64 protein-coding genes (1 of these 64 running past the window's edge) are annotated in these 55868 nt (G+C 44.6%); 35 read left to right on the top strand and 29 right to left on the bottom strand.

Annotated elements, in window-relative coordinates:
• A protein-coding gene (locus V6B33_RS20500; protein ID WP_334219511.1) for a sodium-dependent transporter crosses the window boundary here: on the top strand, positions 1-1243 show its 3' portion. The gene continues 284 nt to the left of window position 1, outside the view; only the last 1243 of its 1527 coding nucleotides appear in the window; the start codon falls outside the window, past its left edge; its stop codon occupies positions 1241-1243.
• 1 nt (position 1244) lies between these two features.
• Positions 1245-1352, top strand: coding sequence for a methionine/alanine import family NSS transporter small subunit (locus V6B33_RS20495; protein ID WP_334219510.1), 108 nt, complete (start codon positions 1245-1247; stop codon positions 1350-1352).
• Positions 1353-1461: 109 nt separating this feature from the next.
• Here V6B33_RS20495 and V6B33_RS20490 read toward each other — a convergent pair whose 3' ends face one another.
• A complete protein-coding gene (locus V6B33_RS20490; protein WP_334219521.1) occupies positions 1462-2454 on the bottom strand; it encodes a M23 family metallopeptidase in 993 nt (330 codons plus the stop codon).
• A 231-nt stretch (positions 2455-2685) separates the two neighbouring features.
• Between V6B33_RS20490 and lipA the strand changes: the two genes are divergently transcribed.
• Entirely contained in the window at positions 2686-3606 is a 921-nt protein-coding gene (gene lipA / locus V6B33_RS20485; protein ID WP_334219509.1) for a lipoyl synthase, read from the top strand.
• Between the two features lie 111 nt (positions 3607-3717).
• Here the strand turns inward: lipA and V6B33_RS20480 are convergent, their stop codons facing one another.
• On the bottom strand, positions 3718-4440 hold the full coding sequence (locus tag V6B33_RS20480; RefSeq protein WP_334219508.1) for a YhcN/YlaJ family sporulation lipoprotein: 723 nt from the start codon (positions 4438-4440) through the stop codon (positions 3718-3720).
• Between the two features lie 106 nt (positions 4441-4546).
• Here V6B33_RS20480 and V6B33_RS20475 point away from each other — a divergent pair, with 106 nt between their 5' ends.
• Positions 4547-4822 carry a YutD family protein gene (locus tag V6B33_RS20475; protein ID WP_334219520.1) on the top strand — a complete coding sequence of 92 codons (276 nt, stop codon included), beginning with the start codon at positions 4547-4549 and terminating at the stop codon, positions 4820-4822.
• Positions 4823-4866: 44 nt separating this feature from the next.
• Here the strand turns inward: V6B33_RS20475 and V6B33_RS20470 are convergent, their stop codons facing one another.
• Both V6B33_RS20470 and V6B33_RS20465 read right to left on the bottom strand, forming a co-directional pair.
• Positions 4867-5175 (bottom strand): cytosolic protein, encoded by a 309-nt coding sequence (locus tag V6B33_RS20470; RefSeq protein ID WP_334219507.1) that lies wholly within the window; start codon positions 5173-5175, stop codon positions 4867-4869.
• 93 nt (positions 5176-5268) lie between these two features.
• Positions 5269-5538, bottom strand: a complete 270-nt coding sequence (locus tag V6B33_RS20465) for a DUF3055 domain-containing protein (protein ID WP_334219506.1) — start codon at positions 5536-5538, stop codon at positions 5269-5271.
• 127 nt (positions 5539-5665) lie between these two features.
• Here V6B33_RS20465 and V6B33_RS20460 point away from each other — a divergent pair, with 127 nt between their 5' ends.
• Positions 5666-6103 (top strand): DUF86 domain-containing protein, encoded by a 438-nt coding sequence (locus V6B33_RS20460; protein ID WP_334219505.1) that lies wholly within the window; start codon positions 5666-5668, stop codon positions 6101-6103.
• A 104-nt stretch (positions 6104-6207) separates the two neighbouring features.
• Positions 6208-6972 (top strand): TIGR01457 family HAD-type hydrolase, encoded by a 765-nt coding sequence (locus V6B33_RS20455; protein WP_334219504.1) that lies wholly within the window; start codon positions 6208-6210, stop codon positions 6970-6972.
• 193 nt (positions 6973-7165) lie between these two features.
• On the opposite strand, the gene V6B33_RS20450 is transcribed toward V6B33_RS20455, so the two are convergent.
• Positions 7166-7666: a phosphatidylglycerophosphatase A family protein gene (locus V6B33_RS20450; RefSeq protein ID WP_334219503.1), complete on the bottom strand. Its 501-nt coding sequence runs from the start codon at positions 7664-7666 to the stop codon at positions 7166-7168.
• 216 nt (positions 7667-7882) lie between these two features.
• On the opposite strand from V6B33_RS20450, the gene yutH reads away from it, so the two are divergent.
• On the top strand, positions 7883-8884 hold the full coding sequence (yutH, locus tag V6B33_RS20445) for a spore coat putative kinase YutH (RefSeq protein WP_334219502.1): 1002 nt from the start codon (positions 7883-7885) through the stop codon (positions 8882-8884).
• Positions 8885-8956: 72 nt separating this feature from the next.
• Positions 8957-9919, top strand: a complete 963-nt coding sequence (locus V6B33_RS20440; RefSeq protein WP_334219501.1) for a 2-hydroxyacid dehydrogenase — start codon at positions 8957-8959, stop codon at positions 9917-9919.
• A gap of 46 nt (positions 9920-9965) precedes the next feature.
• Here the strand turns inward: V6B33_RS20440 and V6B33_RS20435 are convergent, their stop codons facing one another.
• Both V6B33_RS20435 and V6B33_RS20430 read right to left on the bottom strand, forming a co-directional pair.
• Complete coding sequence (locus V6B33_RS20435) at positions 9966-10421, bottom strand: hypothetical protein (protein WP_334219500.1); 456 nt, start codon at positions 10419-10421, stop codon at positions 9966-9968.
• 209 nt (positions 10422-10630) lie between these two features.
• Positions 10631-10867, bottom strand: a complete 237-nt coding sequence (locus V6B33_RS20430; protein WP_032086472.1) for a NifU family protein — start codon at positions 10865-10867, stop codon at positions 10631-10633.
• A gap of 167 nt (positions 10868-11034) precedes the next feature.
• Between V6B33_RS20430 and V6B33_RS20425 the strand changes: the two genes are divergently transcribed.
• Positions 11035-11361, top strand: a complete 327-nt coding sequence (locus V6B33_RS20425) for a YuzD family protein (protein WP_334219499.1) — start codon at positions 11035-11037, stop codon at positions 11359-11361.
• Between the two features lie 100 nt (positions 11362-11461).
• On the opposite strand, the gene V6B33_RS20420 is transcribed toward V6B33_RS20425, so the two are convergent.
• Entirely contained in the window at positions 11462-12529 is a 1068-nt protein-coding gene (locus tag V6B33_RS20420; protein ID WP_334219498.1) for an NAD(P)/FAD-dependent oxidoreductase, read from the bottom strand.
• A 304-nt stretch (positions 12530-12833) separates the two neighbouring features.
• Here V6B33_RS20420 and V6B33_RS20415 point away from each other — a divergent pair, with 304 nt between their 5' ends.
• Positions 12834-13070 (top strand): YuzB family protein, encoded by a 237-nt coding sequence (locus V6B33_RS20415; RefSeq protein ID WP_334219497.1) that lies wholly within the window; start codon positions 12834-12836, stop codon positions 13068-13070.
• Between the two features lie 131 nt (positions 13071-13201).
• On the opposite strand, the gene V6B33_RS20410 is transcribed toward V6B33_RS20415, so the two are convergent.
• On the bottom strand, positions 13202-13906 hold the full coding sequence (locus V6B33_RS20410; RefSeq protein WP_334219496.1) for a DUF2225 domain-containing protein: 705 nt from the start codon (positions 13904-13906) through the stop codon (positions 13202-13204).
• A 233-nt stretch (positions 13907-14139) separates the two neighbouring features.
• On the opposite strand from V6B33_RS20410, the gene V6B33_RS20405 reads away from it, so the two are divergent.
• On the top strand, positions 14140-14502 hold the full coding sequence (locus V6B33_RS20405) for a HesB/IscA family protein (RefSeq protein ID WP_334219495.1): 363 nt from the start codon (positions 14140-14142) through the stop codon (positions 14500-14502).
• 57 nt (positions 14503-14559) lie between these two features.
• Here the strand turns inward: V6B33_RS20405 and V6B33_RS20400 are convergent, their stop codons facing one another.
• Positions 14560-15201, bottom strand: a complete 642-nt coding sequence (locus V6B33_RS20400) for an SDR family oxidoreductase (protein WP_334219494.1) — start codon at positions 15199-15201, stop codon at positions 14560-14562.
• Between the two features lie 396 nt (positions 15202-15597).
• Positions 15598-16596, bottom strand: a complete 999-nt coding sequence (gene yumC / locus V6B33_RS20395) for a ferredoxin--NADP reductase 2 (RefSeq protein WP_334219493.1) — start codon at positions 16594-16596, stop codon at positions 15598-15600.
• Positions 16597-17454: 858 nt separating this feature from the next.
• Between yumC and V6B33_RS20390 the strand changes: the two genes are divergently transcribed.
• Together V6B33_RS20390 and V6B33_RS20385 are read left to right on the top strand one after the other, a co-directional pair.
• On the top strand, positions 17455-18672 hold the full coding sequence (locus V6B33_RS20390; RefSeq protein ID WP_334219492.1) for an NAD(P)/FAD-dependent oxidoreductase: 1218 nt from the start codon (positions 17455-17457) through the stop codon (positions 18670-18672).
• Between the two features lie 172 nt (positions 18673-18844).
• Positions 18845-19327: an NUDIX hydrolase gene (locus tag V6B33_RS20385; protein ID WP_334219491.1), complete on the top strand. Its 483-nt coding sequence runs from the start codon at positions 18845-18847 to the stop codon at positions 19325-19327.
• A gap of 101 nt (positions 19328-19428) precedes the next feature.
• On the opposite strand, the gene V6B33_RS20380 is transcribed toward V6B33_RS20385, so the two are convergent.
• The gene (locus V6B33_RS20380; protein ID WP_334219490.1) at positions 19429-20190 is read right to left on the bottom strand and encodes an STAS domain-containing protein; all 762 of its coding nucleotides are present in this window, start codon (positions 20188-20190) and stop codon (positions 19429-19431) included.
• A 327-nt stretch (positions 20191-20517) separates the two neighbouring features.
• Between V6B33_RS20380 and V6B33_RS20375 the strand changes: the two genes are divergently transcribed.
• From V6B33_RS20375 to V6B33_RS20365, 3 genes are all read left to right on the top strand, one after another.
• Entirely contained in the window at positions 20518-20643 is a 126-nt protein-coding gene (locus V6B33_RS20375; protein WP_162266043.1) for a YuiA family protein, read from the top strand.
• 601 nt (positions 20644-21244) lie between these two features.
• Entirely contained in the window at positions 21245-21562 is a 318-nt protein-coding gene (locus V6B33_RS20370) for a YuiB family protein (RefSeq protein ID WP_334219489.1), read from the top strand.
• A 189-nt stretch (positions 21563-21751) separates the two neighbouring features.
• Positions 21752-22456: a 3D domain-containing protein gene (locus V6B33_RS20365; RefSeq protein ID WP_334219488.1), complete on the top strand. Its 705-nt coding sequence runs from the start codon at positions 21752-21754 to the stop codon at positions 22454-22456.
• 51 nt (positions 22457-22507) lie between these two features.
• On the opposite strand, the gene V6B33_RS20360 is transcribed toward V6B33_RS20365, so the two are convergent.
• Together V6B33_RS20360 and V6B33_RS20355 are read right to left on the bottom strand one after the other, a co-directional pair.
• Complete coding sequence (locus V6B33_RS20360) at positions 22508-23302, bottom strand: cobalamin-binding protein (protein WP_334219487.1); 795 nt, start codon at positions 23300-23302, stop codon at positions 22508-22510.
• Between the two features lie 10 nt (positions 23303-23312).
• Complete coding sequence (locus V6B33_RS20355; protein WP_334219486.1) at positions 23313-23792, bottom strand: divergent PAP2 family protein; 480 nt, start codon at positions 23790-23792, stop codon at positions 23313-23315.
• Between the two features lie 156 nt (positions 23793-23948).
• On the opposite strand from V6B33_RS20355, the gene V6B33_RS20350 reads away from it, so the two are divergent.
• The gene (locus V6B33_RS20350; protein WP_334219485.1) at positions 23949-25454 is read left to right on the top strand and encodes a leucyl aminopeptidase; all 1506 of its coding nucleotides are present in this window, start codon (positions 23949-23951) and stop codon (positions 25452-25454) included.
• Between the two features lie 441 nt (positions 25455-25895).
• Positions 25896-27212: a Na+/H+ antiporter family protein gene (locus V6B33_RS20345; protein WP_334219519.1), complete on the top strand. Its 1317-nt coding sequence runs from the start codon at positions 25896-25898 to the stop codon at positions 27210-27212.
• Positions 27213-27378: 166 nt separating this feature from the next.
• Here V6B33_RS20345 and V6B33_RS20340 read toward each other — a convergent pair whose 3' ends face one another.
• Positions 27379-27780, bottom strand: a complete 402-nt coding sequence (locus V6B33_RS20340; protein ID WP_334219484.1) for a hypothetical protein — start codon at positions 27778-27780, stop codon at positions 27379-27381.
• Between the two features lie 255 nt (positions 27781-28035).
• Here V6B33_RS20340 and V6B33_RS20335 point away from each other — a divergent pair, with 255 nt between their 5' ends.
• Together V6B33_RS20335 and V6B33_RS20330 are read left to right on the top strand one after the other, a co-directional pair.
• The gene (locus V6B33_RS20335) at positions 28036-28413 is read left to right on the top strand and encodes a hotdog fold thioesterase (protein WP_442915573.1); all 378 of its coding nucleotides are present in this window, start codon (positions 28036-28038) and stop codon (positions 28411-28413) included.
• A 105-nt stretch (positions 28414-28518) separates the two neighbouring features.
• Complete coding sequence (locus V6B33_RS20330) at positions 28519-28887, top strand: DUF2188 domain-containing protein (protein WP_334219482.1); 369 nt, start codon at positions 28519-28521, stop codon at positions 28885-28887.
• An 86-nt stretch (positions 28888-28973) separates the two neighbouring features.
• Here the strand turns inward: V6B33_RS20330 and mnhG are convergent, their stop codons facing one another.
• The 7 genes from mnhG to V6B33_RS20295 are packed head-to-tail and all read right to left on the bottom strand — an operon-like array spanning position 28974 to position 34729.
• Positions 28974-29333 (bottom strand): monovalent cation/H(+) antiporter subunit G, encoded by a 360-nt coding sequence (gene mnhG, locus V6B33_RS20325; RefSeq protein ID WP_334219481.1) that lies wholly within the window; start codon positions 29331-29333, stop codon positions 28974-28976.
• The gene (locus V6B33_RS20320) at positions 29317-29601 is read right to left on the bottom strand and encodes a Na(+)/H(+) antiporter subunit F1 (protein WP_334219480.1); all 285 of its coding nucleotides are present in this window, start codon (positions 29599-29601) and stop codon (positions 29317-29319) included. The genes mnhG and V6B33_RS20320 overlap by 17 nt, the downstream gene beginning before the upstream one ends.
• Positions 29601-30077, bottom strand: coding sequence for a Na+/H+ antiporter subunit E (locus V6B33_RS20315; protein ID WP_334219479.1), 477 nt, complete (start codon positions 30075-30077; stop codon positions 29601-29603). The genes V6B33_RS20320 and V6B33_RS20315 overlap by 1 nt, the downstream gene beginning before the upstream one ends.
• A gap of 6 nt (positions 30078-30083) precedes the next feature.
• Complete coding sequence (locus tag V6B33_RS20310; protein ID WP_334219478.1) at positions 30084-31565, bottom strand: Na+/H+ antiporter subunit D; 1482 nt, start codon at positions 31563-31565, stop codon at positions 30084-30086.
• A complete protein-coding gene (locus tag V6B33_RS20305) occupies positions 31558-31899 on the bottom strand; it encodes a Na(+)/H(+) antiporter subunit C (RefSeq protein WP_334219477.1) in 342 nt (113 codons plus the stop codon). The genes V6B33_RS20310 and V6B33_RS20305 overlap by 8 nt, the downstream gene beginning before the upstream one ends.
• Entirely contained in the window at positions 31899-32327 is a 429-nt protein-coding gene (locus tag V6B33_RS20300; RefSeq protein WP_334219476.1) for a Na(+)/H(+) antiporter subunit B, read from the bottom strand. Before V6B33_RS20300 ends, V6B33_RS20305 begins: the two co-directional genes overlap by 1 nt.
• Positions 32324-34729: a Na+/H+ antiporter subunit A gene (locus tag V6B33_RS20295; protein ID WP_334219475.1), complete on the bottom strand. Its 2406-nt coding sequence runs from the start codon at positions 34727-34729 to the stop codon at positions 32324-32326. The genes V6B33_RS20300 and V6B33_RS20295 overlap by 4 nt, the downstream gene beginning before the upstream one ends.
• Before the next feature lie 305 nt (positions 34730-35034).
• Here V6B33_RS20295 and V6B33_RS20290 point away from each other — a divergent pair, with 305 nt between their 5' ends.
• Together V6B33_RS20290 and V6B33_RS20285 are read left to right on the top strand one after the other, a co-directional pair.
• Positions 35035-35301 carry a hypothetical protein gene (locus V6B33_RS20290; RefSeq protein ID WP_334219474.1) on the top strand — a complete coding sequence of 89 codons (267 nt, stop codon included), beginning with the start codon at positions 35035-35037 and terminating at the stop codon, positions 35299-35301.
• A gap of 203 nt (positions 35302-35504) precedes the next feature.
• The gene (locus V6B33_RS20285; protein ID WP_334219473.1) at positions 35505-36080 is read left to right on the top strand and encodes a DUF5366 family protein; all 576 of its coding nucleotides are present in this window, start codon (positions 35505-35507) and stop codon (positions 36078-36080) included.
• A gap of 151 nt (positions 36081-36231) precedes the next feature.
• On the opposite strand, the gene V6B33_RS20280 is transcribed toward V6B33_RS20285, so the two are convergent.
• Together V6B33_RS20280 and V6B33_RS20275 are read right to left on the bottom strand one after the other, a co-directional pair.
• A complete protein-coding gene (locus V6B33_RS20280) occupies positions 36232-38043 on the bottom strand; it encodes a transglycosylase domain-containing protein (protein ID WP_334219472.1) in 1812 nt (603 codons plus the stop codon).
• Positions 38044-38099: 56 nt separating this feature from the next.
• Positions 38100-39314 (bottom strand): MFS transporter, encoded by a 1215-nt coding sequence (locus V6B33_RS20275; RefSeq protein ID WP_334219518.1) that lies wholly within the window; start codon positions 39312-39314, stop codon positions 38100-38102.
• A 277-nt stretch (positions 39315-39591) separates the two neighbouring features.
• Here V6B33_RS20275 and kapD point away from each other — a divergent pair, with 277 nt between their 5' ends.
• Complete coding sequence (gene kapD, locus V6B33_RS20270; protein ID WP_334219471.1) at positions 39592-40212, top strand: 3'-5' exonuclease KapD; 621 nt, start codon at positions 39592-39594, stop codon at positions 40210-40212.
• Positions 40213-40318: 106 nt separating this feature from the next.
• On the opposite strand, the gene V6B33_RS20265 is transcribed toward kapD, so the two are convergent.
• Positions 40319-40723, bottom strand: coding sequence for a kinase-associated lipoprotein B (locus V6B33_RS20265; RefSeq protein ID WP_334219517.1), 405 nt, complete (start codon positions 40721-40723; stop codon positions 40319-40321).
• Between the two features lie 93 nt (positions 40724-40816).
• Here V6B33_RS20265 and V6B33_RS20260 point away from each other — a divergent pair, with 93 nt between their 5' ends.
• The 4 genes from V6B33_RS20260 (at position 40817) to V6B33_RS20245 (ending at position 43781) form a co-directional block, all read left to right on the top strand.
• Complete coding sequence (locus V6B33_RS20260; protein WP_334219470.1) at positions 40817-41557, top strand: peptidylprolyl isomerase; 741 nt, start codon at positions 40817-40819, stop codon at positions 41555-41557.
• 598 nt (positions 41558-42155) lie between these two features.
• Complete coding sequence (locus tag V6B33_RS20255) at positions 42156-42611, top strand: helix-turn-helix domain-containing protein (RefSeq protein WP_334219469.1); 456 nt, start codon at positions 42156-42158, stop codon at positions 42609-42611.
• A gap of 234 nt (positions 42612-42845) precedes the next feature.
• Positions 42846-43049, top strand: coding sequence for a hypothetical protein (locus tag V6B33_RS20250; RefSeq protein WP_334219468.1), 204 nt, complete (start codon positions 42846-42848; stop codon positions 43047-43049).
• Between the two features lie 198 nt (positions 43050-43247).
• The gene (locus tag V6B33_RS20245) at positions 43248-43781 is read left to right on the top strand and encodes a superoxide dismutase family protein (protein WP_334219467.1); all 534 of its coding nucleotides are present in this window, start codon (positions 43248-43250) and stop codon (positions 43779-43781) included.
• Positions 43782-43862: 81 nt separating this feature from the next.
• On the opposite strand, the gene V6B33_RS20240 is transcribed toward V6B33_RS20245, so the two are convergent.
• Both V6B33_RS20240 and V6B33_RS20235 read right to left on the bottom strand, forming a co-directional pair.
• Positions 43863-45026, bottom strand: a complete 1164-nt coding sequence (locus V6B33_RS20240) for a MalY/PatB family protein (RefSeq protein WP_334219466.1) — start codon at positions 45024-45026, stop codon at positions 43863-43865.
• A 214-nt stretch (positions 45027-45240) separates the two neighbouring features.
• Positions 45241-46143 (bottom strand): alpha/beta fold hydrolase, encoded by a 903-nt coding sequence (locus tag V6B33_RS20235; protein ID WP_334219465.1) that lies wholly within the window; start codon positions 46141-46143, stop codon positions 45241-45243.
• 149 nt (positions 46144-46292) lie between these two features.
• Here V6B33_RS20235 and V6B33_RS20230 point away from each other — a divergent pair, with 149 nt between their 5' ends.
• Together V6B33_RS20230 and V6B33_RS20225 are read left to right on the top strand one after the other, a co-directional pair.
• A complete protein-coding gene (locus tag V6B33_RS20230; RefSeq protein ID WP_334219464.1) occupies positions 46293-46793 on the top strand; it encodes an Lrp/AsnC family transcriptional regulator in 501 nt (166 codons plus the stop codon).
• On the top strand, positions 46790-47959 hold the full coding sequence (locus tag V6B33_RS20225; RefSeq protein WP_334219463.1) for an aminotransferase: 1170 nt from the start codon (positions 46790-46792) through the stop codon (positions 47957-47959). Before V6B33_RS20230 ends, V6B33_RS20225 begins: the two co-directional genes overlap by 4 nt.
• Before the next feature lie 349 nt (positions 47960-48308).
• Here V6B33_RS20225 and V6B33_RS20220 read toward each other — a convergent pair whose 3' ends face one another.
• Positions 48309-48668 (bottom strand): helix-turn-helix domain-containing protein, encoded by a 360-nt coding sequence (locus V6B33_RS20220; RefSeq protein ID WP_334219462.1) that lies wholly within the window; start codon positions 48666-48668, stop codon positions 48309-48311.
• A gap of 137 nt (positions 48669-48805) precedes the next feature.
• Positions 48806-50134, bottom strand: a complete 1329-nt coding sequence (locus V6B33_RS20215; RefSeq protein ID WP_334219461.1) for a sodium-dependent transporter — start codon at positions 50132-50134, stop codon at positions 48806-48808.
• Between the two features lie 328 nt (positions 50135-50462).
• Here V6B33_RS20215 and V6B33_RS20210 point away from each other — a divergent pair, with 328 nt between their 5' ends.
• From V6B33_RS20210 to V6B33_RS20185, 6 genes are all read left to right on the top strand, one after another.
• Positions 50463-50759 (top strand): spore morphogenesis/germination protein YwcE, encoded by a 297-nt coding sequence (locus tag V6B33_RS20210; RefSeq protein WP_334219460.1) that lies wholly within the window; start codon positions 50463-50465, stop codon positions 50757-50759.
• Positions 50760-50931: 172 nt separating this feature from the next.
• Positions 50932-51489: an RNA polymerase sigma factor gene (locus V6B33_RS20205; protein ID WP_334219459.1), complete on the top strand. Its 558-nt coding sequence runs from the start codon at positions 50932-50934 to the stop codon at positions 51487-51489.
• Entirely contained in the window at positions 51482-52762 is a 1281-nt protein-coding gene (locus V6B33_RS20200; protein WP_334219458.1) for a hypothetical protein, read from the top strand. The genes V6B33_RS20205 and V6B33_RS20200 overlap by 8 nt, the downstream gene beginning before the upstream one ends.
• Positions 52763-52957: 195 nt before the next feature.
• On the top strand, positions 52958-53365 hold the full coding sequence (yugI, locus tag V6B33_RS20195) for a S1 domain-containing post-transcriptional regulator GSP13 (protein ID WP_334219457.1): 408 nt from the start codon (positions 52958-52960) through the stop codon (positions 53363-53365).
• Positions 53366-53555: 190 nt separating this feature from the next.
• A complete protein-coding gene (gene adh / locus V6B33_RS20190; protein ID WP_334219456.1) occupies positions 53556-55076 on the top strand; it encodes an aldehyde dehydrogenase in 1521 nt (506 codons plus the stop codon).
• 1 nt (position 55077) lies between these two features.
• Positions 55078-55410 carry a DUF779 domain-containing protein gene (locus V6B33_RS20185; protein ID WP_334219455.1) on the top strand — a complete coding sequence of 111 codons (333 nt, stop codon included), beginning with the start codon at positions 55078-55080 and terminating at the stop codon, positions 55408-55410.
• Positions 55411-55868 lie beyond the last annotated feature (458 nt).

The raw sequence follows: 55868 nt of genomic DNA, 5'->3' as shown, positions 1-55868 counted from the left end.
TGTCATATCGACCTATTATGCAGTCATTATTGCATGGGCGATGTCTTACAGTGTCTTTTCTTTCAACCAGAACTGGGGGACTGACACAGAAGGCTTTTTATTCGGTGAATATTTGAAACTCTCAGTCGATCCGGGACAGACCGGAAGCGTAGTAGGCGGGGTTTTCCTTCCTCTGGTGCTTGTATGGATCGTGACTCTGGGGATCTTATTCAAAGGTGTTAAAAAGGGTATTGAAGTAGCGAATAAAATTTTCATCCCTGCACTTGTTGTCTTATTCTTAATCGTCGTGATCAGAGCTGTTACATTACCTGGAGCCCTTGAAGGCCTGGATGCTTTCTTCGCACCTGATTTCAGTAAGATTATGAGCCCGGATGTATGGGTAGCGGCTTATGGCCAGATTTTCTTCAGTTTATCAATCGCTTTCGCAATTATGATCACTTATTCAAGTTATCTTCCGAAGAAGTCAGATATTACGAATAATGCCTTTATCACTGGATTCAGTAACTCTGGATTCGAGCTTCTTGCCGGTATCGGAGTATTCGCGGCACTGGGATTCATGGCTCAATCTCAAGGGTTGGGCGTGGAGGAAGTTGTAAGCGGCGGTGTTGGCCTGGCATTTGTCGTCTTCCCGCAGATCATCAATGAATTCCCTGCACTAAACGGCTTATTTGGTTTCTTATTCTTTGCATCGTTGGTTCTTGCCGGATTAACGTCATTGATCTCGATTTCAGAGACGTATGTAGCAGCCATTTCAGAGAAATTCGGAATTTCCCGAAATAAAGCTGTTGCATTTGGCGGCGGACTTTCTGCATTGATTTCCATTCTGTTTGCCACACAAGGCGGTTTATACTTCCTTGACGCAGCAGACTATTTTATTAACCAGTTTGGGGTTGCATTCATCGGATTGGTCGAAGTCGTCGTAGTCGTTTGGTTATTACGGAAGCTTGATACATTCAAGGGCCATGCAAATGGAATTTCGGATATCCAGCTTGGCGGCTGGTGGAAAGTATGTCTTGGTGTCATTACACCGATCGTACTTGGATGGATGATGTTCGGCCTGTTCAAGATGAATCTTCTTAAAGAATTTGATTCTGAGACAGGTAACTACGAAGGATATTCGGATGCTTTCATTGTATACGGAGGCTGGTCAGTAGCAGCCTTTGCATTAATCATTGGTATTGTATTAAGCTTTAAGCGCTGGAGCAAAAAAACAGAAGCCGAGAGCTATAAGGAGGTTAGCTAATATGAGTGGAAGTGCCATCATCATGATGATTGTAGGTATCGTCATTATCTGGGGAGGAATGGCAGCCAGTATTGCTAACGCCGTTTCCAAATCTAAAAAAGCACAATAATCACCATGCAGACGATCGGGTGCGGACCCGCCGTCTGCATTTTTCTTTACTTCATTAAAGGCCCGTCCCGCATGGCTTTAACTATAAAGCGGTGCGGGACGGGCCTTCGTTATCTCTTCCTGCTTTTGATTCGGTCTTGGCGTTCCCACTGACGAAGGTGCGGATAGGGATCGAAGGACCATTCCGTCAAACCGTTGTCCTTGTACATTCCATAGTGGAGATGAGGGGGGAATTTCCCCGAAGTTCCCGGTGGGCCGTAACCTGAGCTGCCGACTCCCCCGATCACCATTCCCGGCTCGACTACCTGTCCAACTTTCAGGTTATCGGAAAAACCGCTTAGATGGGCGAAATAGTGATACGTGTTATTTATATCCCTGATCCCTATTCTCCATCCCCCATAGCGGTTCCAACCCTTCATTTCAATGATGCCGTATGAGGTCGCCCTTACAGGAACACCATAGTCCGCAAACAGGTCAGTGCCTTCATGGATTCGGCGACCGCCCCATCCCCGGGCATCACCCCACGTATTACGGTAGCTGTAATTGGATCTGAGCGGGAGGGGGAATGCTTTATCATTGAGATGAATCGTACCGAAATGCTTGTAAATCTTTGCCTTGCCCATAATGATGCTGACTGTCTTATCACGTTTGTAATAATCCCATAAAGCAAGCTTGAAGTTATCACGATCTGTCCCGTACTGCAGGACATAATCAGTGAAGGCAGCCATAATGTCTTCATCACTCTTGATACTTGCTTTTCCGTCATAGTCGCCGTCCCTTCCGAATCCGTTGAAGAGGGAAATCGTCTTCGGGTTATCATCTTGGAGATGTGGATTTAAAGGTCCTGCCCATTTCTCACTATCAATATAAATGGAGATCAAAGAGGAGGGCTTTTCCCTATCTTTTCGCGCGAATCGCAAACTGCGTTCGTATTGATCGACTGCTGCAAGATAATACCAGGGAATATGAGTGAGTGTTTCACTTTTTTGAAATAATTCCATGCGTTTCGTGTGTATTTGTTCCTCTGACAATTGCTCTGCGGCATGTGCCTGAACAGGGCTGGTAAGGAAGCAAAGGATTGTCAAAGTCAGTATTAATCGTATATACAAGTCAATCCCTCCAACTTAGAGTTCTATCTTTAGTTTGTTACGAGCGGCTGGAATCATAATCATCAATAAATGGTAATAGAGGTACATGCTTGTTTTCATTTTTTTAGTATGATAAAGTGACAAAAGAAGTATATTGATGATGGCTTTATTTACATAGAATGAACGATTAATAAGTGTTTCACTCTTTGCCTAAATCAGGAAATATTAGGATTGGAGATGAGGGGTATGACGAAGAAAGATGAGTATGTTCGTAAACCGGAATGGCTTAAGATCAAACTAAATACGAACGATAATTATACGGGTCTGAAAAAAATGATGCGTGAAAAGAATCTTCACACCGTTTGTGAAGAAGCAAAATGTCCCAATATCCATGAGTGCTGGGGTACGAGAAGAACTGCCACATTCATGATTCTTGGGGATATTTGTACGCGTGCATGCCGCTTCTGTGCAGTGAAGACAGGTTTGCCGAACGAACTTGATCTTAAAGAACCTGAACGAGTAGCGGATTCTGTTCAATTGATGAATCTGAAACATGTGGTCATCACAGCTGTTGCCCGTGACGATTTAAAAGACGGCGGATCGCAGGTGTTCGCTGAAACTGTTCGTGCGATCAGACGTAAAAGTCCATTTACATCCATTGAAGTACTTCCTTCTGACATGGGCGGGGTATTTGACAACATCAAAACTCTGATGGACAGCAAACCCGATATCATGAACTACAATATTGAAACCGTTCGCCGAATGACGCCTAGAGTCCGTGCCCGCGCGACCTATGACCGTACACTCGAATTCCTGCGCCGTGCGAAAGAATTGAATCCTGATATCCCGACGAAATCAAGCATCATGGTTGGACTCGGGGAAACGAAGGAAGAAATTCTGGAAACGTTCGACGACCTTCGTGAAAGTGGTGTGGATATTGTGACACTCGGTCAATATCTGCAGCCAACAAAGAAACACTTGAAAGTTCAGAAATACTACCATCCGGATGAATTCGCAGAACTGCGAGAAGCGGCAATGGAAAAAGGCTTCAGCCATTGTGAAGCTGGACCGCTTGTACGTTCTTCATACCATGCGGATGAGCAGGTTAACGCAGCTGCGAAAGCGAAACAGGCTGCGGGCGAGAAAGAACTGAAACAGCAGGCATAAAAAAAGCAAGGACTGACTTAATGAGATGTCTCTCTTAGTCAGTCCTTTTTTAAAAGCTATTGGACCCGGAACTGAGCCTATATCACTCACAAGAATAGTCGTAAATGAGTGTCAGTCCACCATCGTTTCTGATTTGTCAGAACGTTTTTGACGATCCTTATTGATTTGATGAACGTCATCTTCACCCGTATATTGTTCGTCAATCATTTCTCCGTTGGCATTTTCACCTGCATCAATCGCTTTCCCTTGAGGTGAAGCTTTCAGCATTTGGTTAATCGTATCATCTATGGCCGTATTGACGTTTTTACTGTCACTATCCATTTTTGAGAGATTTTCCACATTCTGCATCAAATTAGGGTCATCCGTTACATAAACATGGTACCACCGGGGGATGACGGACATCGCCGTTTTCTTCACCTGATCCGCTACATTAAAACGGGCATCCTTATCTTTTTTATCCGTTTTATAAGAGATCAATACCTCTTCATCGGTGATGAGGGTTGCACAGTCATCGACATTTGGTATGGCTACGCTCATTTTACTGATGGTGTCGGCAACCTTCTCCCGGTCTAAACGATACATATTATCATTCGAAATGGATTGTCCCTGAACAGGGCTTTTCTGCTGTCGGACAAATCCGAAATCTTCCCCGTTTCGTTTAGAATCTTTGCTGACATCTTCATTGTACAGCTCTTCCTGATCGTTGACATTTATAGTGTTACCGTTATCGTGAAACATATCTTCGTTCGCTTTATCGATTCCGTTGCAGGCGGCACCGAATAAAGCAAAGCTCAATACAGTCGTACCGAGTATATACTTGTTCAATTGAAACACCCCCTATTTGTTAGGGTGACCATCTCAATTTATAATTTTTCGTAGTAATTAATGGACAATCCGTTATAATTTAAAGTAAGGATAAGGAAGAAAGAGGGTGGATGGAATGATCTGTGTGCAAAATATTTGCTATGAAATCGTGGAAGAATTCAGGGATGGATTTAACGAAGAAGCATTCAAAGAGAGATACAGCGACATTTTAAATAAATATGATTATATCCTTGGCGACTGGGGATATGGCCAATTACGCCTGAAAGGCTTTTTCGATGATCAGAATCAGAAGGCGTCCTTTGACACCAAGGTGAATACGCATAAAGATTATCTTTATGAGTATTGCAACTTCGGATGTGCCTATTTTCTTCTGAAAAAAGTGAATAAGTAAGAGGAATGAAGGAACATCTCATTAGGAAGAGATGTTCCTTTTTATTACTCATTTTCAGTATAAGGAGGCTCTTCATTTCTCTCCGGATCTGCGTGTACCGGATGGGAACCAGGTTCCTGTCGGGGGATATCCTGATGAAGGGACTTATTCTCATAGTTGAACGCACTGTAATAACGCTGCCCTTCTTCCCATTCCGTGCTCTTGTTTTCCACAGGAGTATATTTTCCGCGCGGAGCTCCGTAAGGTCCTTCCGGAAGCGTCTCGGGAACAAGGAAATTCCGTTGAGTTTCAACATTGGAAAAATCGCTGTACACTTCTTCTTCCTTGTCACGGGTATCATGCTTTTTCTTCATTCTATCTCCCACCTTTCTTATGCGTAGTATGTGAGAGGCTGAAGAGGTTCATGCGCGGAAATTCATCCGTATCATGCAGGCGGACCCAGCACCCTACATAATCGTCTCACTCAAAAACTCCCTGAGCTCTGCAGCTTCTTCTGGCGTAAGTTTGTAGACGCTTTCCAAGTAACCGGGTTCATCGAGGTCATCACGGCCGATGATGGAGAAGCGGCTCCCCTGAAGGTCGAGAACGAGTGATTTACCATAATATCTTTCGGTCCGGGTGATGGCCAGGTCGTAGCGCTGATTTTCCCCCATAAAGCTTACAAAGCGGGTTTTTGTCTCTTCCGCATCATCGTATAAATAAAATCGTTCCGTCATCACATTTCCTCCTCTCATTTAGTCAGCTTTCTTCATCATAACAAAATGCACTGTGAACGCAACTATATTGAGGGGGAGGAAATTATGTTAAAATATAATTGGATGTCATTCAGAAGAGGTGAAGTATATGTATTTCGTGGACAGAGAAAAAATCGAAGAGATCCTGATCTATATGAATGATCAGCTGAGCATAGTAAACAGCCAGTCAGTGTGGGATTCCACAACCCGGAAACTTGCACTCGAACGGATCGCTCATACATTGATTGAATCGGTACTTGATGTGGGAAATAGTATGATCGACGGCTTTATTATGAGAGATCCCGGCAGCTATGAAGACATTATTGATATCCTGCTGGATGAAAAGGTTATAGATGGATCGATGAGCGGTGATTTAAAACGTTTGATCGAACTGCGTAAAGTGCTCGTTCAAGAATACACGAAGGTTGATCATCGCAATCTTCTGCATATTCTTAGTGAAGTACATTCTACATTGGAACAATTTCCGGCGAAGATCCGAAGTTATTTAGAAAATGAACTGGGTCCGGTATCAGCATTTAAAAACTAGTCTTGAGGACGACGCTTTCTATATAGAGAAAGCGTTTTCTTATTCCCGGATTCATTCCGGCGATGATCATCATACTACAATACATAAAGCTCAGGAGGTTCACCATGAAACAATATAAAGGATATTTAATCGATTTGGACGGAACGATGTACCGGGGGAAAGAAGTGATAAAGGAAGCGGGTGAATTTGTACAGAGGCTGAAGGATAAGGGACTGCCTTATTTATTTGTCACAAACAACTCATCCCGTCGCCCCGAGCAGGTGGCTGCAAAGCTGAAGGATTTCGGGATATCTGCTTCTAAAGAACAGGTGTTCACGACGTCTATGGCGACGGCACAATTTATCGCAGAGCGTAAGCAGGGCAGCACAGCCTATGTAATTGGGGAAGAAGGCATCCGTTATGCCTTGGAGGACAAAGGGATCAAGCTTCAGGATGAAGAGCCGGACTATGTAGTCGTCGGTATTGACCGGGACATTACGTATGAGAAACTGGCCCTCGCCTGCCTTGGGGTGCGTAATGGAGCCACATTCATTTCAACAAATGGAGATATTGCCATCCCGACTGAGAGAGGACTGCTGCCGGGCAATGGTTCGCTAACCTCTGTGGTGACGGTATCGACTCAGACTGAGCCAATTTTCATCGGTAAACCGGAATCCATCATCATGGAACAGGCTCTGGAAGTATTAGGGGTTGCGAAAGCAGATACACTGATGGTTGGAGATAATTATGACACGGACATTAAGGCAGGCATGAATGCGGGGCTTGATACACTCCTCGTCCATACAGGCGTTACAACAAAAGAATTGCTTAAAAAAATGGATGAGCAGCCAACCTATGCAATCAATACACTGGATGAATGGGAAATATAAAAGAAAAATACTGCAGACAATCATTCTGCCGATGATACGCTCACAGTTGCTATATAGTCATCAAAGAACCTGTCAGGGAGGGAAGTGATCTTCTATCCTGACAGGTTCTTTTTTTACGATTGAAATTTCCCGTGGGTCGTAATGCAATGATCCTTCCTTAAAAAAAAATCGCTGCCCGACCCGAATCTATCGACTATTCCCGGCATTCATTCCGGTGTGCCAGGCGGCTTGAGGCAGCAGCGGCGATGGCGCCTACGATGTCATCGAGGAACGTGTGGCATTTCCCGGAGTTTTTATCGTTCAGCTTTTCAAGAATACCCGGTTTTTGTTTATCAATGAATCCATAATTCGTAAAGCCGATCGACCCATACACATTCACAATGGAGAAGGCAAGGATCTCATCTACACCATACAACCCTTCATCTACTTCTACAATCGATTGCAGGGGCTCTTCCAGCATTTTCTTTTCAGCTAACCGGTCTAATTGAATTCCAGTGAGAATGGCATTTTGGACTTCGCGTTTCGTCAACACTCTTTCCACGTTATAAATGCATTCTCCCATCTCCAGGTCAGGATGGTATTTCTGTTGAAGGTACATGACTAATTTTGCGATGTCTTCAATCTCGACTCCTCTTTCGTGAAGCCATCTTCGTGAAGTTTCTTTTAATACATCCATTGATTTTTTGTCCTTCATCCTATTCACCTTTTCTGTATATAAATATTATTCAAGAGACAGAGCCTTGTTTTACTCATATGATAACCTTTTTAAAAATAGACATAATAATAGCTTCTATCCTCATTCTTGCCCATTGGTACAAGAGGATATTCCTTAAATAGATGGATTCATGGAAAATTTAAATACAGCGGCCATTTTTCAGATCCGCTTGTATATAAGATTGGAGAGAGTTATATGTCCCATGAAATTTTGATGAAGCATTTTGGATTGAACCCTGAGCGCGCCTTCTTTGACGGTGTGATGGACCGCTATATGGCGGGGGGGTCACTATATAGTATTGCCGGCGTTTCAAATGTGGAACAGGAAACATTAGTGGAATTGTTTAAATTGACAGAGCACATGAAGTCGCAAGGGGACCGATATGTTTCTTCGTTCGTCCAGAGTACTGAAGGCCGTTATCTCGTAACGGAGCGAAACCAGGATTATGTGGTTGTACGGAATGAAGAACTCCCTCTTGCAGCAGACAGTAAAATGGGCAGGAAACTTGGCAAATTTCATTTTCGCGGCAGGTTATTCGAAGAAAAGGTGGAGAAAATCAGCAGGATGGGACAATGGAAAGGGCTTTGGGAGAGAAGACTGTCCCAGCTGGAAAAAGCCTATTTCAGTGTGCTCGAGAATCAGCCGGCCGATGAGTTTGAACGCCGTTTCGTCGAGAGTTATCCATACTATAATGCATTATCCGAAAACGCCATTCAGTATTTGGTCGATACAGAACTCGATGAAGATCCGAAACCGGAAGACGCCGGTACGATCTGCCACGAACGCTTCGGCCACGGCACATGGGGAACCGAAACCTGTATTCACTTTCCGTTTCACTGGGTATTCGATCACGCGAGCAGGGATCTTGCGGAATGGGTGAGGGAGCAATATTTCAAGAAAAGCCAGACCTTCCACCCCGGAATGCAGGAATTCCTGCGAGAATACGAAACGGTTGCACCGCTTTCTCCTTTCGCCTGGAGACTGCTATACTCGAGGGTACTGTTCCCGCTCCATTACTTTGAATGTATTGAGGAATACTATATCTCACAAACCGATCAACAGAAAAAAACGGCAGAGGATAAACTGGAACGCTATTTGAAAAATTCTCAGCACTATGAGTCTTTCCTGTCTGATTTTTACCACCTGTCAGAGGTTCCTGTGAAAAAGTGGGGAATTCCGTTGGTGACATGGCTGTAATTTCTTCTAAACATCACTGAAAGCCTTTGTGTGTTACACTAAAAGGAAATCGTACGAAGGCAGGGATACTCTATGAAGCCATTTATTTATATCACAAGGAAATTACCCCAGGATGCAGTCGAACCGTTAAAACAGGAGTATCAAGTGGAAATGTGGGAGAGGGAGGATGTCCCGGTTCCAAGGGATATACTGCTTCAGAAATCCCAAAAGGCTTCGGCACTGCTCACCATGCTGTCGGATAAAGTGAATGAAGAACTTCTTGAGCATGCAGACGCACTCAGGGTTGTTGCCAACCTCGCAGTCGGATACGATAACGTGGATCTCGAAGCTGCAAAGCAAAAAGGAGTGGTCATTTGTAATACCCCGGACGTTCTCACCGATACGACGGCTGACCTAACCTTTGCTTTATTGATGACGGCTGCACGCAGGATCGTCGAGGCAGACCGCTATATCAAAGAGGGACAATGGAAAAGCTGGTCCCCGCTCCTGCTGGCCGGGGCGGATGTCCATCATAAAACCATCGGAATCGTCGGGATGGGGAATATAGGAGAAGCGGTAGCCAGAAGAGCGAAGGGATTTGACATGGAAGTCCTTTATCATAACCGTTCCAGGAAGCCGCATGCGGAAGAAGTACTGGGAGCGGAATATGCATCCCTGGACGAGCTTCTGGGCAAATCTGATTTTGTCGTGGTCCTTGCCCCGCTTACACCGGAAACACATGGATTATTCCAGAAAGAACAATTTCAAGCCATGAAGAAATCGGCCTTCTTCATCAATGCTGCACGTGGTCCGATCGTGGACGAGGAAGCGTTGACTGAAGCATTGAAAACAGGTGAAATCGCAGGTGCGGGACTCGATGTGTTTGTGACTGAACCAATCGATCCCGATCATCCGCTGCTATCCTTGGACAATGTCGTCACGCTGCCTCATATCGCAAGCTCTTCAACCGAAACCCGCCATGCGATGATGAATCTCTGCGTGGAGAATATCCAGGCCGTTTTAAAAGGGGACAAGCCTAAGACGAGGGTAGAATAAAAGCACAAAAAACACGCATGTCATTCATGCGTGTTTTTAACTGCCATTATGCAGGGACCAGATCTTTTTCAACAGCCAGGTAATATGGAGCTAATGACTGGCTCTCGATTTCTTCCACAAAAGAAAGGGCAAGATCCGGTAATATGGAACGGGCAAATATCCAGGCATTTTCTTCAATTTGCAGCATCAGCCGATTTCTTTCCGAACCATCGGCACCATCCAATTTATGGGCTAAATCTACAAGCTCTTTGTCATAAGCATGCCCCAGTTCATGGGCAAAAACGACTTTGAAATAATCTAATAATAATTCACCCTCAGGAAACAGCCGAAGACATTGCTCAGTGACATCTTCCATGAACATTGTAATGGATTGGGTGCCCATACTGTATTTCCCCCCGACTAAACGCTTCCCGGGGAAAGCATCCTCTAACACCACATCAAGTTCACGATCCAGACGGCCTAACATCTCATCAACAACATTTTGAAATCTCGCTCTAGTCAATCCTTCTCTTTCTCCCCTTATAATCCAAATCTTCGTTATTATAAAATGTATATGGATAAAAAGAAACAGAATGCCTCTAAAAACTAATGGAAATAATGGTATTTACTTACATTTTTGAATGTGCCAACGAAACCCAAGATACAGAGAAAGAGTTTATCAGGACAAAAAAAGGATGACTCATCAGATTGAGTCATCCAGTGCAGGTTACATTAAAATACTTGTTCTACTTCAACGATTCCTGGTACTTCTTCGACTAGTGCACGTTCAATACCAGCTTTAAGTGTGATTGTTGAACTTGGGCAGCTTCCGCATGCACCTAAAAGACGAAGCTTCACGATACCATCTTCCACGTCCACCAGTTCACAATCTCCGCCATCGCGAAGTAGGAACGGACGTAATTTATCTAGTACTTCCTGTACGGAATCAAATTGCGCTTGATCAGCCATCATTATCTACTCCTTTCCTTACTCTCTATTATAATGACATATGTGTAAAAAATCTATCAACCCGCAAACAATTGGGAATTTCTTTTTCTGTCTAAAATTGATATTCCCACTCCGCTGATTTTTTTGTAGAATGATTGTATGAGGGAATTGAAGGGGGAGAAGTGAGTATGAAGCGTAAATCAGTTGAGATACATGTGTACGGTGCTGAAGTCCTTTGTCCGAGCTGTGTGAATATGCCATCATCCAAGGAAACATACGAGTGGCTCCAGGCGGCAGTCGGCCGCAAATACCCGGATCAGCCATTCACGATACGATATATAGATATCCATAATCCGCCGGAAGAAGAGGATATCAAGAACTTCGCCTCCAAAGTGATCGAAGAGGATATGTTCTATCCGATCGTCCTCTTGGAAGGCACAGTCGTTGGAGAAGGGAATCCCCGGTTAAAGACGATTTATTCCGAGCTTGAGAAGTATGGGTATAAGGCGGTATAGAAGATAGAACAAGAAAGGATTTGGACTTTCCCTTTCAGGGGGAGTCTTTTTGTGTTTTTAAAAAAAAATAAACCGCACCAAGTGCGGTTTATGCTGATCGTCATCCATTATGATACTTATACATCCATAGAACACCTGATTTCAGTAAACGGGCAACGCGTCCGGTAATGGAACGCTCGTTCACCAATCCGAATCCGTGCTTTTTACCGAGGGAACCAAGAATGCCTTTTAGCTTGATCTTTGGCAGTTCTTCCGGAAGCGGTTCATTTTTCCAGCGTTTCAAAAGAATCTGGACGATCTGTTCAGCCTGTCCTTCTGCTAACTGTGCACTTGGCGCCTGAGGAAGGCTGGCACAGTCCCCGACTACATACACGTGTTCGTCATTTGGCAGGTTGTGATATTTAGAAATCACGACCCGTCCGCTTGAGTCCTTTTCAGTTTCCATTTCCCGAACCACCTTGGTAGGCTGGATACCCGCTGTCCAGACGATGGCATCACAATGGATTTGTTCCTCGTGATTATGGAGAGTGTTAGGCTCGACTTTAGTGATATTTGAGTGATTGACGATTTCCACATTGTTTTCTTCGAACCAGCCGTGGACGTAGGAGCTTAACCGTTCCGGGAATGCATTCAGGATGCGTGTCCCGCGGTCGAATAATTTAATCTTCAGATCAGATCGGCTTTCGCGCAGCTCACTTGCAAGCTCGATTCCGCTCAATCCGGCACCGACGATCCCGACAATGGAGCCGGCGGGAAGATTGTTCAGCGTTTGATATGTTTTGCGTGACTTATCGATCGTCTGGATGCTGTATGTAAATTCAGCTGCACCCGGAACACTATGGTACTTATCCTCACACCCAAGTCCGATGACCAGGTCATCATAAGGCACAGCATCCTGATCCTGAAGCTGAACCGTCTTATTTAGTGTATCAATCATTGAAATCTCACCGTACACATAGGATAAGCGTGCATGTTCCGGGAATGATACGCGTACATGATGATCGGAAATCGTCCCGGCTGCCAGAGCATAGTATTCTGTTTTCAGACTGTGATACGGGTTGCGATCAATTAATGTAATAGACACGTCTTCCGGGAGTTGATTCGGTAACAAGCGAAGAAGAACGCGCATATTGCCATATCCTCCGCCAAGCAGCACTAATTGTTTCATGTTCATTTCCCCTTTTTGGCACTCTGCAATTTTGTCGATATAGTGTGTTTATATAACATTCTCTACAAGGGTAGAGGGAAAGGGACGGCTGTCCTGAAAAGTAAGCATTTTCAATATGATTCATATTTAGACGGTTTATCAAATAAATAAACCTATTAACATTAAAAGTATATCGAAATAGCAGCCTTTTCACAACAGAAATAAGGGAAAATGTTCACAATCTGTTATACGAATATACAAAGCGCAATGATTGACGATTTTCTCAAAAAAAGGTAGCATTACAAAGAGTAGTGAGGTGATGGAATTGAAGCCTATTATAGAATTCTGTATCAGTAACTTAGCAAGTGGTGCGCAAAAAGCGCTTGAAATATTAGAAAGAGATCCAAACCTGGATGTCATCGAATATGGTTGTTTAGGCTACTGCGGGAAATGCGCTTCATCTTTTTACGCATTAGTGAATGGAGAACCTGTTGAAGGAGATACACCTGAAGAGTTGGTGGAAAATATCTATCAGTTCCTGGAAGAAAATCCAATGTTTTAGATTCAAGCTGATCTTTGTATCAGCTTTTTTTTATACGCTGCTGCTGGTTTCCCTGGAAGAACCCACTTTAGGGGGGGTCACCCCATTAGAAAAAAGCCCGAGCTCAAAGTCCGGATTTAATGTGGAGTGACTTATGCCAAATGATTCTGTTTCTTAAAGCTTTCCCTCATTTCATACCACCTTTCCTTTGCCATTTCCACGATCTTTGTATCGGTTGACAGATGTTGTTTTTCTATCACCTTTGACAGGTATTTTACGGCTTCTTCTACCTTTTCCTGACGGCGGAGAAGTTCTGCGACCAAATAAAGAAGCTTCGTTTCAGACATGGCTGTCCCTTTGAAGTCATCGTTCAAATACGACTCGATATATTCATGGGTCGCCAGATTGATAAATCTTCTTTCCTGATCTCCTTGATTGATTTTTCGGTAAAGCCAGGCTGTACGCAAGTATAACCCTGCAATCGTGATTTTCTTTTCTTTTTTAATCAGTCCGCAATACGCAGCCAGTTTGTACGTTTTGATCGCATCCTCTATAGAGCGCTCCCGGCCGTAATCCTGTGGCTGCCAGTGCCTGCTTATCTTCTGTTCGAGATCTGTTTTTAAAACGGGGATGATATACTTGGTGAATTCATCGGTATGGGAAAAGCCGCACTGAGGGCAGACGGATACATTGTAGAGTAACGGGTTGAATTCGTCGGATTCATAAACAGGACAAAAATCACTTTCATGAGCTTTGACTTTAACGAAACGGGAGCGGATTTTAGTAGTGGAATAAGAGTGTTTACAAGCAAGACATTGAACTTTTTTATCATAGAAGGGTGTGACTTCAGTCATCATTCTCACCTCAATCAAGGACTATTTACCTTATTATACCTTGATGGGGGAGAATCGTACTAGTGTTTTTTGAGAACGGTTAGAAATTAGTTGGGTATTTTGACTGTGTTTGTCCCGTGTCCTCAAAAACTATGCGACTCATGTAAATATCAGTCACATAGTTCCCTTCGGTTGAGTAGTAAAATAGAAAGGAGTATACTGATAAATAAGAAGAGAATAGGTTGGAGGTGTAGTGAATGAGTGAAATTGTGAATCTTACCGAAGCTGCTGCCCTTCAGATTAAAGATATGATGAAGGAACATGACGAGGCAGAAGCCATGCTTCGGGTATCGGTAAAAGGTGGAGGCTGCAGCGGCCTTTCTTATGGAATGGGCTTTGAGCATGAGCTTCAGGAAGGTGATGAAGTACTTGAACAGCACGGAATCAAGCTTGTTGTAGCAAAGAATGACGCAGCCATTCTGAACGGTACGAAAGTAGATTATAAGCAGTCCATGATGGGCGGAGGCTTTACGATCGACAATCCGAATGCGATTGCTTCATGCGGGTGTGGATCATCGTTTGTGACGGCGACGAATAAGGGTACGCCTGAGAACTGCTAGATGATATAAGGAAGGACCAGCGCTTGCATGAAGCGCTGGTCCTTCTTATTTTATGACTTATACGTGTTTAAGAGCTTCTTTAACAGGCGTTCCGCCATGAAGGATTTCAATCACTTTATGATTCGTCTCTAAAGTGGTCAATGATTCAACGAGTACTTTAGCTACATCAGCGCGCGGGATACTGCCGCTTTTGTCTGCAATCGAATGCTCGGCAATGATCGTTCCTTCAGCGTCGTCAAAAGTCAATGCCCCCGGGCGGACAATGGTGTAGTTAAGTCCGCTTTCCTGCAGATGTACATCCGCTTCATGCTTGGCCTTCAAATAGACGTGCATGCCTTCAGGGGCGTTTTGAGGCTGATCTGCTCCCATCGAACTCAGCATGATGAATCGCTCGATGCCATTTTGCTTTGCATAATCAACCGCTTTTCTTGCCCCATTCTGATCAATCGCAATGGTCTTGTCCTCGCCTGTTTTACTGCCGCTGCCGGCAGCGAAGATGACCGCATTTACATTTTCAAGCGCATACGAAAAATCCTGTTCAAGATCTGCAACGATCGGCCTTGCACCGAGATCTTCCATATCTTTTGTCTGCTCCGATTTGCGGATCATCGCTTTTGCGAAGTGCTGCGTACTGTCTACAAGTTCTTTTATAATGAGGCGGCCGGTATGGCCATTCGCTCCGATAACAAGTACATTCATCTCTTCTCAACATCCTTTTCAGATTTTTTTTGCCTTTATTATTGGTCTACCCATTACTTTCTTATTTAAACAAGGCTTGTTCCCAACATACAGATCTATATTAAAAAAAGATCCGGGAGCAAATTCCCGGATCTTCTTTTCGTATTGTCCAGCTCCAGCGCCTAGCCCCTCGAGACGTTTCGGTCCGCCCAATGAAGTCAAAGAGCGACTTCACCGGTCGGCCCTTCAACGCTTGTCGGGGCTGAACAGGCGCTTCCGCTTTTCGTATTGTCCAGCTCCAGCGCCTAGCCCCTCGAGACGTTTCGGTCCGCCCAATGAAGTCAAAGAGCGACTTCACCGGTCGGCCCTTCAACGCTTGTCGGGGCTGAGCGAGGTGCATGCGCATTCGTATGGCGGTTAATCTGTAAACATGGATGTACTGTGCATCGGCTGAACCCTTGCTTTCGGATCCATGTAAGCTTTTGCGTTGTTGACAGCAGTCGGTGCTTCGCCGAAACCGCTGGCAATCAGCTTGACTTTCCCATCATAAGTGGAGATATCACCTGCTGCATAGATGCCTTCTACGTTCGTTTCCATTCTTGAGTTGACAACGATTGAGTTCTTCTCGATCTCAAGTCCCCAGTCCTTGATGGGACCAAGTGAAGATACAAATCCGAAGTTGACGATCAGCTCGTCTATATCAAGGATTTCCTTTTCATCTCCACGGACTTCTTCCAGAATAAGCTGATGAATCCTTGACTCATCCCCGACAATTTCTGCAGGTACAAATGGAGTCTTCAGTTCGACAGAAGAATTGTGAAGGTTCTCGACACTGTGTTCGTGGGCTCTGAATTTATCCCTTCTATGGATGAGGTAGACTTTTTCGGCAATCGGTTCGAGCATGAGCGCCCAGTCGACCGCGGAATCCCCGCCTCCGCAGATCGCCACTTTCTTGCCTTTGTATTTTTCCATGTTATCAACGAAATAATGAAGGTTGCTTCCTTCATATTGAGAGGCGTTTTCGAGCTCCAACCGCCTCGGCTGGAATGCCCCGTTGCCGGCTGTGATAATAATTGTCCTTGAATAGTGGACTTCTTTATCAGTCGATAGCTTGAAGCAGCCGTCGCCTTGCTTTTCGACAGTTTCCACTGCCTGCTCAAGGCATATGGTCGTTTCGAATTTGGACATCTGTTCCTTCAGGTTGTTCACTAGGTCCTGAGCCTTCACCTTAGGGAACCCTGCCACGTCATATATGTATTTTTCAGGATAAAGGGTGGATAACTGGCCACCCAATTGCGGCAAGCTTTCAATGATTTTTACTGAAGCTTTTCTCATGCCGCCATAGAAAGCCGTGAATAACCCGGTTGGGCCGCCTCCTATGATCGTAATATCATAAACTTTTTGATCTTCCTTCAAGTAGATCCCTCCCAGAATAGATACATCATTTTAATTTATTCTATCATAGAGAAATCAATCCTTCCCAAAATTTAGATTGTTTTTTGGAATAGTCAGTTTTTGGAGGGTGGATGGCGGGAGCAGGGTTGGGGATGAAGGAAATTCGACAAGTGGCTCAATTATTTTATATCCAGCTTAATTATTGTAAAAGTGGCTCAATAAATTAGATTCCAGCGCAATTATCAAAAAAGAAGCGCAATTATCAGGATTCCAGCGCAATTATATCCCTAAATGCAGCACAATAGTTCTTCGCACAAAAAATGGAGGCTCCAATAACTAGTTTCAAAGAAAAAATATGTCAAATCACCTGTACACTAGAATAAAATTGAATAATATCGGCACCGAATCCCCGAAAATAATAAAAAACAACTGGTTATAGGACATCCCCCAAAACCTGAATTCCATCTCCTGATTCAGAGCCAGAGACAAATCAAAGCGCAGTTCGTCCTGCCGTAAGCACACCACAAAAACACCCTATTGTCGCAATTTTCCCAAGAATGATTATTTATCTTGAAAACCTTGAAAAGACAAGGTAAAAAGAATATTATGTAATGTAGACATATTGTTAAGAATTTATGACATTTTTCGCAGTGTGAATTAGTACGTGAAAAATGTCACATACTTTTAGTTTGTTTTTATACTATTTTATAAAGCATTTTCTTTTCTCTGCGAAAAGAAGCATCCCGCTCAATTTGTTTTGAATTCCTCTAAATGGGGGAATGAGATAGTAACAGGCGATTGACGGGATAAAAAAGACCGATGTGGAGGACTCTATGAGTATCCGACGCAAATTCAATCAAAAAGGTGGATGTGATTCAGTTGAGAAAGCCAAGAATCGTTGTTTTAGGTGCAGGATATGGCGGGCTAATGACAGTGACTCGTCTTCAAAAGCAATTGGGTACGAATGAAGCGGAAGTCATCCTTATTAATAAGAATGATTACCACTACGAAACAACATGGCTGCATGAAGCTTCTGCAGGAACGCTTCATCATGACCGTGTACGTTATGATATTAAAGATGTTGTCAACACAAGTAAAGTGAATTTCTTACAGGCAACGGTTGATGATATTAAAGTAGAAGAGAAGAAAGTCGTGACAGATCAAGGCGAAGTTGAATTCGACTATCTTGTGATCGCACTTGGCGCAGAATCTGAAACATTTGGAATTCAAGGCTTGCATGAACATGCTTTCATGATTTCAAACATCAACTCTGCACGTCAAATCCGCGAGCATCTTGAGCTTCAATTTGCTACGTATAGGAATGAAGAAGAGAAAAAGGATGAGCGTCTGACGATCGTTGTCGGCGGCGCAGGCTTCACTGGCATCGAATTCCTTGGCGAGCTTGGTAACCGTGTTCCTGAGCTTTGCAAAGAATATGATATCGACCGTTCTAAGGTGCGAATCGTATGTGTAGAAGCAGCACCGATGATTCTTCCTGGCTTCGATCCTGAACTTGTGAAATATGCACGTGCCGCACTTGAGAAAAAAGGTGTGGAATTCCACATTGGTACTCCCCTTAAAGAAGCCAAAGCAGGCAGCGTGTTCATCGCAAAAGGCGAAGAAGAAGTAGAAGAAATCAAAGCTGGTACAATTGTATGGGCAGCAGGTGTCCGCGGCAACCGAATCATTGAGAAAGCCGGCATCGAAAACATGCGTGCACGTGTTAAAATCAACAAAGATCTCCGTGCGCCGGGTCATGACAATATCTTCATCATCGGTGACTGTTCACTAATGATCAATGAAGAAACGGAACGTCCTTACCCTCCGACAGCTCAAATCGCCATGCAGCAAGGTGAAGTATGTGCACGTAACATCGCAGCTCTTCTTCAAGGCAAAGACCATGTAGAAGAATTCACTCCGGATCTGAAAGGGACTGTTTGTTCACTTGGTGAAGACGACGCAATCGGTGTTGTATACGGCAAGAAGCTTACAGGAACGAAAGCATCATTCATGAAGAAGGTAGTAGACAACCGTGCCCTTTACATGGTTGGAGGTCCTTCACTTGTATTCAAAAAAGGTAAATTCAAGTTCTTTTAAGTTGCAAGAAACGTTTTAAGCAGGGTGGGATTCCATTCTGCTTTTTTTCTTGTTCATGATCCTATCTGCCCCTGAACCTTCCTGCCTAAATGCACCATGAGGACTTTTCTATCTTTCCATCCTGTAGTACCTTAAAGTAAAGAGAAGTGTTTACAAGGGGAGGAGGAGTAGGTTGAAAAGGGGAAAGGTGTGGCTGGCTGTTGCCGGACTTGTCATAGATAAAGATGGAAACTGGCTTGTTGTAAAGAAAAAATACGGCGGTCTGAAAGGCATGTGGTCCCTGCCGGCAGGGTTCGTTGATGAAGGCGAAACGGTCGATGAAGCAGTACTTCGCGAGGTCAGGGAGGAAACTGGCCTCACAACGACCGTGAATGGAATCATCGGTGTCAGGACCGGTGTAATCGGGAATGAAATCAGTGACAATATGATTATTTTTCATTTGAAGCATATCGATTCGGACTCTTTAAAGATAGAAAAAGGGGAATTGTTCGATGTGCAGTGGAAATCGCCAAATGCGCTGATGGTCGATGGGAAAACCTCAGTCATGATTCACGAAATGCTCAAGCAGGGTGATTTATTTCGGCGCCATCAAGCCATTGAAGGTCTTGATCCGGGCGAGCAGTTCGGATATACAAGCTATAAATTATTTATGTAAAACGAAAGGTTATAGAGGCTGAATTCAGCCTCTATAACCTTTTTCTGTCCTCGCGCCCTATACTCAATAAGATGTCTTCGGGCCAAAGCAAACGGCCTGCACTATTCAGAGGATTCTTTATCCATAATGTATTTCAGCCCGGTACTCGAATCGCTGAAGGTCAAGACGTTCTCAAATTCACTGATACTCAAGGCAAGCTCAGGGGTAATCCCCACGATGATGCATTCAACCCCGATCAATTTTAAACAATCATATAGCTTTTGGAGGTTTTGCCTGATACTATCGTCAAACCTGCTGATACCACTGAGGCTGATCATGACGTATTCTGTCCGATTTGACACACACTCCTCAAGAACAGTGCTGACGACCATCTCTCCCCGGTCATAATCAAGTTCCCCTTTAAGCGGAAGAGCGATGGTTTTATCCCAGATATGTAACAAAGGAACAGAGAGTTCCCGGATCGTCGTTTCTTTTTTCTTTTCTTCCTCGGCTTTCGAGGTAACATCCATGAGCATGACCATATAGCCTTCCACTTGACCATCATGCTTTGAACTTACAATGGGGGTGATGACGATATCCGCTGCAAGCTTGTCCTTGATATTGATTCTCGAGCGGTGACCACCTTTAAGATCTTCCATGATTCTGCGCTGATAGTGGGGGTGCTTATGGAATTTATCCATATTCATTCCGATCAATTCTTCAGCACCGCCAAGTCCGAATAATGGTGCGATCCCCGCCATTGAGTCGAGTGCTGTTGCATTCATCCAGGTAATGGTATAATCCTTATCGGCAATAATGATATTTTCACCTATGCTATTCAGCGCATCAGTGCCGGAAATTTCAATTGGAATTGATCGATTCATTTGGTATTCCACCTTGTTTATACATTTTAAAGATTTATTTACTCTACAAGTATATCGCAAAGTGAATAAATGTAAAATGAAACGAAGAAGGGAAGAATGGGGAGGATTTACAGAATAGAAGTTTTCTATAGGCTGTAGTCACAGTTAGGAAATAACATTCCGGTATTTATTTAAAAATTCAGTAAATTATGCGAAAAAGTGAGATAGTGAAAGATAACAAGCAATGTATTCGCTTACTTAAAGGTACATCCTCTAATATGTCCCTTTCCTTTATAAAAGATAGATGATATATTATCAGAAAATTAAGAAATCAAAGGAGAGGGAATCATGAGAGCTACTGCAAGTACGAAAACAAAATTTTGTCTATACTGTTCAGGAAAAGGATACTTTCAGTTGGTGTTGGGTGGTTCTGAAACGTGTCCTTGCTGCGGAGGCAGCGGGAAGCAAAAATAAAATAGTCGGCTTATTGGACATATGAAGCAGATCCGATTCGACCGGGTCTGCTTTTTGCTTTGTAGGAACGCCTTCGTGGCCGATTCGCCTTATGCCACCCGCCTCTGAGCAAAGCCCCTCCGCTTTTCGATTTGTCCAGCTCCGGCGGCTAGAGGCTCGAGACATAAGCCATGCCATCCAAAAAGGCAAAAGGCGCCTTTATGGCTGCCCTGTCTTATGCTTGTCGCCTCTGAACGAGCCGCCTCCGCTTTTCGAGTGTCCAGCTCCGGGGCTTAGAGGCACATGTCATAAGTCAACTCGGCCAAGAAGGCAAAGAACGCCTTCGTGGCCGATTCGCCTTATGCCACCCGCCTCTGAGCAAAGCCCCTCCGCTTTTCGATTTGTCCAGCTCCGGCGGCTAGAGGCTCGAGACATAAGCCATGCCATCCAAAAAGGCAAAAGGCGCCTTTATGGCTGCCCTGTCTTATGCTTGTCGCCTCTGAACGAGCCGCCTCCGCTTTTCGATTTATGTTCATTTTGTGAATAGCATTGCCAAAAGATTGACGCTTACATAAACATTGAGTACACTAATCTTTAGTGTTTATGGAGGTGCAGAAGGTAAATGCCTATACATGTAATGATCATTTCGATGCTTTTATTTCTGGTTCTGTTTTTCGGAATCGGCTTTTTGTTAAATATGTTATTGCGAATGACGTGGATAATGGCAATCATTTATCCGGTCATTGTCATTTTTATCGTAGATGAAGTCCGGTTTATAGAGTATTTCCGAAATGCAGGCACGTCGTTTTCAGAATTGGGGACTAAGTTAAGCCATTTGGCATTGGCTGATCTTTTGATACTTGGCTGCGGATTGGCAGGGGCGATTCTTTCGGGAGTTGTGATGAGGGTCTTGAGAGCCAAAGGTTATAGAATGTTTTGATTCATCCGTTTATCCGGTAAATGCCGGGTGAACGGATTTTTTTGATTAAATCTGCACATAGTAAAGGGCAGAATCATTCGAAAACACCTGCCTGATTTTACCAAATATTGAAACTATTCGATTTTTTTATCAATTTTTGAATAAATCCCATCCTTGTGGGGAAGGAATAAGGGTGGGAGGAGTGAATTCATGAATTTGGTAATAAAATGGACGAAACGAATCGTGATGGTTAGTTTATTTGTACTAGCCTTGGGCACCACCTTTCAATCGATATCAGGGGTGGAAGCACAGACCTTTAAATCCTGGCTGAATGAAAATAAGGTGCAGTCGGAGCGCTATTCAGAAGATCATAAAACAAATCATATATCATTGTCATTTAAATTTTTGAAAAGACTGGCAGGCGTAAAGACGCTGATTTCTTCCAGTACTCCGGTGGCAGCGAATCCTCCGAGTCTGGAGGAGTCAATCGACTGGGATCAATATCCGAAGAATACGGTAGTGGCAACCGGATACACTGCAGGAGTCGAATCCACCGGTAAAGGTCCAAGCCATCCAAGCTACGGAATTACATACTCGGGAGTGAAGGTAAAGAGAGATTTATATTCTACTATTGCGGCAGACACTTCAGTCTACCCGATCGGTACGATCCTCTTTATCCCGAAATATGGATATGGGGTCGTCGCTGATACAGGGAGCGCAATCAAAGGAAATAAGCTTGATTTGTACTATGATACCGTTGAACAGGTCTATAGTGAATGGGGAAAACAGACTCTGGATGTATATGTGGTTCAAATTGGAACAGGTGAATTGACAGAGGAAGACCTGGTGAAATTGAACAGCAATGAATCGATGCAGGTGTTCAGACAGCAGATTCTTTCTGCTAAAGAAGAATAATGAAAAGGCCCGTACGCAGAAAGTCTGTATACGGGCCTTTTATTATGACATTTATTGAATATCTAATTCTTTATATACATCAGGATGAAGCGTTTGGGCAAGCTGTACTGCCCCTTTTAAAAGAAGGGGAGAGGGTCTGCAATAAAGGGCTTCTTCAAGGATCAGGATCCGGTTGTCCTGAACGGCTTTCATGGTTTCCCAATCCGGACGCTTCCTCACTATATCGGGATTGACCCGCTTCTGCTGTACACCTACCCAGGCAAGGCAGATGTAATCGGGTTCACGGAGCCTGACATCTTCCCAGTCGGTTTGAACGCTTGCAAGTTCGACATCACGAAAGCAGTTCTTTGCCCCGGCCATCTCACTCAGTTCAGTCAGCCAGTTGATCCTTCCGGGGGTGAAAACGGGTTTTGGCCACCATTCCCAGTACAGAACCGGCGGGTGGACGACGTTCCTGCTGAGCCGTTTCAGTTCCTCGGCCGTATGTAAAAAGGTATGCTGCTTTCTGGCTGCAGTTTCTTCAATGCCGCAAGCTTTCCCGACTGTCATCATATCCTCTGCAATGTCCTGGAAGCTTTGGGGATTCAGGGTGATATGAGGAATGTTTCTCCTATCTAATTCTTCGATATTCTTCTCCATACCTGGAACACTCAATGATGAAAAGACGAGATCAGGCTGAAGCGACTGAAGTTTATCCATATCGATGGATAAATCGGGTCCGAGCCTTGGAAGCGAACGGACCTCTTCTGGGTAATCGGAAAAATCATCCACGCCGACCAGCTTGGATGTAAGCCCAAGATAATCAATGATTTCAGTATTACTCGGGCAGATCGATACAATTCTCATCGGATCACTCCTAGCTGAAAAATAAAAAGTGAAGAAGCAGGGTCAAGAGAATTCCCGAAAGGCCGCCGAAGAAGACTTCGATCGGTTTATGCCCAAGCAGCTCCTTCAATTCTTTCCGTTTTTCCTGCTCGGGTTTGTTCTGCCATCCCTTGGCTTCTGTCATAAATCTTTGAAAGTCGATTGTTAATTGGTTCAGTACGATGGCTTGTTCACCCGCCTGCCTTCTGACGCCGGTGGCATCAAACATGGTGATGATGGCAAAGATCGCCGACACGGCAAAGATGGGGGAGGACAACCCTGTTTCCAAGGCGACACCTGTGGATAAAGCCGTTACTGCGGCAGAGTGTGAGCTTGGCATTCCGCCTGTAGAGGTGATCAATGACCAGTTGACTTCTCTCGTCGCAATAAATTGTATGGGCACTTTGACAAATTGCGCAAAGAAAATTGCCAGCAAAGAGGCCCAAAATGGAAAATTCAAAAATAATTCCATGCTGTCACATGCCACCTTTTCAATAATCTGAATGAAATAATGTTCTAATTATATCATACCCGATTATAATCAGAACTAACTTGCACGCTGAAGAAGCCTGAATGTCGAAATAATAAGATATCTTCGCTATAATAGAGAGTGGAGGTGTCAGGGGAAATGAATTTTACAATCAATCAAACAGACATAACAGAAGCAGCCGGGGAATGTTTAGTGGTAGGCGTGTATCATCAACCGTCATTCCAAGGTGAGCTGAAAGAGCTTGATCATGCATTTGAAGGGAATCTTACTTCGTTGATGAAGGATGGTGACATTTCATCAAAAACGAAGAGACTATCAAAAATACATACATTCGGCAAAATGGCGAACAAGCGGATCCTGTTTGTCGGTCTTGGCAAGCAATCGGATTTGACCTTCGATCTATTAAAAGAATCGCTCGGTCTTGCATCAAAAGAATTGAAGAAAATGAGAGTATCCTCTTTTTCGGTTGCGCTTGATACATTCTCTTCAGAAGAACTCCCTGCTGTGGACGCGGCTCATGCTTTCACGGAAGCGTTCACAATGGCTACATATCAGTTCGAAGGGTACAAGCAAAAATCGAATGAGCCGGAAGTCTGTGTGGAAAGCATTGAATTTTTTACAGGCGGAGATGAGAAAGAAATCAAAACTGCACTGGAAGTTGGCGCAGCTTTCGGAAGGGGGGTCAACTCTGCCCGTACATTGGTGAACACGCCGGGTAACCTGCTGACATCCACTAAAATGGCAGAATATGCGCTAGAACTTGCAAAGCGCTATGATTTCGAAGCAGAAATCCTCGACAAGGAAGAAATGGAGAACCTTGGCATGGGCGCACTGCTTGCGGTCAATCAGGGATCCGTCGAACCACCTAAAATGATTGTCCTTAAATACAACGGCAAAGATGAGTGGAAAGACGTCATCGGTTTAGTCGGAAAAGGGATCACCTTCGATACCGGAGGCTACTCCATCAAACCAAAGGACGGCATTGTCGGCATGAAGACGGATATGGGCGGAGCAGCGGCAGTACTCGGCGCGATGGAAATCATCGGAGAAACAAAGCCTGAACAGAATGTCGTAGCCGTCATCCCTTCCACGGACAATATGGTCAGCGGATCTGCATTCAAACCAGATGACGTGATCACAGCAATGAGCGGTAAAACGATTGAGGTGCTGAACACGGATGCCGAAGGACGCCTCGCGCTTGCTGACGGGATGACATACGCGAAGCATCACGGAGCGAATTACCTCGTAGATGTGGCGACGCTGACTGGCGGAGTTATCGTGGCTCTGGGAGAAGATAAAACAGGCGCACTGACAAATAATGAAGCATTTTTTGAACAGGTGTTGGAAGCCTCAAGCGAGTCAGGTGAATTCATCTGGCAGCTGCCCTGCACGGAGCATGATAAAAAGCGTGTACGCAGCAGTAAGATCGCGGACCTCAATAATTCACCCGGACGCGCAGGACATGCGATCATGGGCGGAGCCTTCGTAGGAGAATTTGCCGATGGTCTTCCGTGGGTCCACCTGGATATCGCAGGGACCGCAACAACGAAAAGTCACTATGAACTTGGCCCTTCCGGTGCCACCGGAGTCATGGCCAGAACACTGGCACTCCTGGTGGAGCGATTCCAGCCTTTGGAAAAGTGAAAATGAAAGTGATAAGCCTTTTCCCTGTCAATAGTTTGATGGGGGAAAGGTTTTTTATATTTACTCTGTGGGAGCTGCTAATTGGAATACGGAATTGGGAAGCACTGGAGGCTGAATTTAACAAGTTGAAAATAAACGTGCTGAAGTTGAAAATAAAGGTGTCAAAGTTGAAAATAATAACACTGAAGTTGAAAATAAATTCATTTAAAATGAAACTAAAGCCACTACCTCCTCTATCCCCTGCGAAAAATTTCCACCCGGCATTTTAGTGATTCATCAGACTAAAGTATTGACAACACTTCTTTATCTTGTTAAAGTTAAAAACGTCGTTTTATCACTCTACCAATTTAGCGAACTAAAGTAAAATCAAATCCAATTAAACTACTATTATAAAGAAATCGGCCCTTGTGCTGATGGACACTTTTTAAGGAGGAATACATGATGAACGCAGTTGTCATTGCTGTTCTGGTTATGCTCATATTGAGCCTTGTACGTGTCAACGTCGTCTTTGCCCTCATTACGGGTGCACTTGCCGGCGGTTTGATCGGTGGCATGGGCATGAATGAGACGATCACGGTCTTCTCTGAAGGAATATCAGGAGGCGCCAATATCGCTTTGAGTTATGCTTTACTTGGAGGTTTCGCTGTAGCGATCTCTTACACGGGAATCCCGAACCTGCTCGTGGATGGGGTATTGAAGGTTGTGGGAAATAAAGGGGATTCAAGAAAGACAGCTCTTTCTAAAGCACTTATTGTCTTTGCTATTCTAACCATGGCTGTCTTCTCCCAAAACTTGATCCCGATCCACATTGCGTTTATCCCGATCCTGATTCCGCCGTTATTGAAAGTCATGACGGAGCTTGAAATTGACAGACGCCTGATCGCTTCTGTCATCACATTCGGTTTGACTGCACCCTATATTCTGCTGCCAGTAGGTTTTGGATTGCAGTTCCACGAAATTATCGCTCAGAATATGGCAAGCAGCGGTATGGAAATCAGCTTGGGTGACATTCCGAAAGCCATGTTGATCCCTGTTGGGGGTATGTTCATCGGGTTGCTTATTGCGGTGTTTGTAAGCTACCGCAAACCAAGAAAATACAATGAAGCGAAAGAAGTCATTTCAGAGGAAAAAATGGTCTATAACAAGAAAGCGATGGTTTTCGCCTTCTTTTCGATCCTCGCAGCCTTGTATGTCCAGCTTCAGCTTGAATCCATGATCTTCGGTGCATTGGCCGGGATTGCGGTTCTTTACCTTTCAGGTTCGGTAAAATGGAAGGAAGCGGATGGTCTGTTGAATGAGGGGATGAAAATGATGGCCTTCATCGGCTTTGTCATGATCGCCGCTTCAGGGTTTGCCGAAGTCATGACAGCGACGGGGCATGTCGAAACACTTGTTGAAGCGACAGCCGATGTGATCGGCGGAAACAAAGCACTCGCCGCATTGCTCATGCTCGTAGTCGGTCTGCTTGTCACAATGGGCATTGGTTCATCATTTGCAACGATTCCAATCATCGCGGCAATCTTCGTACCCCTTTGCACGGAACTCGGCTTCAGCCCGATGGCGACCATCGTCATCGTCGGCACTGCAGGCGCTTTAGGGGATGCCGGTTCACCGGCATCCGACAGCACGCTCGGTCCGACTGCCGGACTCAATGCAGACGGCCAGCACAACCATATTTGGGATACATGCGTACCTACTTTCTTACACTATAATATCCCGCTCATCCTTTTCGGGTGGATCGCGGCGATGATCTTTTAATCATTTTTTTGGCAGGGGACCTGGTTCCTCTGCTTTTTGTTTGGAACTGTAATGATGCAGGGGAGATACCCCAGCTCATCTCCTGCCGGCAACCCCCTCAAGAAACACATCAAAGCAGAAAATGGCCAATAGTTCACACCGTAACATCAGGATACATATGAACTATCTACATTTCCCGCCAGCGTACATTCACAATGATATGGCAGCAATCCACTTCTCCGATTTTCTCATCGAACACCATATGAATTCCGTCGGGATTGAATGAGACGACGGGAACAACCTTTACCCCTGTTCTGCGGATGAGCTGAAGCACCTCATGCGTATTGGATTGTTGTGCTAAATTCATCAATTGGTTAGCGAAAGAAGTATCAGTCTTTATTTTCATCAAAACAAGATGGGCGCTTTCCATTAACGTCAACGTTTTACCGGCAGACGCCATAAACGTTTTAGTTTCTATCTGAGGAAAGTTATTGCGAGAGTGAAAACCTGGGTAGAGTGGATAATTCCTTCGTGAATGATGGGGCTGAAAGGGGCTCTGTACAGGGTGATAAAAAGGGTAGCGATTCATGGAATACCTCCTTCTTCCTGGCATTTAGGCTCTAAGGAAATGTATGTAGCAGTGCATGAGATTATTCTTAAGGCCCACAGTATCCAGGACTGGTAACTTGCAGGAGGAGATGAGACAGCCCGAGAGAGGACTTGGACGTAATCATTTGGTTGTGGATATATAGATGTTGGTAAACAGCAGGTTTAAAAAAGGATTTTCGCCATTTTTACCGAAATTCTATTATATGATGACGATTATGAGGTGAACAGGATGAAGATGGACAATACATTGATCAGTGCGCTTGGAATTGAGTTTGTGGAATTAGGGAAAGGGAAAGTGATTGCGACGATGCCTGTTAACGATGCTACCCGCCAGCCATTCGGATTTCTTCACGGCGGCGCGTCGGTTGCACTCGCAGAGACGGTTGCAAGCGTAGGCGCAGTGGAACTAATCGATCTGGATAAAGAAATCTGCTTTGGGCTTGAAATCAATGCAAATCATATTAAAGCGAAACGTGACGGGGTGGTGACGGCGATTGCCACTGTTATGCACCAGGGAAAGACGACCATGGTGTGGGATATAAGGATCACCGATGAGGAACATCAATTGATCTGTGTCTCGCGTTGTACGATGGCCGTGGTACCGAAACGATAATCCGTGGTGACAGAAGGCACATAGACTGAGTGCCGGGCTTGCTTATGTTTAAAAGTACATACAATGGGAAAATCAATAAGTAACCACTACAAGGAGGTTACACTTATGCCATGGAGTAAAAATGATTATCCCGCTTCGCTCAAGAATCTGCCTGCGGATGTCCGGAATAAAGCCATCGAGATAGCCAACGCCCTTTTGGATGAAGGATATGATGAAGGAAGGGCGATCGCCATTGCGACCGACCGTGCGCACAAGTCCGAGGAGGGCAGCGGCAAGGATAAAACCGAGTATCATGTAAAGACGCATGATGACGGCTGGCAATTGATCGAGGCTGACAGCAGCCGTGCAATCATGGTGGAGGACACGAAAGAGGAATTGCTCTCGAAAGCGAAGGACTATGTGAACGAACATACCGGTACACTTGTCATTCATAAGCAGGACGGCAGTGTGGATCACGAACTGTATAATAAATGAAAAAGCTGGATCCGGCGGAGTCACCGGGTCCAGCTTTTTTTGTCAAGCGCAAGCGCCTCGATCAGCCAGGCGCTTGCGCTTTTCTGTTATCCATTTTGTTTCTCGTATTCTTCTTTATTCTTTAAATCGTCCTGTACACTTTTATCCCACAGCTTGACACCGGTATTGTACGCAGCTCTTGCAATCAGATGACCCGCTACAGGAGCGGTGACAAATATAAAGATGATGGCAAGAATCAGCCTTGAGTTGAAGTGACCGTGCTTCAGATAAAAGTAGAAAAATGTCCCGACGAGTATCGACATGATTCCGAGCGTCGCACTCTTTGAGGCAGCATGGTTCCTCGTATAGACGTCCGGCAGTCTTAACACGCCGAATGTGCCCAACAGGCTCAGCAGCCCTCCGACGATAAGGAAAAATCCGATGATCCAACTAATGATTACGCTCACGTTCGATGATCTCCCCTTTCTCCAAGAACTTCGAAAAGGCTACGGTTCCGATGAAAGCCAGGATTCCGAGAAGAAGAATGACCTCTAAAAAAGCATAGGTATCCAGAATCATGGAAACGAGGGCGACGATTGCAATCAAGTTAATCCCGATCGCATCCAGGGCCACGACCCGGTCAGGGGTGGTTGGTCCTTTGATCACCCGATAAACCAGACCCAGCATGGATATCGAGACGCAAAGCAGAGTGATTTGAATAATCGTATGCAGCATTAGCGGCTCACCTCCATAATGGCTTTTTCAAAAGAATTCTTAATCTCGTCGATTGCTTCATCCGCATCAGCTATATCAATCGCGTGTATGTAGAGAATCTTATTATCATAAGACACATCCACAACCAGCGTTCCCGGGGTCAATGTGATCAGATTTGCCAATAATGTTATCTCCCAGTCCGTTTTCAATTCGGTGGGAAGTGCGAAGATTCCCGGTTTGAAATCGAGCTTTGGTCTGATCACCACTTTTAAAACAGAGATATTCGCCATGATCAGTTCTTTGATGAACATGATCAGCAGTTTGATGACGGCAGTCACTCTGTTTAAGTAAAAGCGGGTTGAGAAAAATCTTCTGAATGCAAAAATCACGATCAATCCCAGGATATAGCCAATAAGGAATGTTTGAGCAGTAAAGGAAACCGAAAGAAACATCCAGACAAAGGCTAGGAAAAAGTTTAGTAGTATTTGAAAGGCCATTTTACATTACTCCTTTAACACTGCGTCTATATAAAGATTCGGGTCCGTTAATACTTCAGCTGCCTGTGTGAACAGCGGGCGCAGTATTTCTGCCCCAAAGCCGTATAAGACTGCCAACAGGACCAAAACGGCGGATGTCATCCATAAATAACGTGCATGTCCTTTTGCAATCCCGTGGTAGGGTTTTGGCGACCCCCATATGCCATTCAGGAAGATCTTGATGACTGAGTACAGGACGAGCAGGCTTGAAGCGAGAACGACTGCTGCCCCTATATAGGCTCCTTCACTGAAGCTTCCTCTCAGGATCATAAGCTTTCCAATGAATCCGCTGAGAGGCGGAATTCCCGCCAGTGAGAAAGCTGCTACGAGGAATGTCCAGCCAAGCCAAGGATATTCTTTAATGAGACCGCCCATTTTCTTAAGGTCGGTCGTCCCGGTGATTTTGATCATGACACCGATAAGCAGGAACAATGCCGCTTTGATGATCATGTCATGAACAAGATAGTAAACCGAACCTTCTAAAGCATCGGGATTCATAGTGGATACCCCGAATAAGATCACCCCGACCGCAATGATGATGTTATAGATGATGATCTTCTTAACATCCCAGTATGCAATGGCCCCTATGCACCCCATGACAATCGTCAGGATTGCGAGTATTCCAAGGATTTCATGTGTAAAGCCCGCATCATGGTAGAAAAATAACGTATTCGTCCTGATGATCGAATATACGCCTACTTTCGTCAGCAGGGCACCGAATAATGCAAGGATCGGAGTCGGCGGTGCATAGTAAGATCCCGGAAGCCAGAAGTATAACGGGAATATCGCTCCCTTTAACCCAAAGACGATAAGAAAAAGGATTGCGATCGCCGTCAGGATGCCCGGCTGATTGGCTTCGGCAATTTTTTGCGAGATATCCGCCATATTCAGGGTGCCGAGCACGGAATATAAATAGGCAACCGTGATGACGAATAAGGCAGAGGAGATGACATTCACAAGGATATACTTGATGCCTTCCCGCAGCTGATTCTTTGTCCCGCCAAGAACGATGAGGACATATGAACTCATCAGCATGACTTCGAAAAAGACGAAGAGATTAAAGATATCACCCGTTGTAAAAGCGCCATTCACCCCGACGAGAAGAAATTGCACGACGGGATAATAATAAAAACGTTCCCTGTCAATGCCGATCGACTTGAACGAGTAAAGGACCACGATCAACGTGATGATACTTGTCGTCGTCACCAGCAAGGCTGAAAACATATCGGAAACGAGTGTGATGCCAAAGGGAGCTTTCCAGCTTCCTAAGTTCACCGTCTGGATTCCATCACGGGAAACGGTGTTGATCAGTACAAGGGAAGCTGCTACTGTGGCCGCCGTCGAGATAGCGGCTATTCCCCTTTGCACGTTTACATATTTGCTGACAAACATTAAGATCACCGCTGTGATCAGCGGGATCAGAATCGGTAAAATCAATAAGTTAGTCATTTCCTTCAGTTCCTCTCATCTGATCCACATTATCTGTGCCAAGCTCTTGATATGCCCGATAAGCGAGAACAAGGAAGAAGGCTGTCACCCCAAAGGCGATGACGATCGCTGTGAGGATCAACGCTTGCGGTAATGGATCGACATAAGATTCCGCATGTTCGCCGTAAAGGGGAGCAGCCCCCCCTTTAAGGCCACTGACTGTAAGAATCAGCAGATGTGCTCCGTGACTTAATAAAGCCGTCCCGATTATGATCCGGAGCAGGCTTTTCGAAAGCATCAAATATACGGAGCAGGTAAAAAGAATTCCAACAACTATTGCCATTAATATCTCCATTATTCACTCACTCCTATTGTTTGAATAATGGTCATCGTTACACCGATAACAACCAGATACACGCCTGTATCGAATAATACTGCCGTATGCAGACCCGTTTCACCAAGCAAAGGGAGATGGAACTCACCATATGCATGGGTCAGGAAAGGCGCATCGAACACAAGTGCGCCGGCAGAAGTGCCGACAGCGAATAACAATCCGACAGCAGTGATGATTTTATAATCCACCGGCAAAATAGTCGCCACGGTCTTAATATCATAAGCAAGTAAGAGCAGCACAATTGCGCCTGAAGTCATCAAGCCTCCGATGAAACCTCCGCCCGGCGTGTAGTGACCGACGAAGAAAATCCTGAGTGAAAACAAGAGGATCATGAAGGCGACAACGTTTGTTACGGTTTGTAAAATAACGTCGTTTGTTTTTGGTTTCATCCTTCTTTCCTCCTTGTCAGGCGCAGTTTAATCATGGAATAAATCCCTAGTGATGCGATGGCCAGCACGCAAATTTCAAATAATGTATCAAATCCACGGAAGTCTACAAGGATAACATTGACCATGTTTTTTCCGTGAGCGACATCATAGACATTTTTAATATAATAGCTTGATATCGAATCAAACAGTTTTGTGCTATAAGAAGAAATGGCAAACAAGGTAACGACGACCCCTACACCCACTGCAATCACAGCATTTTCAATTTTGAACTTAACACGTGTCTCGTGCCGGCTCATTTTTGGCAGATGGTAGAAACACAACAGGAACAATGCAACCGATACGGTCTCGATCACAAGCTGTGTCAAAGCCAGGTCGGGTGCACGGAATAAGACAAAGAATAATGAGACGGTATAGCCTGCAGCCCCCAGGGAAATGATCGATGTTAACCTCGACTTTGCAAACAGCGTAGTGAGAGAACTGATCACAAGCAGCAGCGCAATGGCTATTTCATAAATCCCAATCGGAGCAAGTTCAACCGTATTGAATGCAAAGGCACCTTTAAACCATAATCCAAATAGCGCAATGCCGATGAAAAACGCAAATATATAGACCAGATAACTGCGGATGAATCCAGTCATATACCCTTTTGTAAAAGAGGAAGCTGAACGCTCCCCGCCAGACAGGAATCCATCATAAATGGAATTAAGCGACAGGCGTTCAGGAATCCATGAATATACCTTCTTCCATTTTGGGAGCAGGTGATAAAGCAGGATTCCGAACAGGATGACTCCGAATGTCATGAATAATTCAGGGGTCGGCCCGTGCCAAAAGGAGATATGTGCTTTGATTTCGTGACCTTCTTCCACCAGACTTGGCGTGATCGCAGCCACTGCCGGGGCAATGATGCGCTCAGAAAGAATATTAGGGAAAAATCCGAACACAACCACCAGCGAAGCCAGGATGATTGGAGAAATCAGCATGCCAAGCGGTGCTTCATGCGGTTTCTTCTCAAGCTTGTCCGGCTGATGTTCACCTGTAAATGTCTTGAATACAAGAATCATGCTGTAGATGAACGTAAAGACACTTCCCACCCACGCAAGCACTGGGAAGAGTATTCCCGCTGTATCCAAGCTGAAGATATCCATTTCAAGCACACGGACCATACCGGTAAAAAACATTTCTTTACTGAGGAATCCGTTGAACGGCGGCAGTCCAGCCATCGAGAATGCACCGATGATGGCGATCGTGAAGGTGATCGGCATAAAGCTCATCAGTCCGCCGAGCTTCCTGATATCCCTGGTGCCTGTTTCGTGGTCGACAATCCCGGCAACCATGAACAGACTCCCTTTGAAGGTAGCGTGATTGATCAAGTGGAATACAGCAGCTAGTGTTGCCACCATATATATGTTGTCATCCAGGTGGGTATAGTGCAGTGCGGCTGCCCCTACACCAAGCAAGGACATGATAAGACCAAGCTGACTGACAGTGGAGAATGCGAGTATCGCTTTTAAATCTGTTTGTTTCACAGCATTGTAGGATCCCCAGAACAAGGTGAAAATACCAAATCCCCCGACAAGCCATAACCAAAGACTTGTCTCTGCAAATACAGGACTCATGCGGGCAACGAGATAGATTCCCGCCTTTACCATGGTTGCAGAGTGCAAATAGGCACTGACTGGAGTAGGGGCTTCCATGGCATCCGGGAGCCAGATGTGGAATGGGAATTGAGCAGATTTCGTGAACGCCCCCAACAGAACGAGAAGCATCGCAGGAATGAACAAAGCTTCACTCATCAGAAAATCGGATTGTGAAATCAATTCACGGATGCTGAAAGTTCCGCCCATCAGATAAAGAAGAATGAATCCTCCCAGCATGGACAATCCGCCGAATACAGTAATGAGCATCGATTTCAATGCACCATATCTCGACCGCTCACGGTGATACCAGTAACCGATCAGCAGGAAAGAAGAAATGGATGTAAACTCCCAAAACATATAAAGGACAATCAGATTATCTGAAAGGACCACACCGAGCATGGCTCCCATGAACATCATTAAGTATACATAGAAATTATGTAACTGTTCCCTTTTCTTATCTAGATAATAGATGGAGTAAAGCACAACTAAAGAACCGATCCCGGTAATAAGGAGTGCAAACAATAATCCGAGACCATCGATATAGGCGGTGAAATTAATGTCGAATGATGGCATCCACTCCGCCGTTTCCTTGATGGCTCCACCATCGCTCGTGACCGGCATGAATTGAATGAAATAACTGAATAAAGCAACCGGAAGCAGCAAGACAAACCAGCCGGTGTGTACCTGGCGCAGCGCTTTATACAGAAATGGGATTAGAACTGCAAATAAAAAAGGCGATATAATAGCCCAATGTAATAGTGTCATAAAAAACCCCCCTCGTATGAAAATTTATGTATTTTTTTACTCAGTCTTATGTACTCCGTTTATAATCTTTTCCACGATCCTCCTAGTATGCCCGAAAGCTTTAACCTAAAGGCATTATAACGTAAAAAAACAATGCTTGCATTACTCATGCCTGTGCCTGCTGCGGTTTTTTCATGAAGTATTAAATATGTAGAAACGCGGAATATCCCCCATGAAATTTTTTGAGAAATCACACATAATTTGTCGACTTTATAAGAATAGTTTTGGTCAATTTGGAGAATCCTATCCATATGGCGGTGATGAAAATGAAAAGAAAAACGGCGGCGTTTACGACCATAATGTTCACGTTTGTCGGATTGGGGTGGATGATCGAATCCCAGGATCGTTTCAACCGGGGAATCATCGAAACGGATGATCCGCAATCCGTAAATCTGCAGCCTGTCCAATACAGCGGATCGGAAGAGGAAGAATTACCAGCAGATAAGAGCTGGATCCGGGAGCCATTCAGGCCGAGGGAGTATATTCGCATCGTTCCTAAGAGAATGACCCAAACAGAAGACGTTATCGACTGACTGCCTGCACTCGTGTCCATATGGGGGAGGCAGTTTTTTTGCAGCAACCCGTCTGCGCGTGGACCGATTGATCCAATCGTGTCATTAACTCGTATCCTATGTCGATTGTCCCAGGATTTTCTTATTCATACCCTTTTCAAGAGTCCCATAAACGATTATGATGAAAGTGCTGTATGGAATAATCACATTGGGAGAGTTATCAATTGAAGAATACATATTTAACAAGCTACCTGCCCTTATTCTCCATCTTATTATTCAGTCTTACCTTCTCCGTTTATGGGGTGGATGTGTTTGTCGACCTTTTTAAGAAAATTGGCGTATACCCGGGGATGCGTGAATTTTTATCCGATATTCAACTGAAGTTAGTATTATTGATCCTGCTGATGATCGTCTTTTTCATGGTGTTTGCAGCCTTGAAGCTGATAGCCGAAACCATCAACGGTGTCTCGATGCTGTTCTTCTCGAAAGAATCGGAAGGGCAGCTCTATAACCGGGTCCGCTCGGGTTCACTCATCTATTTTATCGGCGGTGTCGCTTCGGTGGTCAGCCTTAAATCTTTCCTTGGATTAGTTGCCGTTTTCGCAGTCACTTCCATCGTCTATTTTGTTTATTTTGTATACAAAATCAGCGTCACCGTTTCCAAAGCAGGGATCATCGGGGTCATCAGTCTACAGCTGTTTACATGGTCTTCCTTGTTCTTAACGATCTTTTTCGTCGTTTTGAAACTGTATAACGGCGTCATGGCAAGCCTGCCGATCATGTCGAAGGTGAAACTGTAAGGAGGGTATTCTTTAGAGTATGAAACATTTTGTTTCATACTCTTTTTATATTGGCGAAGTGAGGAAGTAAGGATATCGAAATTGTTGAATTGTGTCGAACAATCGAGAGTTTGTGCATAATGAAAAACGCCGGGAGACAAGTCTCCAAGCGCTATTTCATAATCGCCTGCCAAATTTTATGACTCGGGCGAAGTCTTTCGATCCGGCTCATATTTTGCGGGATGTCGTGACCGACCCAGACACCGGTTGTGTACTCGTTCGTGAGTCCCATCACCCAGTAATCATGATAATTATTGGTGGTTCCTGTTTTGATTCCTACATAGGGTTTGGATACGTAAGCGGCTTTTCCTGTACCGCTGGCTGCAGCGTTTGCGAGCATCTGACGCATTTTTGCCGTTGTATCTTTTGACCAGACCTGTTTCGGCTCGTTCTTCCACTCGTAGAGGATCTTTCCCTTCCCATCCTTCACGTTTATAATCGCATGGCTTCTTGTATAGCTCCCATTGATGAATGAAGTGTATGCATCCGTCATTTCGAGAGGACTGAAACCGTAGGTGAATCCTCCGATTGAAGCTGCATAGGTGCGATCCTGTTTAGTCAGTTTTTCAAAAGAAAACGCTGAGATCTTGTCGAAGGCTTCTTCGACCCCCACCTTTTCCATCAAGCGGAGAGCGGATGCGTTATAGGATTGGGCCAGTGATTGGTTTAACGTGACCGTACCAGGCTGCACGCCTCCGTAGTTGATCGGGCAATAATCACCGACACAGTAACGATTGGCATTCACCTTCTCATAAATGGATGATTTGAATGTATCAAGATAAGGCGCATATACAAGCAGCGGCTTGATGGAAGAACCCGGCTGTCTGTAAGCTTGAAAGGCATGGTTAAAGTTGTATTTCTTATACTCTTTCCCACCGGTCAATGCCGCGATTCTTCTTGTTTCGTTATCGATCGTCACCGATGCCCCCTGCAGCTTTTCACCCCGCAGTCCTTTGTTCAGGGCTGAGACACTTTTTTGCTGAAGTTCAGGATCGAGAGCAGTCTGAATCCGGACGCCTGAAGCGATCACGCTTTCAAACCTGTCATCGAGTTTTTTAATGATTCGTTCTTTTTCCTGAGGGGATGAGGCGTTTTCCAGCTGCACTTTGTACCCCTCGTGAAGTGATATCAGCTCTCTCAGTTCTTCCTCCACGTAAAAAGCGTAATCGGGATAGCGGTCGATTTTCTTGCGGATGTTGAGCTTTATTGGTGTTTTCTTCAGCTTGTCCGCTTCTTCCTTTGCCAGCCTTTCCGTATTTACGAGTATGTCAAGCAGACGTTCCTGACGAACTTTAGTCTGATCGAAATGGTCGACTGGATCGTACTTGCCGGGATTATTCGGGATGGATGCAATGAAAGCCATCTCTGCTTTGTTCAATTCCGACACACTTTTTTGAAAATAATATTGTGATGCTGTCTCGATTCCATATACGCCGTTGCTGAAATAAATGACATTAAGGTAAAGCTCGAGTATTTCATCTTTTGAAAGGGAGCTTTCGATCTCATGTGCATAGAAGAGCTCCGTCAGCTTGCGGTTATACGTCTTTTCCTGACCTAAATACAGGTTCCGGGCGAGCTGCTGGGTTATCGTGCTTCCTCCCTGCTGAATATGGGTGAATACCAGATTCTTTACGACCGCCCTTAGAATGGCACCTGCGTCAAACCCCACATGCTCATAAAAATGCTGATCCTCGGAAACGACCAGAATTTCCTTTACGAATGGAGGGATCTTCTCATCTTCCACGTATAATCGAAAGGGGCGATTCACCTCTGAAAACACGCTGCCGTTTTCGTCCAGCAGCAAACTGGTCTTATTAAGATTCAATTGATCTGTATTCACAGTGCTCTCAAGTTCATCCTGAAAACCCTGGACTTTGTCTACTTCCTCAGTCGTGAAGAACAATATGGTAAAAAAGATAGTCATAAAACAAATCACTGTAAGAAACCCTGTAAAAACTCTCATTCATTCACTCTACTTTACTAGTAATCTTGATTCACGTGACCGTCAACTTCAGAATGTCGTATACTCCACCATAATAATCCAAATGCCCCCAAGAATAAAGCACCTGTTACATAAAAAACGGAAGAAATTCCAATAAATCCGGATAAAGTTCCTCCAAGGACCGGTCCAATCACATTTCCAAGAAAACGAAAGCTCTGGTTGTAGCCCATTAACTCACCCTGCATGCTGACAGGCGCCTCCTGCCGGATATATGCGGTTATGCACGGAATCAAACCGCCGATGGCCATTCCGAACAGGAACCGGAGAAGCACGAGCTGCCATAGTTCGGTCACAAGGGCTTGTGGGACGATAAGAATGGAGGCAAGCACCAATAGGAAGGAGAGGACCTTCTCATACCCGATCCGATCACCAAGCTTCCCCCATTGCCGTGTAGCGATGAAATTTCCGAAACCTGTCGCTGAAAAGGCAAGGCCGGCCAGTAATGCAAGGTTGGCAGAAGAAGTCAGTTCAGCCACATAAAGAGCCAAAAGAGGCTGAATGCTGAAATTGGCAACCTGAATGATCAAGGACAGGATGATCACAGTCACTAGCAGCTTATGGCTGAATATGTGCTGAAGCACCTGCTTGCTTGAATATTTGTTTTGCTTATTCCTCTGCGCTTTACCACGCTGTTCGTTGATCCCGAACAGCACCACTGTCGCAGCGATCGCAATTGAAACCGCCGTGAAGATAAAGGTATAAGAAAAACCAACATTATCAGCAAGAATTCCGCCGATGACTGGACCGAATAAGCCTCCGGATACCGTCCCCATCTGCAGGGTACCTAAGATCTTGCCTGCTTCCCTTTTTGAAGTCTGAGAAGAGATGAGCGCCATGGACGTCGGAATGAACCCGGTAACGACCCCCATAAGCATCCGCAGAATAAACAACCCATGAACAGATTCCATGAATCCCATTAAGAAAATGGAAGCGGCAATACCGTATCCTGTGATCAAGAGGATCGGCTTATAACCGTATCGGTCCCCAAATCTTCCCCACAAAGGTGAAATGAAGAAAGCCGTTAAAAAAGTAATACCAAACACAAAACCGGACCAGCGCTGAACGTACTCAGCACTATAATCACCGAAAGTCTCTATATAAAGAGATAAGAACGGGAGGACCATAGTGGCACTGGCGGCGACTAGAAAGTTAGCCATGACCATGATGACAAGATTCTTTTTTTCTATTGAAATGATTAACACCTTCTCATTAACTATTTATTTCGGTTTTCTAAATATCTATTTTATTAGAGTTTGCGGTCAGAGTCCACTGAATGAAAAAAATTCGCCATGGAGCAAAGGATTTAGTCATAATTCTCAGGTCGAACATGATATAATATAAGAATAAGAATTGTGTACTCTCACTGACGATGCAGCGTTTTGATGGTGTTTGTACATAAACTCGTCCGTATTAAGAATATTATTTTACTAGATAAATTGGGGTCTGATCAGATTTTGAGGAGGGAGTTATGTGGTAAAAGCAAAGCAGCTTGTGTTCATTGACTTTGAATTTTCGATGCCTGAACGGCATAGAGTCCCCAAAGGTTTTTTTCCGGAAATCATCGAAGCGGGTGTAGTCGTGGTTCAGAAGGGGAAAGTGACAGATACGTTTTCCACTTATGTAAAACCATCTGCCTTCCCCAGACTGACCAATCGCTGCAAACGGTTCTTATCGATCACGCAAGATAAAGTAGACAGAGGCATCTCCTTCCAGACCCTCATCGATTATTTCAACCTGTTGAACTCGAATGGAATCGAAAAAGTCGTCACTTGGGGAAACATGGATATGAAAGTGTTAAGGGATAACTGCTCCCAGTCGGGCATTGCCTTTCCTTTTAAAGCCCAATATGTCGATTTATCGATGGAATACAAACGTTTCTTCGGAGATCAAAACCAAACCGGTTTATGGAAAGCGGTTCAGGAATACGGAAGGGAAGGAGTCGGGAAGCATCATAAAGCACTCGATGATGCACTGACCACCCATCATATATACAATCTTGTGGAGAAAGACAAGAAGTATCTCGATAAAGCCGAACCGACTACCATCGGCGACCGGATCGACTTGAGCAAGTTCTATAATCAGCTTGCTTGATGGAATACTTGTATACATCACATAAAAAGCACTGCCTTCCAATGCCGGAATGCAGTGCTTTTTCTTTGGGCTAATTGTCAGTTTAATTCATGACAGAGACACTGACTTATTCAAACGTCAACCCATACATCAACTCATATTCCCGCTGAATCCCTTTTAGGGATTCCAGACTTTTTAATGCATGCGGGGACCCATCCGCCTCCTGCTGCTTTTTCAGATCTCCGAAAGCAGCCAGGAGTGATTCGTTGTATTCAGGTATTTCCCCTTCAAAAGGCTTGACCATTTTTTCAGGCATGTTTGCCTGTTCCCGGAATGCAAGTGCTTTGCGTTCGTGAAATAATGGAACATCCACTTCCGCAGGGTTATGTAAATCCCCTTGGCGAGGGTGCTTGAGTACGGCGAGGATCCTTACCACATACGCTCCGGTCCGCTCACCTGTCACTTCACCTATATATTTTCCTGTCTTGTAAAAAGCTGTGACTTTATCCCCTATTTGAAAATTTTGCAAAATTACCCCTCCTCTTTAGTGTCTAAGTCTATTATAATGGAACACAAAGTGATTGTGGCAAAGTATACGATAAACGTAACATGTGGGGGTACATATATGAAGAGATTGATTCTATTATCTTTGTGTCTATTAGGTTTAATTCTTGCCGGATGTGGACAAACAGAGAAGGATAACAGCAGCGAAGAAAAAGCTGCTGAAACAGAAGAAAAGAAAACGGATGACACAGAATCTGGAGGAGATGACAACATGACTTATCCGCAGTTGACAACGGAAGTGGCAGAAAATGAAAAGGCAGTGGAAATGAAGACCTCGATGGGTACCATCAAAATAAAATTATTCCCTGAACAGGCACCTAAAACGGTTGAAAACTTCATCACTCACAGCGAAAACGGCTATTATGACGGATTGAAATTCCATCGAGTAATCAAAGATTTCATGATCCAGGGCGGAGATCCCAATGGTAACGGAACTGGCGGCGAAAGCATCTGGGGAGAGTCTTTCGAAGATGAATTCTCCAAGCAGCTTTTCAACATCCGCGGAGCGCTTTCGATGGCGAACGCTGGCCCCGATACGAATGGAAGTCAATTCTTCATCGTTCAGAACAGTGAAATGAATCCAGGATTTGAAGAAAAAATGAAAGAAGCCGGATTCCCGCAGGAAGTCATCGACGCCTATGTAAAACGCGGCGGAACCCCTCATCTTGACTTCAAACATACCGTATTCGGTCAAGTGATCGAGGGAATGGACATCGTGGATAAAATCGCAAACGTCGAAGTCGGACAGAATGATGTTCCTAAAGAAGATGTGATCATCGAGAACATCAAAGTAGTGAAATAACTGAAAAGTTGGCTGCAGGTTTAGATTCGAAAACTGGACAGGGCGGCATGCTGCGCTCAAGATGTTATCGTGCATCCCTGCTTAATAAAATATGTTTTATTTAGCAAAGAGGCTGGGACAAAAGTGATATATTCTAAGTAAAACCCGAACTGGTTTGAATTCGAGGATTCAAGCAAGTTCGGGTTTTTAATTAGCTTTGTTCAAAAGTCGATTTAAAATATAGCATGTTACAGCGGTTGATTGGAGTGCAAGACGGAGACTCCTGCGGGAAAAGTAGCTTATTAGAAAAGCGGAAGGGCTTTGCTTAGAGGCTGGTTTGGCTTATGACATGTGCCTCTAAGCCCTGCAGCTAGACAAGTGAGACCCCGCAGGCTTGCCCAGGAGGCGGCTACCCGCGGAAAGCGAAGTCTTGCACGGAAATCATTAGCGATATTCAGTGGTCCTCACTGATATGTTCGCCTTTAGGCAGTTGTTTTTTTGTTTTGTCCCAGCCTCTTTTCATGTCGCACAAAAGTTGCATCACAGTGCACTTAATACTAGCTTTACTTTGCATCATTTTTTTCACGATAATGAGGTATGGAAAGGCGATGATTACATTATGGTTTTCAGTGAACGATTAAAAAAAGAGCGGGAGAAAAGAGATTGGTCACAACATGAACTTGCAGAGGAAATTCATGTAAGCCGCCAATCCGTATCCAAATGGGAAACAGGAAAGAATTATCCCAGCATCGAGGTAATCATCCATTTAAGTGACCTATTTGGTATTACGATCGATGAATTATTGAGGAGTGATGAAGAATTGAAAGAAAAAGTGATACGGGACAGTAAACAGCTGGCTCATCCAAAGATGAAGATGTTCTTTGACAGTGTGTTTATGCTCGGGGTGCTGCTATTGACATCAAAGTTACTGATACTGGCATTGAATAAAATCGCAGGGATGGAAATAACCATATTGGAAGGCATGCCATTTGTATCGAACTTCTTGCCCTTGGTGTTGATGGTCCTCGGCGGTATCGGTTCAGACCAACTGAAAAATAATTATGTAGAAGAATAAGCTCTCACCTCTTCCCATGAAAGTCATAGGAGATTATTGATGAACACTGCATCATTTCCCCGGAAATTGTCGGAACGTGAAGAGGTTGGGACAAATTTGATTTAACTTTATAAAATACTCTCTTCACGAGGGTGTTCATAGAATCGTTAAATTCTTGTGATTAAGCATTGGTTTCTGGATTTTTATCTTGGTATAATGATGAAAGAGTTTGTTTTGAAAGGAAAGGAGCTTGTTATGCTTTCTTCGTTTGTATTGAATTTGTTTTTATATTTTCCGGAAGATAAGACAGAATATATCCCAGCCGCTATTTGGATGGTCATCTTTTTTATATTGACGATTTTGACGTTCCGTTTGATCAAAAAGGTATCTAAGAAAGAAGAACTGAAGACAAAAGCCATTGAAGATGAAGTCAGGCAGAGGAATCGTGAAACTGAATGATCGACGTGAAAGCATGCTTCGAAAATGGGAAGCGTGCTTTTTTTATGGGATAGAGTAATTTGAGGAGAGCGGGAGTTGTGGATTTCTATGCAATCAAATGCCTTCTCCGCTCTCCGCGTTTTTTCCTTTTAAAAAGAATACTTTCTCTCTATCTCGTCAAAAATGGAGGAAGAGTATGCACATTTGGAGGAATTATATATGAAATCGAACAAGTTACTATACATCCTTTTACCTGCCATCCTGCTGGGGGCGTGTGCCATTGAAAACCCAAAGAAGACCGAAATCGATATGAAGAATGATACTGGCGATTCGCTTGGGAAAGTGATCCTTCAGGAGAAGTCGGATGGGGTGGAAGTGGATCTTGATCTGGAGGGCCTGCCGCCTGGTGAACGCGGTATCCATTTTCATGAAAAAGGCTCATGTAAACGGCCTGACTTCGTGTCTGCCGGCAACCACTTCAATCCTGATGATAAAAAACACGGTTTGATGCATCCTGAAGGCGCACATGCCGGTGACCTGCCGAACATCATCGTGAAAGATGACGGGACGGTGAAGGTAAAGTTGATGGCGCCGCTCGTGACGATGACGAGAGGAAAGACTTCATTGATCACGAAAGAAGGCACGTCACTAGTCATCACGGAGAACAAGGATGACGGCATGACACAGCCTGCAGGAGAATCAGGTACGCGGATCGCCTGTGCTGAAATTGCAAAAGAAAAAGAGAAGAAGTAAAAAAGTTCCCGTTGTTTGTTTCTGGCTGAACAGAAAAAGATAGAGCAGGATAGCCAATAGGCATCCTGCTCTTATCTGCTTTTAACCCAAGGCTTTACGCAACCTTTCTAATCCATCCAACAGTATTTCCCGCGGACAAGCGATATTCATCCTCACAAATCCTTCGCCCCCCTTGCCGTATTTTGGACCGGGTTCGAGGCCAAGCTTTCCTTTTTCCAACAGCCGTTCTTTGAGCTCGTCATCCGACAGTCCCAACTCACGACAGTCAATCCAGAGAAGGTAGGTTCCTTCAGGTTCGACAAGATGAATCCGGGGCAGGTTCTCTTCAATGAAGGATTTCGTGATGTTCACATTTTCCTTTAAGTAGTCCAGGATGCTTTCAAGCCATCGTTCACCGTTTCGATAGGCAGCTTCCATTCCTGTTATGCCGAATGTATTCAATGTGAAAAAGCCTTGTTTCTTGTGGACAGCGGCTATTTTATCGCGTAATTCATTATTTGGTGTGATCATGGCTGACGCCTGCAATCCGGCAAGATTGAAGGTTTTGCTGGGTGCGATGCAGGTGATGGTCCTTTCTGCATAGCTTTCATGGATTGCCGCGACCGGCGTATGTTTGCGGGTTTCATAGACGAGGTCAGAGTGGATCTCATCTGACACGATGATGACATCGTACTTTTTGCAGAGATCTGCCATTTTGGTCAGTTCCTCACGTGACCACACGCGTCCGCTTGGGTTGTGCGGATTGCATAGCAGAAACAGCTTTACACCTTTTTGCAATGACTGTTCAAAGTCTTCAAATGAAATGCTGTATTGACCGTTTTTGTACGTAAGCGGGGCATTCTCGATCACGCGGTCATTCTCCTCCGTCATACTGAAAAACGGGGTGTAGACTGGAGATTGGACGAGTACTTTGTCGCCTGGAGATGTCAATGCCTGTATGATCGTCCCTATTGCCGGCACTACGCCCGGGCTGTACTGTAGCCAACTGTTATGAATCTTCCAGCCATGCCTTTTCCATACCCATTCTTTGATTGCTTCTGCAGGTCCATCCCCGACAAATGTGTAGCCGAAGATACCGTGGTCAAGCCTGTTCTTAAGTGCTTCCGTTACTTCGACAGGAGGGAGGAAGTCCATATCCGCCACCCACATCGGAAGTACATCATCTTTACCAAAAACAGCTTTGGTCATATCCCATTTCACTGAAGATGTCCCTATTCGGTCGATTATTTTCTCGAATTCGTTCAACGTTCTAACCCCTTTTCTATAAAAATGATAGGTGCCTGAAACTCGAAAGCGGCCGTTGCCGTTAATCACAATGCTTCCGATGGAATTTTTATGCTATCTTCATCTTATTATGGAATTTGAAAAGATGAAAATGATTTGTTTATCGTTTATTTTCAGTATCAGTCCTTATAAGTGTATTCCTAGCAATCAAGAACAGCATATGTAAATGGCCTCCCTACGATTCAGTCAGAAGCGAAGGGGAGAGACCTTTTTTATAATGAGCCTGTTCATTTTTTGAGAATTCATCCGCTTCAGTATGAACAAACTGTTGAATATGATGGAGCACTTCGTCCGGCCTTTCTTCCGGTACAAGATGACCTGTTTCCTCTAAAACGACCAGGCTGGACATGGGGAGGTCATTTGCCAGACGGTGTCCCGTCGAAAGCGGGACGACGCGGTCGTGCTCTCCCCAGACAAGCAGGCAGGGTGTCTCGATATTCTTCAGCTCGGCAATCGATAAATCCCCTTCCCGGTCCCGGATCATACGTGTCAATGCTTTAAAGATGTCATCCTCAAGGAATGGGCGCAAATAGCCGAACAGCATCTCGTCATCGATCAGTTCCTTGTTATGGACGACATTCTCAAGATTTTTCCTGACGCCTGAACGGGTAAGCCAGAGTTTGACATACAGATGGAAAAAAGGGATGCGGCTTGCCATCATGACCGGCCACCTCATCTTCGGAAGGTAACCTGAACTGCATAGAAGCACAGCCTTTTCGACAAGTGCAGGTTCCTTTTTCATGACGTTCAGCGCAATCTGTCCGCCCATCGAGTGTCCGGTCAAATGGATATTCTTCACTTCCAGCTGTTCGAGCAGCTGGATGACGGTGGTTGCCAGGTTTTCATAGGAATAGACGAAGCGGCTTGTCTTGTCGCTTCCCCCAAACGGTGGAAGGTCGATCGATATGACATTATACTGTTCTTTCAAAAGGGGAGTTAAGCGCCTGAAGCTGAAGGATGAAGATAAAAAGCCGTGCAAAAGAACGAAGGTTTTGGACGCCTCGGGGTGCTGGTGATATTCGTAATACACACGGGCGCCATTGACGGTTGCAGTTCTTGCAAAATCGTTTCCCCGCATGATGCTTCACTCCTCACATGAATGGTTTATCGTATTTTACCCTTTTTTGGCCATTTAACACCTTTAAGAAAAACGCAAAGTATCCCCTTTCTATTTTTTCAGCTTCTGATATAATGAAACCATTTAAGTGGTATGGAGGAGGAGTTAGTATGCAGCTTAGCGATTTGGAGCTTGATTTACTAAGGATTTTACAGAAGGATGCGAGAATTTCATCAGAAAGCTTAGGGAAGATGCTTCAAGTGACACCGGAAGAAGTGGAAACGGCTCTTACCAGACTTGAAAAAGATCATATCCTTGTGCGATACAGTTCGATCGTCGATTGGTCGAAGGTAGAGGGGCATGAAGGTGTCACCGCTATGATCGACGTCAAGGTGGCTCCAAAACGAGGGGTCGGATTCGACGAGGTCGCCCACAGGATTTACCGGTATAAAGAAGTGAAAAGCGTGTACCTGATGTCGGGGGCTTATGATCTGTCGGTGACTGTAGAAGGAAGATCCATGAATGAAGTAGCGAACTTTGTATCTGAAAAACTTTCGACTCTTGATTCGGTCCTGTCCACGACCACTCATTTTCAACTTAAAAAATATAAGCATGACGGCACCATCTTCGGTGATGTTCATGAGGATAAACGGATTGTGGTATCACCATGACTACAAAGACATCTTATGTAGCGAAGTCGGTAGAGAACCTGAAACCATCCGGGATCCGAAAATTCTTTGATCTGGCTGCCAATATGGAAGGCGTCATTTCACTAGGGGTGGGGGAACCGGACTTCGTCACTTCATGGACAGTGAGGGAAGCTGCAATCCTTTCATTGGAGCAGGGAAACACATCTTACACAGCCAACGCCGGCCTATTTGAACTCCGTGAAAAAATTGCCCGCTATATGCGGGACGGGTATGACTTGAGGTATGACCCAAACAGTGAAATCATCGTGACAGTCGGTGCGAGTCAGGCACTTGATATCAGTCTGAGGGCAATCATCGATCCCGGTGATGAAGTGGTGGTTGTCGAGCCAGGTTTCGTCTCATATGTACCGCTCGTGCAGCTTGCAGGAGGGACACCCGTGACGGTTGAAACAAAACCGGAGAATGGCTTCAAACTGACGGCTGAAGAACTTGAAGATGCGATTACCGGCCGGACGAAAGCTGTACTATTATGCTCACCCAATAATCCGACGGGCACCGTGTTGGAACAAGAAAATCTGGAGGAGATTGCAGAGGTCATCCGCCGTCATGATCTGGTCGTGCTTTCAGATGAAATCTATTCTGAACTGGCCTATGACCGCGGACACGTCTCGATCGCTTCTCTTGATGAGATGAGAAACCGTACGATTGTGATCAATGGGTTTTCTAAAGGATTTGCGATGACAGGCTGGCGGCTTGGGTACATCTGCGCCCCTGAGGAAATTGCAGTGCCGTTGTTGAAGATTCACCAGTATGCGATGATGTGTGCCTCGACCCCCGCTCAATACGCAGCGGTTGAAGCCCTGGATAAAGGGATGGGGGATGTGTTTGAAATGAAGCACAGCTACCGTCACCGCCGCCATTATTTTGTGGATTCATTGAATGAGATGGGACTTGTGTGCCATCTGCCTGGCGGGGCTTTTTATGCGTTCCCGTCGGTTGCTAAAACAAGACTTTCCTCGGAGGAATTTGCAGAAAAGCTGCTGTTGGAAGAAAAGGTGGCTGTCGTTCCCGGCAATGTGTTCGGTAAGGGCGGGGAAGGGCATATCCGTTGTTCGTACGCGTCTTCAATGGAACAACTCCAGGAAGCTGTGAAGCGGATGAAGAGATTTGTTGAGAATCATAGTTAAAGTTAAGTGTGACCAGGTGCTGACATTTTGGCGCCTGGTTTTTTAGTGGGATTTATGAAATATCTGGTAGGAACTGCGGGATTTCAAAAAAAATAGGACGATAAAATTATCGTCCAACAAATGAAAACAAAAGGGGGAATACTTAGAAAGCTTAGTATCAGTATGAACCGTTTCGAAGACTTATATACTTAGTTTTTAAAAATTATTTTTCAATTACCTCGAGAATGGGCCAGCTCCAGGGCATAGAGGCACATGTCATAAATCAAACCGTCCAAAAAGGCAAAGCGTGCGCCTTCTCGGCCGGTTCGTCTTATGCCACCCGCCTCTGAGCAAAGCCCTTCCGCTTTTCTTATTCGTATTTTATTTCATACAACATTTGCATGACGCGGAGAAAATCTTCTTCGGTGAATTCCTTGGCTTTGCGAAGGATCAGCTTCGTTCGTTTAACACCGATTTCTTTGATCAATTGTTCAATTTCCCCGTCGATCCCAGCAGGGTGATGGGCGATCGTTTCACTCTCCAATAGCTCTGAAGCGGGGATATCAAGAACGGTTGAAAGCTTTAAAATGATTTGAGTATCGGGTATTTGCTCATTACTTTCATATTTTTCAATAGTACTAGTACCTAAGCGGGCTTTCCGTGCTAATTCACGCTGAGAAATGTTTCGATCTTCTCTAAACCTCTTCAGATTCTTTCCAAAGTATGTCATCGTCTACCCCTCCCAATAGTCCACTTAACTTCTTACTATTATAGTATCATTAAATGGAAATAATTAGTCTGTCCAACCGTGAACAAAATGGTAAAATTGAAGGCCCGTCCACGATAAAGCGGAACGGGCCATCGATGCTAAGACAGAAATACGAAGATGATCGCAATCGGAACGATATAACGAAGAAGGATGATCCAGGCGTTGAAGAGATCTCTTGAAGTGGAAGATCCCTGCTTTATTTCGTTCCATACGTCCTCGCGCTTCAATCGGTAGGAAACAAATATGCTTATGAACAAAGCACCTATCGGCAGCCCGAAGCTGCTTGTGATAAAGTCTGCAAAGTCAAAGAAATTCCGTCCGAGTATGGTGAAGTCGCTGAATACCCCGAAAGAAAGGGCACTTGGGATTCCCGCGATGAATACAAGGATCCCCATTAACCATGTATAAGGAAGCCTCTTCTTTTGATTTCCCTTGGTCAGTGCGGCGACTCCGATCTCAAGGATCGAGAATGCAGATGTCAGCGTCGCGAATAACAGCAGTATCAGGAATACGGTCAGGAAAATACCCCCGAAAGCTATTTCATTAAAAACTGCAGGCAGTACGACAAAGGCGATCCCCGGTCCCTGGTCTGGCTGGAATCCCAATGCATAGACTGAAGGGAAAATGACCAACCCGGCGAGCAGGGAAATCAAAATATTCAGTCCGGAAACCGAAATTGCAGAGCGGGGCATGCTGTCCTCTTTTGAAAGATAGGAAGCATACGTCACCATGACTGACAGTCCGACCGTTAAGGAGAAAAATGCTTGTCCAAGCGCAAGCAATGCTGTTTCTCCTGTGAGATAGCTCCAATCCGGAACCAGCAGGAACCGTACACCTTCCATCGCACCTTCAAGGGTAAGTGAGCGTGCCACTAAAATAAGAAATAATATAAATAAAGACGGCATCATATAACGGCTCGCGCGCTCTATCCCTTTTTGAATCCCGCCTTGGACGACCAATACGGTAAGTAAGATGAATAACGATTGTGTGATCAAGGTTTCCCAAGGACTGGAAATGATGTTTTCAAATAGTGAACCGTATTGTTCCTGGGTCATGCCTGAAAGAGATCCTGTAAAGCTTCTCGCAAGATAAGATAAAATCCAGCCCCCTACAACACTGTAAAAAGACAGGATGATAAACGAAACGATCGTGCCAAGGTAACCGATTAAGTGCCAGGCAGATCCTGGTGCGAGTTTTTTATATGAAGTCACCGCATCAGTTCCGGCTCTTCTGCCGATGACGAACTCGGCAAGCAAGATCGGTGTGCCAATCAAAATCGTAAAGATGATGAAAAGCAGAAAGAAGACTCCTCCGCCGTTCGCTCCTGCCATATAAGGAAATTTCCAAATTGCACCCAGGCCGATGGCAGAGCCGGCTGCTGCGAGAATGAATCCTAATTTCGAAGACCACTGTTGTTTCTTTGCCATTACGCTGCTCCTTTCAAAAAACAAAATGATTTTTCCATACTACTATGTTTTTCATGCCGTGTACACCTGATATTTAAATTTTCAATATATATTAAAAATGGTTGTAAATGTAACGAATACAGTCATTTTTCAAATTATTTACGATACCTTCTTCCTATAGTATGGGTGAAAACGTTCGTATCATGAAAAAATTCCTGTTTATTTAAAAACGGGCTGGAAAAGTTAGCAAAGTGTAGTATACTAATGGTAACGAAATGTTCACAAATCAGACACGAATTCGACATTAATTAGTCAAAATTGAAAGCGCTTAAACCAGGAGGGATCAATAATGGATATGTTCATGGTATATTTATTCGTTGCCACCGCCACCCCGTTATTCTTATGGATTGAACACAGAAAATGGGCTTTGCTCCATATTCCGTTTCTATTAGCTTTATGGGCGATCTTCATTTATTACATTGCAGTGCCGGAAATGGGCGGATGGGGACATGTGACATTCTGGAGTTTATTTGTCTTCAACTTTGCCTTTGCACATTTGGCTGCATTTTGGCTTTACGCGGCTCCATATTTGAAGAAACACCGAAAGAAAATGATGGAAATGCGCAAGTATAACACTGAGAAATAAATCCCCATCGACCGGGGATTTATTTTTTTTGCCTTCACGCCGTAAATCATTTTCCAATGATAGTATACAGGCAACCAATTTAATGAATAAATACCATTTTTACGAAACTAAAGCGATTGGTGCTGCGTTACATAGATATGAAGAATCATAATTGAGGGGGGAGTACACAAGAGTGGACGAATTTCATCTCATAGATAAAGCAAAACAAGGTGATCTTTCTGCTTACAGTAAACTGATCCGCGACCATGCCCCGATTGTGGAACGCTTTGCTTTCCAGATTGGGAACCACATGGACGATATTCCTGATATCAGTCAGGAAGTTTTTATAAGGGTGTACCGGTTCCTCGACGGTTTCACCCATGCGAAATTCACAACCTGGCTGTATAAAATAACGTTAAATGTATCGAGGGACTTTAAACGTAAAGAGAGTCAGCACAGCAAGAGGGTGGAGAAGGTGATGAACGAAACGTGGGAAGCATCGACAGCACCTCATGTGCGTGTTCTGAGAGAAGAAGAGGATCGGATTCTGCACGAATGTCTCCAGGAGCTTGATGAAAAATATAGAGCCCCGATCATCCTCTATTATTTTCATGAAAAAAAATACGAAGAGATTGCAGATATCCTGTCAGTCAATTTGTCTACGATTAAGACCCGGCTGCTGAGAGGCAAAAGCCTGTTGAAAAAACTGCTCGAGGAAGCGGAGAAAAGGGAGGGAACCATCAATGGATGATAAAATGTTAGAAAAAAGGCTGGAATTACTAGATCGTTCGTATAAAAAATTGCCGGCGCAGACTGATGCACATGCCATCATATCTGCAATAAGAAAAGAGCAGTCCCCCTCCAGGAAGAAACGATCCCGCCCGCTCATTCACTGGCCTTATGCTGCCAGCTTCATCGGCGTCCTCCTGATTGGAACGGTGCTTGCACTGCAATTGACGCTGGACAGCGGCAGTCAGGGGGAACCTGGTCAATCAGGAACGCAGTCACCACCGGCAGGATACAACAATGAAACAAGCAAAGAGCTCGATGAAGAGATAGAGGACGCAAAAGCACTCTATGAACTGCGCAAAAAACAAGCAATGGCGCGCCTTGGTATGAATGAGTCAACCTTCAGCGGAACCCCTCTTAATAAGGAAGCCCGGGAACAATTATTATATATAGAAACCATTCCTAAACGAAAATATCCCCTTGAACAGAAACTTGAGTGGGTGAACAACGGGAAAGAATGGATGGAGGAATCATTAAGGACCCCTGATATGATGATTGGCACCCTTAAAGATGGAATCACAATGAAGGAAGCGGAAGTTTGGACAGAAGATTTTTTGGAAAAACAGAGTGGATTGCTCCCGCTTTATGAAGAAAAGCTGCAGCAATATAAAGAGTGGTGGAAGCCTCATATTGAAGGTGGTGAAATCAATATGAAAAGCCTGAATGCACTTCAACATTATCCCGCTGAATTCAGAACCATGCTGGACGGCATTACCCTCAATGCGGTAAAACTCACCTACAATAAAAGGGGAGACAGGCTCGAAACATCCATCGATATTGAGTATGTGAATATGATTTCCCGCAATGCCCTTCCGGAAGTATATGTTTCATATATGCACATTAAACAGTCTCCTGTCCTGAAAGCTGGAGAATTTACTACAGGCTGGAAAGAAGCGGGGGACCGGCTAATGCTTCTGGAAGATATGTTGAAGGATCTGCCGGAAGACTCGGGATTCAGGGATGAAATGATACACACCTATGAACTTTTATATCAACACTATGTGAATGGCGGGGTCAACCAGAAGATCTTTCATGAGGACGGAAGGCTGAAACCGGAGGTGCGTGATGCGTATGAGTATGTTGCTGAGAACTATTCTTCATATAAGACCGCAGAAAGTATAATGAAAATACTGGAAGAACTGCAGAAATCAAACGATGTGAAACCTGAGCGCTGGATCCAGCATACCCCGGCCATCATTTCATCAGAAGTTGAAAAGATGTATGAGAACCATTGATATTCAACAAGTGGGAAATGTTTTAATAAAAAGATAAATAGGGAAACATAACTAGTGTGATACGTAATTTTAGACGTGCGGGCATGACGGATTTACACTCCTGCACAATTCCTTTTTGCCGAAACCCAAAAACTATGGTATAATCTAAAATTGCGTGTAAAAGAGAAAAATAATATATATACTAGGAGTGTTACCATGACTACAAAATTCGAATCAGGATCTGTTGTAACAGGTAAAGTTACAGGCATCCAGCCATACGGAGCGTTTGTTGCATTAGACGAAGAAACACAAGGACTTGTTCATATCTCTGAAATCACACACGGCTTTGTTAAAGACGTCAGTGAGCACCTTTCAGTAGGAGACGAAGTAAAGGTAAAAGTATTATCAGTGGACGAAGCAGCTGGTAAAATCAGCCTTTCAATCCGTGCTACAGAAGAAGCTCCTGCACCACAAGCAAAGCCTGCAGCAGCGAAAAAAGCCCGCCGTCAAGGAAGTGTGAAACCGGCAGCTGAAGAAACGACTCCAGCTGGCTTCAACACACTTAAAGACAAGCTTGAAGAGTGGATCGAGCAATCTGAGCGTGAAGATCTAATTAAGAAATAATAACATAAAAAGCCGTCCCATCAGGCAGATGGGGCGGCTTTTTATTTATGAAGCCATGAGGTTCCCTATTATTTGACAAAAAATATAGAATTTTTAAACAATATACTTGTCCGTACCTCCTTTTTCGAATATAATGAGGAATGAAAGCGCTTTATAAATATAGGTATACATACAATCGGGAGGGACTTCAATGCTTTATAATAATCCGAATACAGAAGGTTCACTGGTTCAATTCAAGGACAAGTATGACAACTACATCGGCGGGGAATTTGTGCCGCCGGCAAATGGTGAGTACTTTGAAAATGTAACGCCTGTAACTGGAAAAGTTTTCACGAAAATCGCCCGTTCGACTGAAGCGGATGTCGAAAAGGCACTGGATGCTGCACACGCCGCAAAAGATGCCTGGGGAAAAACATCAGTGGCAGAAAGGTCATCCATTTTAAATAAAATAGCAGACCGCATTGAAGAAAACCTGGAGATGCTTGCAGTAGCTGAAACATGGGATAATGGAAAACCTGTACGTGAAACTTTGGCGGCAGACTTGCCGTTAGCGATTGATCACTTCCGTTATTTTGCCGGCTGTATCAGGGCTCAAGAAGGTTCTGTCGGGGAACTTGATCAAGATACAGTATCTTATCACTTCCACGAACCAATCGGGGTAGTGGGACAGATCATCCCTTGGAACTTCCCTATTTTAATGGCAACTTGGAAACTTGCCCCTGCACTTGCTGCCGGAAACTGTGTAATCCTGAAACCTGCCGAACAAACACCTGCGTCCATTATGGTCCTGGTGGAATTGATACAGGATCTGCTTCCAAAAGGAGTGCTGAATGTCATCCAAGGTTTCGGAGTAGAAGCAGGTAAGCCGCTTGCACAAAGCAAGCGCATTGGAAAAGTGGCCTTCACCGGGGAAACGACGACAGGACGCCTGATTATGCAATATGCTTCTCAGAACATCATCCCGGTGACACTTGAACTTGGCGGGAAATCACCGAATATCTTCTTTGAGGATATCATGAATGAAGACGATGATTTCCTTGATAAAGCGGTGGAAGGCTTCGTGATGTTCGCCCTTAACCAAGGGGAAGTATGTACATGCCCTTCAAGAGCGCTGATTCAGGAATCAATCTATGACAAGTTCATGGAAAGAGCGATTGAACGCGTAAAACAAATAAAGCAGGGCAATCCGCTTGATTCGGAAACAATGCTTGGAGCCCAGGCTTCCGAAGAGCAGCTGGATAAGATTCTTTCATATATCGAAATCGGTAAACAAGAAGGGGCGGAATGCCTCATCGGCGGAGAGCAGAATAAATTGGACGGCGACCATGAAACAGGATTCTATGTGAAGCCGACTGTATTTAAAGGCGACAACAGCATGCGTATCTTCCAGGAAGAAATCTTTGGACCGGTTGTTTCAGTGACCACGTTCAAAACGAAGGAAGAAGCACTTGAAATTGCCAATGACACATTATACGGTCTTGGAGCCGGTGTCTGGACACGCGATATGAATACTGCATACCGTTTCGGAAGAGAAATCCAGGCAGGACGCGTATGGACAAACTGCTACCACCAATATCCTGCACATGCAGCATTCGGCGGCTACAAAATGTCCGGTATCGGTCGTGAAAATCATAAAATGATGCTGACGCACTATCAACAGACGAAGAACTTATTAGTGAGCTACAGCCCTAAGAAGTTAGGATTCTTCTAAAATGGAAAACCGACTGGAGGCGACAGAACAAGCCCTTCAATTGATCGAAAAGCTTAAGGGTAAGCACGGCCCCCTGCTTTTTCATCAATCAGGAGGATGTTGTGATGGAAGTTCCCCGATGTGTTTGAGCCAGGATGATTTGATCATAGGCGACAGCGATGTGTTAGTGGGCACTGCAGCCGATTGTCCTTTCTATATGAACTCACAGCAGTATGAGTATTGGAAGCATTTCAAAATCATCTTGGATGTGAAACCCGGAAGAGGAGGCGTATTCTCTTTAGAATCCACCGAAGGCTTGAGGTTCATTACGGATTCTGAATTGATAAAGTCTTAGATTACTAGTTTAGTTACCTTAAAGAATATACAAACAAACATTAATCAGGCTGGGACAAACGTGTTCTAGCCGATAAAAGTCCGAACTTTAATTCAAATTCTTTGATTAGAATACGAATTAGTTCGGATTTTTTAATAGACTCTGTTAAAAGATCGTTGTTCATATCAGCTTGTTCCAGCGGTTGATTGGAGTACAAGACGCAGACTCCTGCGGGAGAAGTGGCCAATGTTAGACCCCGCAGGAGCGCATTGCGACAAGGAGGCTCCGCGGAAAGCGAAGTCTTGCACGGCAATCATTAGCGGTATTCAGTGGTCATCACTGATAATGTTCGCCTTTAGGAAGTTGTTTCTTGTTTTGTACCAGCCTCACTTTTTTTATCCCAAGATAAGCACTGGTCAGCGATTTTCAAATCTACAAGAATATCCAGAAAATAAGCTGCTAAAATAAGGGGAGAAACT

The sequence above is a fragment of the Mangrovibacillus sp. Mu-81 genome, from assembly GCF_036867415.1.
In the GTDB taxonomy this organism is placed as follows: domain Bacteria; phylum Bacillota; class Bacilli; order Bacillales; family Bacillaceae_B; genus Rossellomorea.
The sequence above is the reverse complement of the archived record's forward strand: the minus strand, read 5'-3'. Positions and strand labels throughout refer to the sequence as shown.

Excerpts from the sequence above, each read along its gene's own strand:
- V6B33_RS20305 (WP_334219477.1), bottom strand. The coding sequence starts at position 31,899 with ATGGAGATATTAATGGCAATAGTTGTTGGAATTCTTTTTACCTGCTCC.
- V6B33_RS20375 (WP_162266043.1), top strand. The coding sequence starts at position 20,518 with ATGAGAGCTACTGCAAGTACGAAAACAAAATTTTGTCTATACTGTTCA.
- V6B33_RS20290 (WP_334219474.1), top strand. The coding sequence starts at position 35,035 with ATGAAAAGAAAAACGGCGGCGTTTACGACCATAATGTTCACGTTTGTC.
- V6B33_RS20360 (WP_334219487.1), bottom strand. The coding sequence starts at position 23,302 with ATGAGAATTGTATCGATCTGCCCGAGTAATACTGAAATCATTGATTAT.
- V6B33_RS20255 (WP_334219469.1), top strand. The coding sequence starts at position 42,156 with ATGGTTTTCAGTGAACGATTAAAAAAAGAGCGGGAGAAAAGAGATTGG.
- V6B33_RS20330 (WP_334219482.1), top strand. The coding sequence starts at position 28,519 with ATGCCATGGAGTAAAAATGATTATCCCGCTTCGCTCAAGAATCTGCCT.
- V6B33_RS20455 (WP_334219504.1), top strand. The coding sequence starts at position 6,208 with ATGAAACAATATAAAGGATATTTAATCGATTTGGACGGAACGATGTAC.
- V6B33_RS20280 (WP_334219472.1), bottom strand. The coding sequence starts at position 38,043 with ATGACTATCTTTTTTACCATATTGTTCTTCACGACTGAGGAAGTAGAC.
- V6B33_RS20310 (WP_334219478.1), bottom strand. The coding sequence starts at position 31,565 with ATGACTAACTTATTGATTTTACCGATTCTGATCCCGCTGATCACAGCG.
- yutH (WP_334219502.1), top strand. The coding sequence starts at position 7,883 with ATGTCCCATGAAATTTTGATGAAGCATTTTGGATTGAACCCTGAGCGC.
- V6B33_RS20345 (WP_334219519.1), top strand. The coding sequence starts at position 25,896 with ATGAACGCAGTTGTCATTGCTGTTCTGGTTATGCTCATATTGAGCCTT.
- V6B33_RS20245 (WP_334219467.1), top strand. The coding sequence starts at position 43,248 with ATGAAATCGAACAAGTTACTATACATCCTTTTACCTGCCATCCTGCTG.
- V6B33_RS20225 (WP_334219463.1), top strand. The coding sequence starts at position 46,790 with ATGACTACAAAGACATCTTATGTAGCGAAGTCGGTAGAGAACCTGAAA.
- V6B33_RS20315 (WP_334219479.1), bottom strand. The coding sequence starts at position 30,077 with ATGGCCTTTCAAATACTACTAAACTTTTTCCTAGCCTTTGTCTGGATG.
- V6B33_RS20340 (WP_334219484.1), bottom strand. The coding sequence starts at position 27,780 with ATGAATCGCTACCCTTTTTATCACCCTGTACAGAGCCCCTTTCAGCCC.
- V6B33_RS20220 (WP_334219462.1), bottom strand. The coding sequence starts at position 48,668 with ATGACATACTTTGGAAAGAATCTGAAGAGGTTTAGAGAAGATCGAAAC.
- V6B33_RS20440 (WP_334219501.1), top strand. The coding sequence starts at position 8,957 with ATGAAGCCATTTATTTATATCACAAGGAAATTACCCCAGGATGCAGTC.
- V6B33_RS20450 (WP_334219503.1), bottom strand. The coding sequence starts at position 7,666 with ATGAAGGACAAAAAATCAATGGATGTATTAAAAGAAACTTCACGAAGA.
- V6B33_RS20370 (WP_334219489.1), top strand. The coding sequence starts at position 21,245 with ATGCCTATACATGTAATGATCATTTCGATGCTTTTATTTCTGGTTCTG.
- V6B33_RS20410 (WP_334219496.1), bottom strand. The coding sequence starts at position 13,906 with ATGATGACTGAAGTCACACCCTTCTATGATAAAAAAGTTCAATGTCTT.
- V6B33_RS20210 (WP_334219460.1), top strand. The coding sequence starts at position 50,463 with ATGGATATGTTCATGGTATATTTATTCGTTGCCACCGCCACCCCGTTA.
- V6B33_RS20335 (WP_442915573.1), top strand. The coding sequence starts at position 28,036 with ATGGACAATACATTGATCAGTGCGCTTGGAATTGAGTTTGTGGAATTA.
- V6B33_RS20230 (WP_334219464.1), top strand. The coding sequence starts at position 46,293 with ATGCAGCTTAGCGATTTGGAGCTTGATTTACTAAGGATTTTACAGAAG.
- V6B33_RS20350 (WP_334219485.1), top strand. The coding sequence starts at position 23,949 with ATGAATTTTACAATCAATCAAACAGACATAACAGAAGCAGCCGGGGAA.
- V6B33_RS20260 (WP_334219470.1), top strand. The coding sequence starts at position 40,817 with ATGAAGAGATTGATTCTATTATCTTTGTGTCTATTAGGTTTAATTCTT.
- adh (WP_334219456.1), top strand. The coding sequence starts at position 53,556 with ATGCTTTATAATAATCCGAATACAGAAGGTTCACTGGTTCAATTCAAG.
- V6B33_RS20295 (WP_334219475.1), bottom strand. The coding sequence starts at position 34,729 with ATGACACTATTACATTGGGCTATTATATCGCCTTTTTTATTTGCAGTT.
- V6B33_RS20460 (WP_334219505.1), top strand. The coding sequence starts at position 5,666 with ATGTATTTCGTGGACAGAGAAAAAATCGAAGAGATCCTGATCTATATG.
- V6B33_RS20320 (WP_334219480.1), bottom strand. The coding sequence starts at position 29,601 with ATGCTGCATACGATTATTCAAATCACTCTGCTTTGCGTCTCGATATCC.
- yugI (WP_334219457.1), top strand. The coding sequence starts at position 52,958 with ATGACTACAAAATTCGAATCAGGATCTGTTGTAACAGGTAAAGTTACA.
- V6B33_RS20465 (WP_334219506.1), bottom strand. The coding sequence starts at position 5,538 with ATGACGGAACGATTTTATTTATACGATGATGCGGAAGAGACAAAAACC.
- V6B33_RS20425 (WP_334219499.1), top strand. The coding sequence starts at position 11,035 with ATGAAGCGTAAATCAGTTGAGATACATGTGTACGGTGCTGAAGTCCTT.
- V6B33_RS20380 (WP_334219490.1), bottom strand. The coding sequence starts at position 20,190 with ATGAATCGATCAATTCCAATTGAAATTTCCGGCACTGATGCGCTGAAT.
- V6B33_RS20400 (WP_334219494.1), bottom strand. The coding sequence starts at position 15,201 with ATGAATGTACTTGTTATCGGAGCGAATGGCCATACCGGCCGCCTCATT.
- V6B33_RS20405 (WP_334219495.1), top strand. The coding sequence starts at position 14,140 with ATGAGTGAAATTGTGAATCTTACCGAAGCTGCTGCCCTTCAGATTAAA.
- V6B33_RS20495 (WP_334219510.1), top strand. The coding sequence starts at position 1,245 with ATGAGTGGAAGTGCCATCATCATGATGATTGTAGGTATCGTCATTATC.
- V6B33_RS20200 (WP_334219458.1), top strand. The coding sequence starts at position 51,482 with ATGGATGATAAAATGTTAGAAAAAAGGCTGGAATTACTAGATCGTTCG.
- V6B33_RS20420 (WP_334219498.1), bottom strand. The coding sequence starts at position 12,529 with ATGAAACAATTAGTGCTGCTTGGCGGAGGATATGGCAATATGCGCGTT.
- V6B33_RS20470 (WP_334219507.1), bottom strand. The coding sequence starts at position 5,175 with ATGAAGAAAAAGCATGATACCCGTGACAAGGAAGAAGAAGTGTACAGC.
- lipA (WP_334219509.1), top strand. The coding sequence starts at position 2,686 with ATGACGAAGAAAGATGAGTATGTTCGTAAACCGGAATGGCTTAAGATC.
- V6B33_RS20475 (WP_334219520.1), top strand. The coding sequence starts at position 4,547 with ATGATCTGTGTGCAAAATATTTGCTATGAAATCGTGGAAGAATTCAGG.
- V6B33_RS20355 (WP_334219486.1), bottom strand. The coding sequence starts at position 23,792 with ATGGAATTATTTTTGAATTTTCCATTTTGGGCCTCTTTGCTGGCAATT.
- V6B33_RS20235 (WP_334219465.1), bottom strand. The coding sequence starts at position 46,143 with ATGCGGGGAAACGATTTTGCAAGAACTGCAACCGTCAATGGCGCCCGT.
- V6B33_RS20430 (WP_032086472.1), bottom strand. The coding sequence starts at position 10,867 with ATGGCTGATCAAGCGCAATTTGATTCCGTACAGGAAGTACTAGATAAA.
- V6B33_RS20215 (WP_334219461.1), bottom strand. The coding sequence starts at position 50,134 with ATGGCAAAGAAACAACAGTGGTCTTCGAAATTAGGATTCATTCTCGCA.
- V6B33_RS20300 (WP_334219476.1), bottom strand. The coding sequence starts at position 32,327 with ATGAAACCAAAAACAAACGACGTTATTTTACAAACCGTAACAAACGTT.
- V6B33_RS20250 (WP_334219468.1), top strand. The coding sequence starts at position 42,846 with ATGCTTTCTTCGTTTGTATTGAATTTGTTTTTATATTTTCCGGAAGAT.
- V6B33_RS20365 (WP_334219488.1), top strand. The coding sequence starts at position 21,752 with ATGAATTTGGTAATAAAATGGACGAAACGAATCGTGATGGTTAGTTTA.
- V6B33_RS20185 (WP_334219455.1), top strand. The coding sequence starts at position 55,078 with ATGGAAAACCGACTGGAGGCGACAGAACAAGCCCTTCAATTGATCGAA.